The 55,729-nt window shown below is 58.8% G+C and carries 53 protein-coding genes and 1 pseudogene (1 of these 54 cut by a window edge); 29 read left to right on the forward strand and 25 right to left on the reverse strand.

Translation table 11 applies throughout. The annotated features are described in order from the left end of the window. Positions 1-88 precede the first annotated feature (88 nt). The 4 genes from WLY71_RS05585 to pdxH all read left to right on the forward strand — a co-directional run bounded on the left by WLY71_RS05585 (position 89) and on the right by pdxH (position 5,788). On the forward strand, positions 89-2,599 hold the full coding sequence (locus tag WLY71_RS05585; protein WP_347802801.1) for a beta-galactosidase: 2,511 nt from the start codon (positions 89-91) through the stop codon (positions 2,597-2,599). A 139-nt stretch (positions 2,600-2,738) separates the two neighbouring features. After that, positions 2,739-3,884, forward strand: a complete 1,146-nt coding sequence (locus WLY71_RS05590; RefSeq protein ID WP_347802802.1) for a serine hydrolase domain-containing protein — start codon at positions 2,739-2,741, stop codon at positions 3,882-3,884. Between the two features lie 113 nt (positions 3,885-3,997). After that, positions 3,998-5,116: an OmpA family protein gene (locus WLY71_RS05595; protein WP_347802803.1), complete on the forward strand. Its 1,119-nt coding sequence runs from the start codon at positions 3,998-4,000 to the stop codon at positions 5,114-5,116. 24 nt (positions 5,117-5,140) lie between these two features. Beyond that, on the forward strand, positions 5,141-5,788 hold the full coding sequence (pdxH, locus tag WLY71_RS05600) for a pyridoxamine 5'-phosphate oxidase (protein WP_347802804.1): 648 nt from the start codon (positions 5,141-5,143) through the stop codon (positions 5,786-5,788). Positions 5,789-5,793: 5 nt separating this feature from the next. On the opposite strand, the gene WLY71_RS05605 is transcribed toward pdxH, so the two are convergent. Then, the gene (locus tag WLY71_RS05605; RefSeq protein WP_347802805.1) at positions 5,794-6,030 is read right to left on the reverse strand and encodes a hypothetical protein; all 237 of its coding nucleotides are present in this window, start codon (positions 6,028-6,030) and stop codon (positions 5,794-5,796) included. A 169-nt stretch (positions 6,031-6,199) separates the two neighbouring features. On the opposite strand from WLY71_RS05605, the gene WLY71_RS05610 reads away from it, so the two are divergent. Then, positions 6,200-6,664, forward strand: coding sequence for an outer membrane lipoprotein (locus WLY71_RS05610; RefSeq protein WP_017336812.1), 465 nt, complete (start codon positions 6,200-6,202; stop codon positions 6,662-6,664). Between the two features lie 30 nt (positions 6,665-6,694). On the opposite strand, the gene WLY71_RS31275 is transcribed toward WLY71_RS05610, so the two are convergent. Continuing rightward, positions 6,695-6,949, reverse strand: a complete 255-nt coding sequence (locus WLY71_RS31275; protein WP_425589913.1) for a DUF1652 domain-containing protein — start codon at positions 6,947-6,949, stop codon at positions 6,695-6,697. Positions 6,950-7,347: 398 nt separating this feature from the next. Here WLY71_RS31275 and WLY71_RS05615 point away from each other — a divergent pair, with 398 nt between their 5' ends. From WLY71_RS05615 to WLY71_RS05625, 3 genes are read left to right on the forward strand one after another with little or no spacing between them, the layout of a single operon-like run. Then, positions 7,348-7,998 (forward strand): hypothetical protein, encoded by a 651-nt coding sequence (locus tag WLY71_RS05615; RefSeq protein ID WP_347802806.1) that lies wholly within the window; start codon positions 7,348-7,350, stop codon positions 7,996-7,998. Further along, positions 7,998-8,429: a phage holin family protein gene (locus WLY71_RS05620; RefSeq protein ID WP_347802807.1), complete on the forward strand. Its 432-nt coding sequence runs from the start codon at positions 7,998-8,000 to the stop codon at positions 8,427-8,429. Before WLY71_RS05615 ends, WLY71_RS05620 begins: the two co-directional genes overlap by 1 nt. After that, positions 8,426-9,250, forward strand: a complete 825-nt coding sequence (locus WLY71_RS05625) for a DUF3618 domain-containing protein (RefSeq protein ID WP_347802808.1) — start codon at positions 8,426-8,428, stop codon at positions 9,248-9,250. The genes WLY71_RS05620 and WLY71_RS05625 overlap by 4 nt, the downstream gene beginning before the upstream one ends. Before the next feature lie 66 nt (positions 9,251-9,316). On the opposite strand, the gene WLY71_RS05630 is transcribed toward WLY71_RS05625, so the two are convergent. After that, positions 9,317-10,102 (reverse strand): MBL fold metallo-hydrolase, encoded by a 786-nt coding sequence (locus tag WLY71_RS05630; RefSeq protein ID WP_347802809.1) that lies wholly within the window; start codon positions 10,100-10,102, stop codon positions 9,317-9,319. Positions 10,103-10,189: 87 nt separating this feature from the next. Here WLY71_RS05630 and WLY71_RS05635 point away from each other — a divergent pair, with 87 nt between their 5' ends. Next, entirely contained in the window at positions 10,190-11,158 is a 969-nt protein-coding gene (locus WLY71_RS05635) for a GlxA family transcriptional regulator (RefSeq protein ID WP_347802810.1), read from the forward strand. 118 nt (positions 11,159-11,276) lie between these two features. Beyond that, positions 11,277-11,557, forward strand: a pseudogene (locus WLY71_RS05640) (transposase domain-containing protein); the annotation flags it as partial. A 628-nt stretch (positions 11,558-12,185) separates the two neighbouring features. Here the strand turns inward: WLY71_RS05640 and WLY71_RS05645 are convergent. Together WLY71_RS05645 and nhaA are read right to left on the reverse strand one after the other, a co-directional pair. Further along, entirely contained in the window at positions 12,186-12,419 is a 234-nt protein-coding gene (locus WLY71_RS05645) for a pyocin S6 family toxin immunity protein (protein WP_347802811.1), read from the reverse strand. Positions 12,420-12,647: 228 nt separating this feature from the next. After that, positions 12,648-13,835 (reverse strand): Na+/H+ antiporter NhaA, encoded by a 1,188-nt coding sequence (gene nhaA / locus WLY71_RS05650; RefSeq protein ID WP_347802812.1) that lies wholly within the window; start codon positions 13,833-13,835, stop codon positions 12,648-12,650. 239 nt (positions 13,836-14,074) lie between these two features. Here nhaA and WLY71_RS05655 point away from each other — a divergent pair, with 239 nt between their 5' ends. Continuing rightward, positions 14,075-15,169, forward strand: coding sequence for a PLP-dependent cysteine synthase family protein (locus WLY71_RS05655; protein WP_347802813.1), 1,095 nt, complete (start codon positions 14,075-14,077; stop codon positions 15,167-15,169). A 97-nt stretch (positions 15,170-15,266) separates the two neighbouring features. Here the strand turns inward: WLY71_RS05655 and WLY71_RS05660 are convergent, their stop codons facing one another. From WLY71_RS05660 to WLY71_RS05670, 3 genes are all read right to left on the reverse strand, one after another. Continuing rightward, positions 15,267-16,880 (reverse strand): NAD(P)/FAD-dependent oxidoreductase, encoded by a 1,614-nt coding sequence (locus tag WLY71_RS05660; RefSeq protein WP_347802814.1) that lies wholly within the window; start codon positions 16,878-16,880, stop codon positions 15,267-15,269. A gap of 95 nt (positions 16,881-16,975) precedes the next feature. Continuing rightward, positions 16,976-17,629: a COG3650 family protein gene (locus tag WLY71_RS05665; protein WP_347802815.1), complete on the reverse strand. Its 654-nt coding sequence runs from the start codon at positions 17,627-17,629 to the stop codon at positions 16,976-16,978. Between the two features lie 59 nt (positions 17,630-17,688). Next, a complete protein-coding gene (locus tag WLY71_RS05670; protein WP_347802816.1) occupies positions 17,689-18,288 on the reverse strand; it encodes a short chain dehydrogenase in 600 nt (199 codons plus the stop codon). Between the two features lie 105 nt (positions 18,289-18,393). On the opposite strand from WLY71_RS05670, the gene WLY71_RS05675 reads away from it, so the two are divergent. Further along, a complete protein-coding gene (locus tag WLY71_RS05675; RefSeq protein WP_201186029.1) occupies positions 18,394-19,314 on the forward strand; it encodes a LysR family transcriptional regulator in 921 nt (306 codons plus the stop codon). A 110-nt stretch (positions 19,315-19,424) separates the two neighbouring features. Here WLY71_RS05675 and WLY71_RS05680 read toward each other — a convergent pair whose 3' ends face one another. The 6 genes from WLY71_RS05680 to WLY71_RS05705 form a co-directional block, all read right to left on the reverse strand. Continuing rightward, complete coding sequence (locus WLY71_RS05680; RefSeq protein WP_347802817.1) at positions 19,425-19,676, reverse strand: DUF6124 family protein; 252 nt, start codon at positions 19,674-19,676, stop codon at positions 19,425-19,427. A 450-nt stretch (positions 19,677-20,126) separates the two neighbouring features. Further along, positions 20,127-20,828, reverse strand: coding sequence for an ABC transporter ATP-binding protein (locus WLY71_RS05685; protein WP_347802818.1), 702 nt, complete (start codon positions 20,826-20,828; stop codon positions 20,127-20,129). Further along, positions 20,829-21,596 (reverse strand): high-affinity branched-chain amino acid ABC transporter ATP-binding protein LivG, encoded by a 768-nt coding sequence (gene livG / locus WLY71_RS05690; RefSeq protein WP_129441792.1) that lies wholly within the window; start codon positions 21,594-21,596, stop codon positions 20,829-20,831. After that, positions 21,593-22,849, reverse strand: coding sequence for a high-affinity branched-chain amino acid ABC transporter permease LivM (locus WLY71_RS05695; protein WP_064676188.1), 1,257 nt, complete (start codon positions 22,847-22,849; stop codon positions 21,593-21,595). Before WLY71_RS05695 ends, livG begins: the two co-directional genes overlap by 4 nt. Continuing rightward, on the reverse strand, positions 22,846-23,769 hold the full coding sequence (gene livH, locus WLY71_RS05700; protein ID WP_347802819.1) for a high-affinity branched-chain amino acid ABC transporter permease LivH: 924 nt from the start codon (positions 23,767-23,769) through the stop codon (positions 22,846-22,848). The genes WLY71_RS05695 and livH overlap by 4 nt, the downstream gene beginning before the upstream one ends. A gap of 232 nt (positions 23,770-24,001) precedes the next feature. Beyond that, positions 24,002-25,129: a branched-chain amino acid ABC transporter substrate-binding protein gene (locus tag WLY71_RS05705; protein ID WP_347802820.1), complete on the reverse strand. Its 1,128-nt coding sequence runs from the start codon at positions 25,127-25,129 to the stop codon at positions 24,002-24,004. Positions 25,130-25,467: 338 nt separating this feature from the next. Between WLY71_RS05705 and WLY71_RS05710 the strand changes: the two genes are divergently transcribed. After that, positions 25,468-25,773 (forward strand): DUF2288 domain-containing protein, encoded by a 306-nt coding sequence (locus tag WLY71_RS05710; RefSeq protein ID WP_046056389.1) that lies wholly within the window; start codon positions 25,468-25,470, stop codon positions 25,771-25,773. A gap of 298 nt (positions 25,774-26,071) precedes the next feature. Here the strand turns inward: WLY71_RS05710 and WLY71_RS05715 are convergent, their stop codons facing one another. After that, positions 26,072-28,267 carry a hypothetical protein gene (locus tag WLY71_RS05715; RefSeq protein WP_347802821.1) on the reverse strand — a complete coding sequence of 732 codons (2,196 nt, stop codon included), beginning with the start codon at positions 28,265-28,267 and terminating at the stop codon, positions 26,072-26,074. 197 nt (positions 28,268-28,464) lie between these two features. Here WLY71_RS05715 and WLY71_RS05720 point away from each other — a divergent pair, with 197 nt between their 5' ends. Next, complete coding sequence (locus tag WLY71_RS05720) at positions 28,465-29,361, forward strand: NAD(P)-dependent oxidoreductase (RefSeq protein ID WP_347802822.1); 897 nt, start codon at positions 28,465-28,467, stop codon at positions 29,359-29,361. Here WLY71_RS05720 and WLY71_RS05725 read toward each other — a convergent pair. Continuing rightward, entirely contained in the window at positions 29,252-31,534 is a 2,283-nt protein-coding gene (locus tag WLY71_RS05725) for a putative bifunctional diguanylate cyclase/phosphodiesterase (protein WP_347802823.1), read from the reverse strand. The two genes, WLY71_RS05720 and WLY71_RS05725, sit on opposite strands and share 110 nt — an antisense overlap. Positions 31,535-31,822: 288 nt before the next feature. Between WLY71_RS05725 and WLY71_RS05730 the strand changes: the two genes are divergently transcribed. Next, on the forward strand, positions 31,823-33,175 hold the full coding sequence (locus WLY71_RS05730; RefSeq protein ID WP_347802824.1) for a spinster family MFS transporter: 1,353 nt from the start codon (positions 31,823-31,825) through the stop codon (positions 33,173-33,175). Between the two features lie 165 nt (positions 33,176-33,340). Here WLY71_RS05730 and rapA read toward each other — a convergent pair whose 3' ends face one another. Then, positions 33,341-36,187 carry an RNA polymerase-associated protein RapA gene (rapA, locus tag WLY71_RS05735; RefSeq protein WP_347802825.1) on the reverse strand — a complete coding sequence of 949 codons (2,847 nt, stop codon included), beginning with the start codon at positions 36,185-36,187 and terminating at the stop codon, positions 33,341-33,343. Positions 36,188-36,439: 252 nt separating this feature from the next. Between rapA and WLY71_RS05740 the strand changes: the two genes are divergently transcribed. The 3 genes from WLY71_RS05740 to ccoM all read left to right on the forward strand — a co-directional run bounded on the left by WLY71_RS05740 (position 36,440) and on the right by ccoM (position 37,301). Beyond that, the gene (locus tag WLY71_RS05740; protein ID WP_095128015.1) at positions 36,440-36,781 is read left to right on the forward strand and encodes an aspartate-semialdehyde dehydrogenase; all 342 of its coding nucleotides are present in this window, start codon (positions 36,440-36,442) and stop codon (positions 36,779-36,781) included. A 100-nt stretch (positions 36,782-36,881) separates the two neighbouring features. Continuing rightward, entirely contained in the window at positions 36,882-37,043 is a 162-nt protein-coding gene (locus WLY71_RS05745) for a hypothetical protein (protein WP_095128014.1), read from the forward strand. A gap of 144 nt (positions 37,044-37,187) precedes the next feature. Further along, on the forward strand, positions 37,188-37,301 hold the full coding sequence (gene ccoM, locus WLY71_RS05750) for a cytochrome c oxidase subunit CcoM (RefSeq protein ID WP_010462558.1): 114 nt from the start codon (positions 37,188-37,190) through the stop codon (positions 37,299-37,301). Between the two features lie 174 nt (positions 37,302-37,475). On the opposite strand, the gene WLY71_RS05755 is transcribed toward ccoM, so the two are convergent. From WLY71_RS05755 to WLY71_RS05765, 3 genes are all read right to left on the reverse strand, one after another. Next, complete coding sequence (locus WLY71_RS05755; RefSeq protein WP_347802826.1) at positions 37,476-38,951, reverse strand: inorganic phosphate transporter; 1,476 nt, start codon at positions 38,949-38,951, stop codon at positions 37,476-37,478. A 375-nt stretch (positions 38,952-39,326) separates the two neighbouring features. Then, positions 39,327-39,527 carry a hypothetical protein gene (locus tag WLY71_RS05760; RefSeq protein WP_007935837.1) on the reverse strand — a complete coding sequence of 67 codons (201 nt, stop codon included), beginning with the start codon at positions 39,525-39,527 and terminating at the stop codon, positions 39,327-39,329. A gap of 47 nt (positions 39,528-39,574) precedes the next feature. Beyond that, complete coding sequence (locus WLY71_RS05765) at positions 39,575-39,703, reverse strand: hypothetical protein (RefSeq protein WP_259696353.1); 129 nt, start codon at positions 39,701-39,703, stop codon at positions 39,575-39,577. Between the two features lie 493 nt (positions 39,704-40,196). On the opposite strand from WLY71_RS05765, the gene pcaR reads away from it, so the two are divergent. The 10 genes from pcaR (at position 40,197) to pcaC (ending at position 49,694) form a co-directional block, all read left to right on the forward strand. Continuing rightward, positions 40,197-41,039 carry a pca regulon transcriptional regulator PcaR gene (pcaR, locus tag WLY71_RS05770; protein ID WP_008147316.1) on the forward strand — a complete coding sequence of 281 codons (843 nt, stop codon included), beginning with the start codon at positions 40,197-40,199 and terminating at the stop codon, positions 41,037-41,039. 141 nt (positions 41,040-41,180) lie between these two features. Continuing rightward, entirely contained in the window at positions 41,181-42,527 is a 1,347-nt protein-coding gene (gene pcaK, locus WLY71_RS05775) for a 4-hydroxybenzoate transporter PcaK (protein ID WP_347802827.1), read from the forward strand. 269 nt (positions 42,528-42,796) lie between these two features. Further along, complete coding sequence (locus WLY71_RS05780) at positions 42,797-43,654, forward strand: CoA transferase subunit A (RefSeq protein ID WP_007947285.1); 858 nt, start codon at positions 42,797-42,799, stop codon at positions 43,652-43,654. Continuing rightward, a complete protein-coding gene (locus WLY71_RS05785) occupies positions 43,654-44,433 on the forward strand; it encodes a CoA-transferase subunit beta (RefSeq protein WP_347802828.1) in 780 nt (259 codons plus the stop codon). Before WLY71_RS05780 ends, WLY71_RS05785 begins: the two co-directional genes overlap by 1 nt. Beyond that, positions 44,430-45,635 (forward strand): 3-oxoadipyl-CoA thiolase, encoded by a 1,206-nt coding sequence (pcaF, locus tag WLY71_RS05790; protein WP_347802852.1) that lies wholly within the window; start codon positions 44,430-44,432, stop codon positions 45,633-45,635. The genes WLY71_RS05785 and pcaF overlap by 4 nt, the downstream gene beginning before the upstream one ends. Before the next feature lie 54 nt (positions 45,636-45,689). Continuing rightward, on the forward strand, positions 45,690-46,394 hold the full coding sequence (gene pcaH / locus WLY71_RS05795) for a protocatechuate 3,4-dioxygenase subunit beta (RefSeq protein ID WP_347802829.1): 705 nt from the start codon (positions 45,690-45,692) through the stop codon (positions 46,392-46,394). A 1-nt stretch (position 46,395) separates the two neighbouring features. Continuing rightward, the gene (gene pcaG, locus WLY71_RS05800; RefSeq protein WP_347802830.1) at positions 46,396-46,962 is read left to right on the forward strand and encodes a protocatechuate 3,4-dioxygenase subunit alpha; all 567 of its coding nucleotides are present in this window, start codon (positions 46,396-46,398) and stop codon (positions 46,960-46,962) included. A gap of 146 nt (positions 46,963-47,108) precedes the next feature. Further along, positions 47,109-48,473, forward strand: a complete 1,365-nt coding sequence (locus tag WLY71_RS05805) for a 3-carboxy-cis,cis-muconate cycloisomerase (protein ID WP_347802831.1) — start codon at positions 47,109-47,111, stop codon at positions 48,471-48,473. 11 nt (positions 48,474-48,484) lie between these two features. Continuing rightward, on the forward strand, positions 48,485-49,291 hold the full coding sequence (pcaD, locus tag WLY71_RS05810) for a 3-oxoadipate enol-lactonase (protein WP_347802832.1): 807 nt from the start codon (positions 48,485-48,487) through the stop codon (positions 49,289-49,291). A 10-nt stretch (positions 49,292-49,301) separates the two neighbouring features. Next, positions 49,302-49,694: a 4-carboxymuconolactone decarboxylase gene (pcaC, locus tag WLY71_RS05815; RefSeq protein WP_033060940.1), complete on the forward strand. Its 393-nt coding sequence runs from the start codon at positions 49,302-49,304 to the stop codon at positions 49,692-49,694. 95 nt (positions 49,695-49,789) lie between these two features. Here pcaC and WLY71_RS05820 read toward each other — a convergent pair whose 3' ends face one another. The 4 genes from WLY71_RS05820 to WLY71_RS05835 all read right to left on the reverse strand — a co-directional run bounded on the left by WLY71_RS05820 (position 49,790) and on the right by WLY71_RS05835 (position 53,682). Beyond that, entirely contained in the window at positions 49,790-50,608 is an 819-nt protein-coding gene (locus WLY71_RS05820; protein WP_347802833.1) for a methyltransferase domain-containing protein, read from the reverse strand. 20 nt (positions 50,609-50,628) lie between these two features. Then, a complete protein-coding gene (locus WLY71_RS05825) occupies positions 50,629-51,012 on the reverse strand; it encodes a DUF1641 domain-containing protein (protein WP_347802834.1) in 384 nt (127 codons plus the stop codon). A 22-nt stretch (positions 51,013-51,034) separates the two neighbouring features. Then, positions 51,035-52,225, reverse strand: a complete 1,191-nt coding sequence (locus tag WLY71_RS05830) for an NAD(P)/FAD-dependent oxidoreductase (protein WP_347802835.1) — start codon at positions 52,223-52,225, stop codon at positions 51,035-51,037. Positions 52,226-52,422: 197 nt separating this feature from the next. Beyond that, positions 52,423-53,682, reverse strand: a complete 1,260-nt coding sequence (locus WLY71_RS05835; protein ID WP_347802836.1) for an OprD family porin — start codon at positions 53,680-53,682, stop codon at positions 52,423-52,425. Between the two features lie 387 nt (positions 53,683-54,069). Here WLY71_RS05835 and WLY71_RS05840 point away from each other — a divergent pair, with 387 nt between their 5' ends. Continuing rightward, complete coding sequence (locus WLY71_RS05840; protein ID WP_347802837.1) at positions 54,070-54,564, forward strand: hypothetical protein; 495 nt, start codon at positions 54,070-54,072, stop codon at positions 54,562-54,564. A gap of 126 nt (positions 54,565-54,690) precedes the next feature. On the opposite strand, the gene emhC is transcribed toward WLY71_RS05840, so the two are convergent. After that, positions 54,691-55,729, reverse strand: the 3' portion of a protein-coding gene (emhC, locus tag WLY71_RS05845; RefSeq protein ID WP_347802838.1) for an efflux RND transporter outer membrane subunit EmhC. Its footprint extends 422 nt past the window's final position; only the last 1,039 of its 1,461 coding nucleotides appear in the window; its start codon lies beyond the right edge, outside the window — the gene reads right to left on this strand; the stop codon is at positions 54,691-54,693.

Consider the following 55,729-nt stretch of genomic DNA (forward strand, 5'->3'; position numbering starts at 1 on the left):
GTGGGCAAATTTGCCCACCGCGTTGTCTATCTCTCTGCCATCGCTTTTCCACTGGCCATTGTTGGTCGTTAGGGAGAATTTCGTTCTCATGATTCGCCGTTCGTTGCCCGCTGTATTCGCTCTGATGTTCGCAGCCCCTTTGCTGGCAGCCCCTGCCGGCCAACAGACGCTGTTCAACTTTGTGCGCCCCGCCGATGTGGTCCAGGTGGCGACCCAGGACGCCAGCCTGCCGCAATCCAACGCCGAGCAAACGGCCGAAGGCGAAGTGCTGCGTCGGGTGACGTTCAACCCGGTGGCACAACCGACCTTGCGTCTGACCCCGCAGACGGGCGCCTGGGACTGGTCCCAGTCGGGCTTCATGAGTTTGCGGATTCAGAGCGCAATGAACTGGGCTGTGACCCTGTACGTGAAAATCCAGAGCAATGATGGCAAGACGCTGGTCAGCCGCGTCGACTTGCCGGCCGGCCCTGCGCAAACCTTATTGGTGCCGCTGCAGCCCTTTACGCCATTGAGCCTTGGCCTGAAAGCCGGCCCGCCGATGCCGATCACTTTTGAGGGGCAGCGCGTATTGCTGGCCAGCAGCGCCGGTGAGCTGGAGCGCAGCCAGGTAGTGTCGGTGACCTTGTCGATGGATCAGCCGAAAGTCGCCCAGAGCATCCTGCTGGAACGCTTTGGCGTGCAGGACAGCGATGCGGTTACCCAAGCGGCTTTTGGCGGCCTTGTAGACGCTTACGGCCAGTCGACCCGGGCCAAATGGCCAGAGAAAGTCAGCAGCGACGAGCAGCTGAAAAGCGTCGCAGCCAAGGAACATCAGCAACTGAAAACCTGGCTGGCCGAGCGCGAGAAGTCGTCACTGGACAAGTTCGGTGGCTGGAACAAAGGCCCGGCATTCAAGGCCAGCGGCTTTTTCCGCACCGAAAAACGCGACGGTCGCTGGTACCTGGTGACGCCGGAAGGGCATCCGTTCTATTCGCTAGGGGTCAACACCGTCACCCCGGACGTCGACCAGACCTACGTCGCCGGCCGCGAGTGGATGTTTGAATCGCTGCCCAAACCCGACGAACCGCTGGCCAGCCATTATGGCGAAGGCGATAGCCGTGGTGGCAACGGCGCCGATCAGGGTCGAGGCTACAATGCCGGTCGCTGGTACGACTTCTATGGCGCCAACTTGCAGCGTCTGTATGGTCCGCCGTGTGTGGTGACCAGCGACACCAAGGCCGGTGTCGCCGAAGCGGCCAAGGCTGACGCGGTTGCGGCAACGGTGGAGAAGGCTGCTGAGCAACCTGTCGTTCCTTCGACGGCCGAATCCGGTGTCGCCGAAGCCGCCAAGACCGGCGCCGTTGAAGCGACCGCCGCGAAAGCAGCTGAGCAAACACCTGCCGAACCCTGCAAAGCGGTGGTTGATGAACAGCGCTGGGCCAGCCACACCCTTGATCGCCTGCAAGCCTGGGGCTTCAACACTATCGGCAACTGGAGTGCCTCCGCGCTGGCCAACGCTGATCGCGTGCCGTACACCTTGCCGCTGTCGATCGTCGGCGATTACGCCAGCATCAGCACCGGCAACGACTGGTGGGGCGGCATGCCCGATCCGTTCGACCCACGATTCGCCATGGCCACCGAACGTGCCGTGGCCATCGCCGCGCGCGACCATCGCGACGATCCATGGCTGATCGGCTACTTTGCCGACAACGAATTGGCCTGGGCCGGTCCCGGCGACGACCCGAAAGCCCGTTACGCCTTGGCCTACGGCACCTTGAAAATGACCACCGACGTGCCGGCCAAGCGCGCATTCCTCAAGCAATTGCGGGACAAGTACCGCAATCAGGCGGGCCTTTCCAAAGCCTGGGGTATTGATTTGCCGGCCTGGGAATTGATGGAAGACCCGGGCTTCGTGCCGCCGCTGCCAAGCGCCGAACACCCGGAAATCGAAGCCGACTTCAAATACTTCCAGAAGGTTTTCGCCGACACGTACTTCAAGACCCTCTCCGACTCGCTCAAATGGCACGCGCCGAATCAGCTGTTGCTGGGTGGCCGGTTTGCCATCAGCACCCCGGAAGCGGTTGAGTCCTGCGCCCAGTATTGCGACGTGCTGAGCTTCAACATGTACACCCTGCAACCGCAGGACGGTTACGACTTCGCCACGCTGCGCAGTCTGGACAAACCGGTGCTGATCACCGAGTTCAACTTCGGCTCCGCGGATCGCGGCCCGTTCTGGGGCGGCGTGACGCAATTGGCGAAGGAAGAAGACCGTGGGTCCGCTTACGCCAATTTCCTCAAACAGGCGATGAGCGAACCGTCGATCGTCGGCGTGCACTGGTTCCAATACCTTGACCAACCGGTGACCGGTCGTCTGCTGGATGGCGAGAACGGTCATTTTGGTCTGGTGGGTATCACCGATCTGCCGTTCCAGGGGTTCGTCGACAGCGTTCGCAAGAGTAATTTGCAGACCGTCGATCAGCTCGGTAAAGAAGCCGAGAAGGCCAAGGCTGAGGCGGATAACGCCGGTCATGAAGCTGAGGGCGGCAGAAAAGGCGAGGCTGGCAAAGGCGCAGGGCAGGGCGCTGGCCATGCGGGTGGGCATTCCGGCAATGGCCACTGAGTGCTGACAGGCACGTAAGATTTTTTGAGTGTTTCACCCGGGCGGGATGGCGACCGCCCGGCCCGGCCCTGTTCCCAAAACTGTCAATGGCTGGAACAATGCGGCCACTTTGTAGAGCGTTTATCCAGAGGAGTTGCGGGTGCAGATTCAGGGTTTTTACGAGCTGAAGTTTGAAGCGGTGCGTGAGGCTTTCGCGGCGCTGTTCGACGATCCTCAGGAACGTGGCGCAGCGTTGTGCATCCAGATTGGCGGTGAAACCGTGGTCGACCTTTGGGCCGGCAGCGCTGACAAGGACGGCACCGAAGCCTGGCACAGCGACACCATCGCCAACCTGTTTTCCTGCACCAAGACCTTTACCGCGGTGACCGCCCTGCAACTGGTGGCCGAAGGCAAACTGCAACTGGATGCCCCGGTTGCTCGCTACTGGCCCGAGTTCGCCGCCGCCGGCAAAGAGTCCGTGACCCTGCGTCAATTGCTCTGCCATCAGGCCGGTCTGCCGGCGCTGCGTGAGCTGTTGGCCCCGGAAGCCCTTTACGACTGGCAAACCATGGTTGACGCCCTGGCGGCTGAAACGCCTTGGTGGACGCCCGGTCAAGGCCACGGTTATGCCGCGATCACCTACGGCTGGCTGGTCGGCGAGTTGCTGCGTCGTGCCGACGGTCGCGGTCCGGGTGAGTCCATCGTGGCGCGGGTCGCGAAGCCTTTGGGGCTGGATTTCCACGTCGGCCTGGCGGACCAGGAGTTTCATCGCGTGGCGCACATCGCCCGTGGCAAGGGCAATGTCGGCGACGCCGCCGCCCAGCGTTTGCTGCAAGTGACGATGCGCGAGCCGGCGGCCATGACCACGAGGGCGTTCACTAACCCGCCGTCGATCATGACGAGCACCAACAAACCCGAGTGGCGACGCATGCAGCAGCCGGCCGCCAATGGCCACGGCAATGCCCGCAGCCTGGCCGGGTTCTATGCCGGTCTGCTCGATGGCAGCTTGCTGGAAAGCGAAATGCTCGACGAAATGACGCGCGAGCACAGCCTCGGCGAGGACAAGACTTTACTGACCCGGACCCGTTTCGGGCTGGGTTGCATGCTCGACCAACCGGACGTCCCCAACGCCACCTACGGCCTCGGCCCTCGTGCGTTCGGCCATCCGGGTGCCGGCGGTTCCATCGGTTTTGCTGACCCGGAACACGATGTGGCCTTCGGCTTTGTGACAAATACCTTAGGGCCGTACGTCTTGATGGATCCGCGCGCACAAAAGCTTGTGCGGGCACTGGCCACTTGTCTGTAAAACGCGCTCAGGGGTTCCAGGGCCGGAACCCCAAGGCCTTTATGGTTTCCAAGCGTCTGTTTTTCCGGGTCAATCCGGCCTGATTTTTCATTACTTCATTTTGTGGATATCCAATGTCTTCCAATAAAACTCTCGCTTTGGTCCTGTGCTTCGCTATTACCGGTTGCGCACAAACTCCACAAAATGACTCGGATGGCAGCAGCTGGTGGCCGTTCGGTTCCTCCGACAAAGTCGCCGCTAAAAACCCGGCTCCGGCTTCGGCCCCAGCACCCCTGAAGCCTGCCGCGACGGCTCCGGTAGCCAAGACTGAAAGCTCCAGCCCCTGGTACTGGCCGTTCGGCTCCGATGATGCCGCCGACAAGACCCCGGCCAAGCCAGAAGTAAAACCAGAGGTAAAACCTGAAGCCAAACCTGCCGCTGTGGCCAAGGCTGAGGCCGATGCAGGTGGCAAATGGTGGTGGCCGTTCGGTGGTAAAGAGCAAAGCACCGCCAAAGCCGTGCCGATGCCTGATCCGAAAGTCACCCAGGCCTGGCTCGACGACTACGAACCGCGCCTGCGCGAAGCGATCAAGGGCAGCAACCTGCAACTCGAGCGCCGTGAAAACGTATTGGTGGTGACCGCGCCGGTAGAAGGCTCGTTCAACCCTGACCGTCCGGCAATGCTGCTGCCGGTGACCCTCGGCCCGTTCACTCGCGTCGCGAAAATCCTTGAAGTTGATCCAAAGACTGCCGTGCTGGTGCTCGGCCACAGTGATACGTCGGGCGCCGCACCGGCCAACGTGAAACTGAGCCAGGAGCGTGCCCAGGCCGTGGCAGCGATTTTCCGCCTCAGCGGTCTGCAGCGTGATCGCCTGATGCTGCGCGGTATGGGTGGTGAAGCTCCGCGTGCTGCCAACGACAGCAATGAAGGCCGCGCCTTGAACCGTCGCGTCGAACTGCTGGTGACCCCGCAAAACACCATGGTCGCGTTGCTGAGCAAGTACAACATGCCAGCCCCGGCGCCAGTGAAGGTGGTCGTTGCTCAGGACGTCAAGCCAGTGGTCAAACCGGTCACCCCTGCGCCTGCTGCGAAGAAAGCCGCTGTGCCTGCCGCGAAAAAGGCCCCGGCCAAGAAAGCCGCTGCAAAGAAAGCGCCGGCTAAAACTGCGACTCCGGCGAAGAAGACTGCTCCGGCCAAAGCCGCTGCCGACACGAAAAAAGACGCTGCCGCCGCCGATACTGTAAAAAAGTGATTCGTTAACCAAAAGGAATGCGCCATGACCCAGGGCCTGGCTGATATGCGTCGCGACTACACCCGTGATGGCCTGACCGAGGCACAAGCCCCGGCCGAGCCATTCGCGCTGTTCCATCAGTGGTTCGCCGATGCGGTGAAAACCGAGCAGGTGCCGGTGGAAGCCAACGCCATGACCCTGGCCACCGTCGATCAGGACGGTCGGCCGCATTGCCGCATTCTGCTGCTCAAGGGGCTGGACGAGCAGGGTTTCACCTTCTTCACCAACTACGACAGCGCCAAGGGCCAGCATCTGGCCGCGAACCCGTTCGCGGCCATGACCTTTTTCTGGCCGGCCCTTGAGCGCCAGGTGCGCATCGAAGGGCGGGTGGTGAAGGTTACGCCCGAGGAGTCCGACGCCTATTTCCAGGTCCGGCCGCTGGGCAGTCGCCTCGGTGCCTGGGCTTCGCCCCAGAGCCGGGTGATCGCCGATCGTGCCGAGCTGGAAGCGCTGCTCAAGAACACCGAGCAACGTTTCAGCGACACGCAACCTCATTGCCCTGAGCACTGGGGCGGTTATCGTTTGTTACCGGAGCGCATCGAGTTCTGGCAAGGCCGTCCGAGCCGCCTGCACGATCGCCTCAACTACCGTTTGCAGGGCGCTAACTGGATTCTTGAACGTCTGGCACCCTAAACAGTCTACCGATCAAGATAGCCTGCCGCAGCGGCTTCCAGCCACTGTGGCAGGTCTCGACGCTTGATCCTCTGCGCTTGAGCGTTCGCCAGTTGCTGGAGCATGAAAGCCTTTTTCTGCTCGTCTTTACCCGCCAGTGCCAATGCCAGATCGCGGTCCATCCAGCGTTTGATCCGCACGTATAGCCACCAGTGGAAATACAATCCGGCAACGGTAGTGACGACAATGATGAAGTAATCCATGACAATCCTTGGAGGCGGCGGCGCAGATTCCGGAATTTGCCGTTACTGTGTGGTGAGTTCGTGGAGGCGCCTGTACCGGGCCTGAATCAAACCAATTTTATCCGGGCGATGACGTGACAGGCGTCAAGCTGCGGAGTTTAATGAATACCTGTCCTTTGGAGTTGATGCTATGCGTAAGTCTGTTCTGCTGGTTGCTTCTTTTTCCACGATGGCGATGTTGCTCACTGGTTGCCAGTCCAGCCTGACCGGTGACTCCTACTCCCGTGACGAAGCGCGTCGCGTGCAGACCGTTCGCATGGGCACCATCGAATCCCTGCGTCCGGTGAAAATCGAAGGCACCAAAACCCCAATCGGCGGCCTAGCCGGTGCGGCGGTGGGTGGTGTTGGCGGCAGCGCTATCGGTGGCGGTCGTGGCAGCATCGTTGCTGCAGTTATCGGCGCCGTTGCTGGCGGCCTGATCGGCTCGGCCACAGAAGAAGGCCTGACCCGCGCCCAAGGCGTGGAAATCACCGTTCGCGAAGACGACGGCAGCATGCGCGCCTACGTGCAACAGGTTCAGGAGAATGAAGTGTTCCGTGTTGGTGAGCGGGTGCGGATTGCTACTGTGGATGGTACTAGCCGCGTTTCGCATTAAGCGGGAACGGGTAGTAAAGCAAAACCCCGATCAGGTGACTGGTCGGGGTTTTTTATGTATGTAGCTTTCAGTTTTGTCTGATTCAATATAGTTAATCTCGACAAAGTCCCATGTAGCACACCAAATCGGCTCTGAATGGGTCGCTGACCAGTTCCATAATCGTGTTTGCATGTGGGCGTGGAAAAATCTTACCGTCAATACCGTTCCCGGATCGACAGTGCATTCACAACGAATTGGTAGAAAACTTTGCTCTACTAAATGGCGTATTTCTAAAGTCGACAGCATGCTTGGTCGTCTCGACGGGAGCCAGCCAAATGACTTTTGTCTGAAGGATCTTGAGGAAGCGTCGTGGAAGTACGCGTTTGATAGGGTTAACCTAATTCATTGGCTAGGGGCTCGCCCCCGATAGTAGACCTTTACGTCCCTAATCCTTAGACCCTTTCGCGCTCGAGCCACGGTTCACCATGCATTGCCCGCGAAACGCCTAAGCCGTTACCTCTTCTTTCCTCGTAGCTGGTGCAGGTAAGTGAGTCCACCGCCATCCAAGCGACGGACTGAGAGCATCACTCATCATTCCGTTGGAACTCTCCATAACGCTGCTCCGTCATCTGGAATGAGGGGGGCTACGGGTACTTCGTGGCGAACCCTGATAACGCTTTTTCATTCAGAAGGCGAGGGACGACATGAATACTACAGACAGCACCACTGGGAGTCAGGCAGATAAAACCGACTCATCAGGGTCAGAGCAGAACTTCGAACACTTGAAAGAAAACGTAACTGAGGCGCTTGGCGGCGCCAGACAGCAGGCTGACGCGCAGTTCGGTGAATACCGAGATAAGGCAGCAGACCAGATTGAGGCGTTGGCAAAGGGAGCGAAATCCGTCGTTTCCGAACTTGAAAGCAAAGACGCGCTCGGCATGTCCGACTACCTCGCTGAGATGGCGGAATCCATGAGCGGCCTAGCCGGGAACCTGCGTGGAAAAAGTGCCGAACAATTGCTCCATGACGGCGCCGACCTGGCTCGTAACAACCCGACACTGTTCATTGCTGGCAGCATTGCACTGGGTTTTGGCCTATCGCGCTTTCTGAAGGCCGGTAGCACCCCTGCGGCGACCTTCACCGACTCTAGCGACCCGGCAGCAGGTAACTCAATGCCTCCATCAGGTGGTTTTGGCGCTCAACGACCCTATGAAACCTCCGTTCCATCTCGCACCGATCAAAGCCCCGGTCTGGCCACTGGCATCACCCCGGCTTCGCCAAATGAGCAAGACCATCCTTCGGACGTCGCGACAAACTCGACACCCGGTTCTACATCCTTCAAAGGAGCGCTGTGATGAACAGAGAAGATCAAGATTTGCCGGAGGTAAGACCGGTGCTCGCGCCTGATTCTGACGCTTCGGTCGTCGGGTTGTTACGGCAGCTGTCCCGCGAAGTACCCGCGCTGTTCACCAAGGAGCTCGCTTTGGCCAAAGCTGAGTTTCAAGCCAGTCTCACGACACTCAAGGCAGGCATTGCCGGTGTCGCGGGTGGTGCGATTGTGCTGCTGGCGGGGTTCATCATTTTGTTGATGTCCGCCGTCTATGGCCTCAGCACGGTGATGGCACCGTGGTTGGCAGCGCTGATTGTCGGTGCGGTGGTGATGATCGTAGGGTTCGCCATGTTGCAGTCTGGGAAAAAACAGTTCGAGCCGTCCCACTTTAAGCCTGATCGCACGCTGGATGCCTTGAATAAAGACCAGGAAGCGCTGCGGAGGAAAGTCTCATGAACAGTGAATTCGAAACCGAGTCGCAGAAAAGCCCCGAGGCCATCGAACGTGAAATAGACGCGCAGCGGGCAAGCATAGGCAACATCGTTGATGCCCTGGAAAGCAAATTCACGCCGGGTCAGGTGTTCGATCAGGCGTTGTCCTTCATGCAGAGCAACGGCACGACGTTCCTGACCAACTTGGGAACCAGCGTTCGTAATAATCCCGTTCCTGCGGTGCTGACGTCGGTTGGTTTGCTGTGGTTGATGATGAGCCAGAACCGTCCACCATCCGCTCACCCAGGTTATCGCGTGGGCCCGGATCAGGACAAAGTAGGGGAATGGGCCGATGGCCTTGCTGATGGTATCGACAGCGCCCGTGACCATTTGCACCAGACTGCGGACACGCTTAAGGAGGGCTTCCAAACCGTTAAAGGCAAAGCGGCGAACCTTGGTGACAACTTGGGGGTTGCCACCGAAAACATCAGCCATGCCGTTCATGACGCCAGCGACCGTTTAGTGCGCAGTACACACGTGATGAGCAATCAATTCAGCCAGTTGCTGAAGGAGCAGCCCCTGATGGTTGCCGCTGCGGGTATCGCGTTAGGGGCCATGTTGGGGGCGGCATTCCCTTCGTCAGCGACTGAGCAACGCTATATGGGCAAAACCAGCGCAGGCCTGGCCGACAAGGTAAAACAACAGGCACGGGAAGGCTTTGAAGCGGTACGCGATACGGTGACAAAAACGACTGATCACTCGGACGTGGCCGTGAAACCGGAAGGGGAGCACCGAGCAGCATCCGATACGTCCGCCGATCTGTCTCGAGGAATGGGTACGTCATAACGGGGTTGCATGAAAGGCGGGAGGTTCAACAGTGACCTCCCGCTGCTCTCCGGTAGGGAAACAGTATTAACACCTAGTCAGCTCTAAGGTTTCGCCATCTGCGGGAATACGCAGTCTCGATTCGATATTTGCACGAATTGCTGCCGCTGAAAGATCAGTACGGGATACCGGGCAATGACCCACCGCCTCTAAATGGTTCGCTACAACTGTACCTTTGGAAATTCTTGTGAACTCAACAACCTCTTCAATTCCCATGATGATTTCGCCACCGATATCGAACTGTGCACCACCGGCTGGCACTACGCTAACTTGGGGCTGATGGCGTAAAACGAACTCCCGTACAGCAGGTGAAAGAATCGTATCGCCACTCAGGTAGATACTGGGTTCCCCCGGCATCTCAATGAAGTAACCGACACCATGCTCCATCAATTTGCCAATAAAGCCTTCTCCATGGGTACATTTGACCGTGTGAATCGTGCCGCCAAGGAAGGGGATACCCTGCTCGTGGTCGTTCGTAAGCGGTCGGATGTTTAAGCCACGCTTGGCCAGATATGGAGCATCGCGGGGGGTACAGATCACTGGAATCTGCTTTTCCCTCAGCCAGCGCGTCGCTGCCCGATCCAGGTGATCAAAGTGCCCCTTCTGACAATGCGTGATCAGGCAATGCGTCACCGATTCAAGGGCGTTGGCAGCTGACTCAGGCAAGTCAACCAACGGGTTTCGCAATCTGGCGCCGAACAAGCGTAGAGGTGGAAGCGCACCTTTCGGCGCGAGCATAGGATCGACGAGGATACGGGTGAGGCCGAATTCGAGAATTATCGTAGCGTTGCGTATTTGCCGAATTTTCATCATGAAGCCTCTTAGGGAGTGGCTTCATTGTGCACGCCTGATTCTGCGGCCATAATGGCAGAATTAGTCATAATTGATTCAATTTAAGCCATGTCTAAAACCTTACGAGTTGGCCTCCTTTTGTATCCCCAGTGCATGCCCGCAGGTCTGCTCTCCTTCGCCGATCTACTGCACGCCACTAACCGGCGCACGGGGCGCGAGATTTTTGAAACCTGCTATGTGGCACTGCAGGCAGGGCCAGTGGAATGTGCTAATGACGTAACATTGCAAGCGAAGTACACCCTCGCCAATAGCGAGTTAGACGCCATCCTCGTGCCAGGTTTCTGGGCGGAATCCGCAGAGCAGGTGGAAAAGACTCTGGCTAACCATGCAAACTTAGTGGCGTCCCTGTCGAGCCATTCCAGGCGATGTCAGCTTTGGAGTTACTGCACGGGAGTTTGTCTGCTGGCTGCCAGCGGCCAGTTGAGAGACCAGCCGGCGACGGTGACTTGGTGGCTCGCTGAAGCGATGGTACAGCGCTACAAGAAGGTGCACTGGCGGAGCGAGCAGAACTGCGTCTTCAATGAGCGAACCTCCACCGCTTCGGGCGTAAACGGCTATCTGCCTATTGCCCAGACGCTGATAGAGCGGAATGTCAGTCCCGAAGTCTTTCGCGACTTAATCAAGTTGATGGTGCTCCCTCGTCCCGCACTCTCTCACACCGCCTTCCAGGCCATGAGCCTGATAGAGCAGTCCGGCAAGCTCCTGCGAAAGCTGCATGCTCTGATTGAGCAGATGCCGGCTGAACAGATCACGGTGAAGGTATTGGCGGGAAAGCTCGGAATGTCTGAACGTACACTCGCTCGTAAGGTAAGAGAGGAAACTGGCCTTGCAGTGGGATCTTATGCCCGGCGTGTCAAGCTGAACCAAGTCAGTGAACGCATTGCTCTTACCTCAGTACCTGTCAGCACAATCAGTGTAGAACTCGGATTTAGCAGCGACTCAAATATGCGACGTATGTTCAAGGAATTGACCGGTCTTACGCCTGTAGAGTACCGACAGAAATTTGGCTGTTACTAGGGCATTTCTGAAGTACATGGCGCATAAAAGTTACCCATAACATGCCAGATGGGAGCGCTGTTGAGTGCAGTCCGCAATGGAAGACCCTAATCAGAAGAGGCTGATCGGGTAGTGGCTCATGTCGCGCTATCTCGATGACGGGGCAGTGCGCATTGATAATAAATGGGTGGAGGACATAGGACATAGAACCGGCCCTGGGCAATCGGACGCTCAAACTGATTGTTGGCGGGCTCCCTGCGCAGCGGCAAAAGGGCCGCAGCGAACATGAGTTTGATCTAGTTGGCTAAGCTCAACGGGCATGATCCGTATACTTATTTAGAAGATGTGCTGGTTCGATTGCCGACGCAGCGGGCCAATGAAATCGACGAGCTTCTGCCGCATCGATGGCAACCGATTTAGTTGGGCAATACGGGATGCCCGGACGCTTCTTTTATCTGGCGTCTGATGCGTATCAAATCCTGATAGGCACCCGCGCAGAACCTTGGTGAATTTGGTAGACGTGGGTTATTCCGTGCATACCAGTTGTACGAGGTGGTTTACATCCTGCCAGGTTCTACCGGTCCATCCTTCCAGTATCTTCACTTGCTCTGGAGACAGGTCGTAGCCGTCGAATTCGTCGTCATGCTGTAGCCAGTTCATCAGTTCATCAGTTCATCAGTTCTCTTAGTTCGTCAAGACGGTTGTCGGGGATCTGCGCACTCAGGAGTAGCTTCTCGATCTGTTTGTCGAAGACCTCTATGAAGCGTTTCATTTCTCTACTTTCCTTGAATCCTTCCAGCGCCTGCGTTTTTTCCGCGTGTTCGTCCGTCGAAGGTCCAAAAAAGGAGCTGTGCGACGTTAACGAACGAGGTCAATCGTGGCTGTAGGACTAGACTTCAAAATTGCTGGGAGAGTTCGATAGTGTTGGTAATTCAGTAGGTCCTGTTGTTGAGCATACTTTCTCAGACCACGAATCAGTCGTTTGCAAAGTTGATCGAATTTTCCAGGGCTCGTCGAACTCGCCTTAGTGGTCTCGGTGCCCGTGGAGCTACGCCTCAACTCCGATGAATATTTCAAGGTCTCGGGGGATGGGTTGATTGATCAAAGCACCAATTTGCTGGGCTTGCTCAGCTGTTAATAGCCATTCTCCGCTTGCCATTTCGTTTAGGCTTTTATGGCCGAGGAGCTGCACAATCTGGTCGTTAAAGGCAGTATCTACATCAAGCTCATATTTCAGCGAGCTATCTTCAAAGACTACCGCGCAAGCTGAACTGCACGACATCAACCATCTCCCAATCGCGGTTCTTCCGTCATGAAGCGGTGAGTGACGTGATGTCCGTCGCCTGACGGTGGGTTCTGAACCCGGTGAATGTCCTTATTGCCAGCCACTGATCTTCCTTGCGTTCGTACGTCGACAGCCCCCAAAGAAGGGGCTGTGCGACGTTAACGAACGAGGCTGATCGTGGCTGTAGGACGAGTCTTGAATGACTCTAAGAGTTGTCTCTGTTTATCAGGATTGCAGCGCAGTGCTCTTGCGACTCGCCGCCGCCGTCACCGTATAACCAATCAATGCCGCCAGTATCGAGCCGGTCAAAATCCCCATCCGATCCATCCCGGCGTATTCACTGGCGCCGGGCACGAAGGCCAGGGAGCCGACAAACAGGCTCATGGTGAAGCCGATGCCGCAGAGGATTGCCACGCCCAATACCTGGCCCCAGTTGGCGCCTTGGGGCAGGGCGGCAATGCCGATTTTCACCGCCAGCCAGGTCAGGCCGAAGACGCCGAGGGTCTTGCCCAGCAGCAGGCCGACCGCGATGCCCATCGGCACGTGGTGGGTGAAACTTTCGACGGTCACGCCGCTCAGGGACAGGCCTGCGTTGGCGAAGGCGAACAGCGGCAGGATGCCGTAGGCCACCCATGGATGCAGGGCGTGTTCGAGGGTCAGCAGCGGCGAAGGTTCGGCGTTTTTCGTGCGCAGGGGAATGCAGAAGGCTAGGGTCACACCGGCCAGTGTCGCGTGGACGCCGCTCTTGAGCACGCAAACCCAAAGGATCAGGCCGATGATCATGTACGGCCCGAGCTTGACCACCCCGAGGCGGTTCATCGCGATCAGTGCCACGATGCACGTCGCGGCCAGAGTCAGCGAAAGGGTCGAGAGCGTACCCGAGTAGAAGATCGCAATGACGATGATTGCGCCGAGGTCGTCAATAATCGCCAAAGTCATCAGGAAAAGCTTCAGCGACACCGGTACCCGCTTACCCAGCAAGGCCAGTACGCCGAGGGCGAAGGCGATGTCGGTGGCCATCGGGATGGCCCAGCCGCTCAGGGCTGCCGGGTCCTCGCGGTTCAGAAACCAGTAGACCAGCGCCGGAACCACCATGCCGCCAATCGCCGCTGCGCCGGGCAGGACGATTTGCGACGGTTTCGACAGTTGACCGTCAAGGACTTCGCGCTTCACTTCCAGCCCGATCAGCAGGAAGAACAGGGCCATCAGGCCGTCGTTGATCCACAGCAGCGCCGGTTTGGCGATCTGCAACGCGCCGACCTGCGCCACTACCGGCGTGTCCAGAAAGCTGCTGTAAAGCCACGACAGCGGGGAATTGTTGATGATCAAAGCCAGAGCAGCGGCGGCGATCAATAACAGACCGCTGGCAGCTTCCAACTGGAAGAAACGCGTGAAAGTGCTACGCAGAGGCAAGGTCGCTCTCCATCGATGAATTCAAAAGGTGGCACACCCTAACCCGTACCGTTAGTTGTTAAAACAAAAGTTATATTCTTTTTTGTTATATACCGTTACAGCGTGAACGATCAGCAGGGACCTGAGCCTAGCAGTTGTCGGGCGTATTGAACCTCAGCTGTACCTGTGCGTGATGTAGGTTTTTTCCTAAGCTTGTTAGCTGAGCCTTGCAACAAGGCCGACTCAACGAGAAAAACACCATGAGCGACCATCGACAGTGGGCCCGCGAAGCCATCCGGATCATCGAAGCCGACTTCCAGCGCAGCGCCGACACCCACCTGATTCCCTTGCCGCTGCCGGGTTTTCCGGGCATCGAGTTGTATTTCAAGGATGAGTCCAGCCATCCCACCGGCAGCCTGAAGCACCGGTTGGCGCGTTCGCTGTTTCTGTATGCGCTGTGTAATGGCTGGCTCAAACCCGGTGCGCCGGTGATTGAAGCGTCCAGCGGTTCGACGGCGATTTCCGAGGCGTACTTCGCCAGTTTGCTGGGCTTGCCGTTTATTGCGGTGATGCCGGCGAGCACGTCCAAAGAGAAGATCGCGCAGATCGCTTTCTACGGCGGCAAGAGCCATTTGGTCGATGATCCGACGCAGATCTACGCCGAATCCGAGCGGTTGGCTCGCGAACACGATGGGCATTTCATCGACCAGTTCACCTATGCCGAGCGCGCTACCGACTGGCGGGCGAACAACAACATCGCCGAGTCGATCTTCCAGCAAATGCGTTTCGAGCTGCACCCCGAGCCGAGCTGGCTGATCTCCAGCCCCGGCACCGGCGGCACCACCGCGACGCTGGGCCGTTACGTGCGTTACCGCCAGCATTGCACCCGCGTGCTCTGCGCCGATGCCGAGCGCTCGGTGTTCTTCGATTACTACCAGACCGGCGACGCCAGTCTGCGCCTGGATTGCGGTTCGCGGATTGAAGGCATTGGTCGGCCTCGGGTGGAAGCGTCGTTCCTGCCCAAAGTGATCGATGCGATGGTCAAAGTGCCGGACGCGTTGTCTCTGGCGGCCATGCATTACCTGGCGCAGCGTTTGGGACGTCGGGTCGGCGGGTCGAGCGGGACCAACCTGATCGGCGCCTTGATGGCGGCCCAGCAGATGGCGGCGGCGGGGGAGTCGGGGTCAATCGTGGCGATTCTGTGTGATGGCGGCGAGCGCTATGCCACGACCTATTACGATCAGGCTTGGCTCAAGGCCCAAGGGTATGAGTTGAGTGGTTTGATGGATGCCGTGGCGGGGAGTGTCGAGCGCGGTGAGCCGCTGCCGGCCACCGTTCTACGCGCCAATATCTGACAACAGCAAAAAGATCGCAGCCTTCGGCAGCTCCTACATAGGACGGTGAACACCCTGTAGGAGCTGCCGAAGGCTGCGATCTTTTGATGTTAAGGCTTTAAGCCTCGAGACCGAGGATGTCGCGGGCCACGGCTTCTGCAATCCGAATCCCGTCGACACCCGCCGACAGAATCCCGCCCGCATAACCCGCGCCTTCACCCGCCGGGAACAAGCCTTTCACGTTCAGGCTCTGCATCGACTCGTCACGGGTAATCCGCAGCGGCGATGACGTACGCGTCTCGATCCCGGTCAACACCGCGTCGTGCAGCGAGTAACCGCGAATCTGCTTCTCGAACGCAGGCAAGGCTTCGCGAATGGCTTCGATGGCAAACGCCGGCAAGGCCAACGCCAAATCACCCAAGGCAACCCCCGGTTTGTAAGACGGTTCTACGCTGCCCAACTCGGTGGACGGCTTGCCGGCAATGAAGTCGCCGACCAGTTGCGCCGGCGCTTCGTAGTTGCTGCCGCCCAGCACAAAGGCGTGGGATTCCAGGCGTTCCTGCAACTCGATACCCGCCAGCGGGCCGCCCGGATAATCGACTTCCGGGGTGATCCCGACGACGATCCCGGAGTTGGCGTTGCGCTCGTTACGCGAGTACTGGCTCATGCCGTTGGTGACCACGCGGCCCGGCTCGGACGTCGCCGCCACCACGGTGCCGCCCGGGCACATGCAGAAGCTGTAGACCGAACGTCCGTTGCTGGCGTGGTGCACCAGTTTGTAGTCGGCGGCCCCGAGTTTCGGGTGGCCGGCGTACTTGCCCAAGCGTGCGCGGTCGATCAGCGACTGCGGGTGTTCGATGCGGAAACCCACCGAAAACGGCTTGGCTTCCATGAACACACCACGGCCATGCAGCATGCGGAAAGTGTCCCGGGCGCTGTGACCTAGGGCCAGAATCACGTGTTTCGAATGGATCTGCTCGCCGCCATTGAGCTCGACGCCGACCAGTTGGCCGTCTTCGATCAATACGTCGGTCACCCGCTGCTGGAAGCGCACTTCGCCACCCAGCGCACGAATCTGCTCACGCATGTTTTCCACAACACCGGTCAGACGGAACGTACCGATGTGCGGTTTGCTGACGTAGAGAATTTCTTCCGGCGCACCCGCTTTGACGAACTCGTGCAGGACTTTGCGACCGATGAACTTCGGATCCTTGATCTGGCTGTAAAGCTTGCCGTCAGAGAACGTCCCCGCGCCGCCTTCACCGAACTGCACGTTGGATTCCGGGTTAAGCACGCTTTTACGCCACAGGCCCCAAGTGTCCTTGGTGCGCTGGCGCACTTCGGTGCCGCGCTCGAGGATGATCGGCTTGAAGCCCATTTGCGCGAGCAGCAGCCCGGCGAAAATCCCGCACGGACCGAAGCCCACGACAACAGGACGTTGCTCAAGATCAGCCGGCGCCTGGCCGACCGCTTTGTAGCTGACATCCGGCGCCACGTTGACGTTACGGTCATCGACGAACGTGTGCAGCACCGTCGCCTCATCGCGAACGTTGAGGTCGATGGTGTAGATGAAGCACAGTTCGGAGGACTTTTTGCGCGCATCGTAGCTGCGCTTGAACAAGGTGAAATCGAGCAGGTCATCACTGGTGATGCCCAGGCGCTGCACGATGGCAGGGCGCAGGTCTTCTTCGGGATGGTCGATCGGCAGCTTGAGTTCGGTGATTCGTAACATGACAGGATCCGGTTCGCGGGGCGCACAACTGCGCCAAGGCGTTTGAAGCCCGCGATTATAAGCCTCAAAGAATGATTCCCGTGAGGCTAAAACGATCAGTCGTTACGCGATCCGCCGAAATACCCGCAGCCACGCTGAACCTGGCCGTCTACGCGCAGTTCGGCGCTCATGTGCTGGACACTGCCGGTGGTGCTGTCGACGCAACGTTGCGGTGCAACCCACAATTCGATGTGCTGGTTATTGGCTTCGGTGCTGAGGTTGAAGCGGCCATCGCCCAGTTGCTCTTCAACGTAGGGCACGGCCAATGGCGGCTGACCGGCGCGCTCGATGACCATGCCTTTGCCGCTGACTTTCACGTTCCACTCAGGCCCATGGCCGGCGGCGCGCAGGATAAGCAATTTGAAGTTCGGATCGTTGCACGCGGTGCCCGAGCGCTCGACGCGGTACAGCTGTGCCAGATCGAGGCGGTTGTCGACGATTCGCCCGCGCACGTCGGCGAACAGCTTGCCCTGAGCATCGGCGAGGGTTGCGGCCTCTTGCAGGACGCTGGTGCCGCCGGTGTCGTTGACGACGTAACTGCGTTGTTCATTGCATGGCTGGAACTGCAACTTGCCGTCCGCCGCCGTCAACTGGCCTTGCATGCGGGTCTGGCCCACGTGGGAGGCACTTTCACGCGGGCTATCGAGCAACTGGCAGGCGGCAAACAGCGGAAGCAGGGCAACAAGGACTAAGGAACGGGCAACACGCATCTTTGAGTCTCCAGACAAGTGCCGCCACGTTACGCAGCCTGACCGTTCATCACAAGGGTTTAGCCCACGTGAAAGGTCTGACCTGTTTGCAGGCCCTCGACGCTTTTGGCGTAGGCCAATGCCACATCCGCTGCCGGAACCGGTTTGTAGCCGCGGAAGTACGGCGCGTAGCTGCCCATGGCTTCGACCAGTACGTTCGGGCTCACCGAATTAACGCGTAGACCACGAGGCAGTTCGATGGCGGCGGCGCGGACGAAACTGTCAAGGGCGCCGTTGACCAGCGCTGCCGAGGCGCCGCTGCGAATCGGGTCGTGGCTGAGCACGCCGGTGGTGAAGGTGAACGAGGCGCCGTCATTGGCGAACTCGCGGCCGATCAGCAGCAGATTGACCTGGCCCATCAACTTGTCTTTCAGGCCCAGCGCGAAGCTTTCTTCGGTCATTTCACCGAGGGGTGCGAATGTCACGTTGCCAGCGGCGCAGACCAGTGCATCGAACTTGCCGGTTTTCTCGAACAGCTTGCGAATCGCAGCGCTGTCGCTGATATCTACATGGAAATCACCGCTGTTGCGGCCGATGCGGATGATCTCGTGACGCTCGGACAGCTCCTTGTCGACCGCCGAACCGATGGTGCCGCCTGCGCCTATCAAAAGAATTTTCATGCTGCTGTTCCTTGAGTGGGTTGAAAGAGGCTTCAGTCTAGAGTGGTTTTTTTCATCGATAAGCGTGCTAATAGGCAACCTTTGGTTTTCAAATGGAAACAATCCATGAGCGAAATGGATGATCTGGCGGCGTTCGCGATATTGATTGAAGCAGGAAGTTTCACACTGGCGGCACAGCAGTTGGGGTGCAGCAAAGGTCAGTTGTCCAAGCGCATCAGCCAACTGGAATCGCGGTTTTCAGTGGTGCTGCTGCAACGCACCACCCGCCGTTTGAGCCTGACCGCTGCGGGTGCGGCGCTGTTGCCGCAAGCCCAGGCGCTCGTAGTCCAAGTCGAGAGGGCGCGTCAGGCATTGGCGCGGCTGAAGGACGACATGGCCGGACCAGTGCGTATGACGGTTCCGGTTTCGCTGGGGGAAACCTTCTTCGATGGGCTATTGCTGGAGTTTTCCGGCAAGTACCCCGAGGTGCAGATCGAGCTGGACCTGAGCAACAGCTACCGTGATTTGTCCCGTGACGGGTTTGATCTCGCGGTTCGCTCCGAGGTGGGCAATGACGAGCGCCTGGTGGCCCGACCGCTATTAGCCTGGCACGAAATGACCTGCGCCAGCCCGGCTTACCTTGAGCAATACGGCGAACCGCTGACACCGCAGGCCCTCGCTGAACATCGCTGTCTGCTCAACAGTCATTACAGCGGCCGCGAAGAGTGGCTCTATCACCAGCAACACGAGTTGCTGCGGGTTCGCGTGTCGGGACCGTTCGCCAGCAACCATTACAGCCTGTTGAAAAAAGCCGCGCTGGCTGGCGCCGGTATTGCGCGGTTGCCGTCCTACCTGCTGCAAGCGGAATTGGCTGACGGCCGTTTGCGCTGGCTCCTGCGTGACTATCAGACCCGCCGCATGCCGATGTACCTGGTTCACCCGTATCAGGGCGGTTTGCCGAAGCGCACCCAGGTGTTGGCGGACTATTTGATTGGCTGGTTCAAGCGCAGTGGCGAGGCGCTGGATCGGCTCCAGCACACCACATAGATCCCTGTGGGAGCGAGCCTGCTCGCGAAAGCGGTAGGGCAGACAACATTTCTGTTGAATGTGAAATTGCATTCGCGAGCAGGCTCGCTCCCACAGGGTGATCTTCGTGGTCAGGATTCTTGGGGGTCGATTTGATCCAGCGCCCGATTCACCGCCAGTTCGCCCAGCATGATGCTTTGCTGGATACCGAGCAGCATGTTGCGGTGCGAACCTTCCAGGAAAGCGGCGAAATTGCTGGCCATCACACTCGCCGACGCTAGTGATTCGCTGGCATGGCCCAGCAGGGTTTGCACATCGATACCGGGCGCGACGACAAACATCGGGCTGGGATTGTGCGGGGGATTGGGTGAGTTCTTGAACATAAGTTTGTGCTCGCTGTAAGGGCTACGCCCGGTTCGCGACTAAACGAATGGGTGGCAGCTGTATGCAGGTTAGTCGACCGATGAGCACAGAAACTCGGCGCGCCCGAAGGCGCCCTGCACACAGCCGCCATCAAGTGCAGGAAAGGGATACCTGACTTTTTGGCGCTTATGCGTTTCTGTGCAAAACAACCGAGCGACTAAACCCGACCACTGATGGGCAGTGGCGGGGAAACGATAGAGGCCGGTCCCCAGGCGCACAAGCCGGCGGATTCTGGCGTAGCTGTAGGCAACGACGCAAGGCGTTGTAGCTTGCAGGAAGTAACACAGACACTGATTAAACACGCTCTCCAAAACACCCAAAATCTCCTACGGGGAGATCTTCATTGTTATGAGATGTGTGACAGGCACAAAAAAACGGCCCGAAGGCCGTTTTTTGTTTACCACGAAGACTCAACCACCCAGGTACGCTTCACGTACTTTCGGGTCGGTCAGCAGCGCTTCCCCAGTGCCTGTCATCACCACCCGGCCGTTCTCCAGAACGTACGCACGGTCGGCAATTTTCAGCGCCTGGTTGGCGTTCTGCTCCACCAAAAACACCGTTACACCGTCCTTGCGCAGCTGTTCGATGATGTCGAAGATCTGCTGGATGATGAGCGGTGCCAGGCCCAACGAAGGTTCGTCGAGCAGCAACAGCTTGGGCTTGCTCATCAGCGCACGGCCGATGGCGAGCATTTGCTGTTCGCCGCCGGACATGGTGCCGCCGCGTTGGGCAAAGCGCTCTTTCAGGCGTGGGAAAAGTCCGAGAACCTTGTCCATCTGTTCCTGATAATCGCCCTTGTCGGTGAAGAACCCGCCCATGGCGAGGTTTTCTTCCACGGTCAGTCGGGCAAACACCCGACGACCTTCCGGAACCACGGCGATGCTCTTGCGCATGATCTGCGCCGAGGTCTGCCCCACGAGCTCTTCACCCATGTACTTGATGCTGCCGCTGTGGGCTTGCGGCGAACCGCAAAGCGTCATCAGCAAGGTGGATTTGCCCGCGCCGTTGGCACCGATCAGTGTGACGATTTCGCCCTGACGGATTTCCACATTGACGCTGTGCAGGGCCTGGATCTTGCCGTAGAAGGTGGAAACGTTTTCGAATTGCAGCATTTACGCTTCCCCCAGGTAGGCTTTGATCACTTCGGGATTGTCGCGGATCTGTTCCGGCGTGCCGTTGGCCAGAGGCGTGCCCTGGTTGATCACGACGATGTGGTCGGAAATGCTCATGACCAGTTTCATGTCGTGTTCGATCAGCAGCACGGTGACATTGTGCTCTTCACGCAACATGCTGATCAGCGCCTTCAGGTCTTCGGTTTCCTTCGGGTTCAGGCCGGCGGCCGGTTCGTCGAGCATGAGGATCCGCGGACGGGTCATCATGCAGCGAGCGATTTCCAGACGACGTTGCTGACCGTAGGCCAGGGTGCCGGCCGGCCGGTTGGCGAACGCCTTGAGGTTGACCTTGTCCAGCCAGAACTCGGCGAACTCCATGGCCTCGCGCTCGCTCTTGCGGAACGCCGGGGTCTTGAACAGACCGGCCAGGAAGTTGGTGTTCAGGTGACGGTGCTGGGCGATCAAGAGGTTCTCGACCGCCGTCATGTCCTTGAACAACCGCACGTTCTGGAAGGTGCGCACCACGCCTTTGAGGGCAATCTTGTGGCCGGGCAGGCCCTGGATCGGCTCGCCGTCCAGCAGGATGCTGCCGCCACTCGGCTGGTAGAAACCGGTCAGGCAGTTGAACACGGTGGTCTTGCCGGCGCCGTTGGGGCCGATCAGTGCCACGACCTGTTTTTCTTTCACGCTCAGGGCTACGCCGTTGACCGCCAGCAAGCCGCCGAAGCGCATGCTCAGATTTTCTACTTTAAGGATCTCGCGGCTCATTTGCGCAGCTCCATGTGAGGACGTTGCATGGGCAGCAGGCCTTGAGGGCGCCAGATCATCATCAGCACCATCAAGGCGCCGAACATCAACATGCGGTATTCACTGAACTCACGCATCATTTCCGGCAGCAGGATCATTACCACGGCTGCCAGGATCACGCCCAGCTGCGAGCCCATGCCACCCAACACGACGATGGCGAGAATGATCGCCGACTCGATGAAGGTGAAGGACTCCGGTGTCACCAGACCCTGGCGGGCGGCAAAGAAGCTACCGGCAAAACCGGCGAAGCTGGCGCCGAGGGTGAAGGCCGAAAGCTTGATGACCGTAGGATTGAGACCCAGTGCACGGCAGGCGATTTCGTCTTCACGCAATGCTTCCCACGCGCGGCCCAGAGGCATGCGCAGCAAGCGGTTGATGACAAACAGTGCCGCCAGTGCCAGGAACAACGCGACCAGGTAAAGGAAGATCACCTTGTTGATCGAGTTGTAGGCCAGGCCGAAGTACTCGTGGAAGGTTTGCATGCCTTCGGCGGCTTTACGTTCGAAGGTCAGGCCGAAGAACGTTGGTTTCTCGATGTTGCTGATACCGTTCGGACCCCCCGTGAGACCGGTCAGGTTACGCAGGAACAGACGGATGATTTCACCGAAGCCCAACGTCACGATCGCCAGGTAGTCACCGCGCAGACGCAGTACCGGGAACCCGAGCAGGAAGCCGAAGGTGGCCGCCATCAAACCGGCGATCGGCAGGCAGATCCAGAAGCTCAGGCCGTAGTAATGCGACAGCAACGCATAACTATAGGCACCGACGGCGTAGAAGCCGACGTAACCCAAGTCCAACAGACCGGCCAGGCCGACCACGATGTTCAAGCCCAGGCCGAGCATCACGTAGATCAGCACCAGGGTGGCAATATCCACCGCCCCGCGAGAACCGAAGAACGGCCAGACCAGCGCACCGGCGATCAACGCAATGATGATCCAGCGTTGGGTGGTCGGCAGGGTCAGGAAGTTACTGGCCTTGGCCGGAATCAGCGGCATGCTTGGCGAGGAGCGCCAGGCCGAGCTGATCTGCTGGTCGAACAGCACCCGCAGGAACATCAGCACCGAGCAAACGGCGATGGTGATCAGTGTGGCGTCACTGGTGCCATGGACTTCGAGGTTGATGCCGACAATGGTCAGTTTCAGACCGAGTACCGGGTAGGCAACGGCCCACACCAGCAAGGCGCTGAACAACGCCTGTTTAAGATTCCTAGTCATACTTTCTCAACCTCCGGACGGCCCAACAGGCCGGTTGGCCGGAACAACAACACCAGGACCAATAGACCGAACGCCACGACGTCCTTGTACTGGTCGCCGAAGATATCGGCACCAAAGGCTTCCGCCACCCCAAGCACGATCCCGCCGAGCATGGCTCCGGGGATGCTGCCAATACCGCCCAGTACCGCTGCGGTGAAGGCCTTGAGGCCGACAAGGAAGCCGGCGTTGGGGTTGATCACGCCGTATTGCATGCTCAGCAGCACGGCCGCGATGGCCGCCAGTGCGGCACCGATGACGAAGGTCAGGGCGATGATGTTGTTGGTGTTGATACCCAGCAGATTGGCCATCTTGATGTCTTCGGCACAGGCGCGGCAGGCGCGACCCAGGCGAGAGCGGGAGATGAACAGCGTCAGGCCGAGCATGGCGACCAGCGTCACCACGAACACCACGATTTGCATGTAGGAAATCAGCACTTCATGTGCGCCACCTGGCCCGATGGAGAAGTTGCCGGGGATCAGGTTGGGGATGGATTTGTCCTTGGAGTCTTGCGCCAGCAGAACCGTGTTCTGCAGGAAAATCGACATGCCGATGGCGGAAATCAGCGGGATCAGACGGTTGCTGCCGCGCAAAGGGCGGTAGGCGATCCGTTCGATGCTGTAACCGTAGGCACTGGTCACGACAATGGTCGCGATGAAAGCGGCGGTCATCAACAGTGGAACACTGTCGAGTCCCATCATGGCCAGCCCGGCGATGGCGATGAACGCCACGTAAGAGCCGATCATGTACACCTCGCCATGGGCGAAGTTGATCATTCCAATGATGCCGTAAACCATCGTATAGCCGATGGCGATCAGGGCATACGTGCTGCCAATGGTCAGACCATTAACCAGCTGTTGGAAGAAGTGATAGATGTCAGGCATTACAGCGCTCCTAAAAACCTGATACGCATTTCACTGGTGGAGTCATTTTCCCGCTCGAGCCCCGTGGATCTGCATCCACTTCGAACGCGAGGTTTGCCAGCGAACCGCTGATGACGGTTTTGAGATTTTCAGGTGGGGAGACTGGCGGATCACGCCAGCGCGGCCCAATACGTTCGTAAAACAAAGCCCACGGCACGCCGTGGGCTTTATTGGCAGTCAGTCAGGCAACGCCTTACTGAGGCTTGGCTTCAGTTTTTGGTTTGCCGAAGTGCCACTCGTAAACCACAAATTTGAAGTCTTTCAAGTCGCCCTTGTCGTCGAAGCTCAGGTCGCCAGTTGGAGTCTTGAAGGTGCCTTTGTGGATGGCTTCAGCCACTTTGGCAGTGTCTTCGGACTTGGCAGCCTTGATGCCGTCGGCGATGACGGTCACAGCGGAGTAGGCCGGGAACACGAACGGACCACTTGGATCTTCTTTCTTGGCTTTGAACGCGTCAGCCAGGGCGATGTTGGCCGGATCCTGGTCGAAGGATTTCGGCAGGGTCACCAGCAGACCTTCGGAAGCGTCTTTGGCGATCTGCGAAATGGAGTCGTTACCCACGCCTTCCGGACCCATGAACTTGGCTTTCAGGCCTTTTTCACTGGCTTGACGCAGGATCAGACCCAGTTCCGGGTGGTAGCCGCCGTAGTAGACGAAGTCGACGTTGGCTTGCTTGAGCTTGGCGATCATCGACGAGAAGTCTTTGTCGCCGGCGTTGATGCCTTCGAACACGGCAACCTTGACGCCTTTGCCTTCCAGGGTTTTCTTCACGGCGCTGGCGATGCCTTCACCGTATTGCTGTTTGTCGTGCAGAACGGCAACGATTTTCGGTTTTACGAAGTCGGCAATGTAGTTACCGGCGGCAGGGCCTTGGGCGCTGTCCAGACCGATGGTGCGGAACACCATTTTGTAACCACGAGTGGTGATGTCCGGGCTGGTGGCAGCCGGGGTGATCATGATCACGCCTTCGTCTTCGTAAATGTCCGAAGCCGGTTGGGTGGAGCTGGAGCACAGGTGACCGACCACGAACTTGACGCCGTCGTTGACGACTTTGTTCGCGACCGCTACCGCTTGTTTTGGATCACAGGCGTCATCGTATTCAACGGCTTCGAGTTTCTTGCCGTCTACGCCGCCTTTGGCGTTGATCTGTTCGATGGCCATTTTTGCGCCACTGAACTGCATGTCGCCGTATTGGGCTACAGGGCCGGTTTTAGGGCCGGCGATGCCGATCTTGATGGTGTCAGCTGCGAACGAATGGCTGGCAACCCCGGCCAGAACCATAGCGGCAAACAGTTTGGAAATCTGCTTAGTAGCCTTAGTCATAGTGCTCCACTCTTACTGTTGTAGTTTTTATAGTCCTGGCGCCGTAGCAGCAGAACCGGGTCAGATATCTTCGATATCCTCCGGAAAATGCCCCCGGCAACTGTACCGGTACAGTGTAGAGCGCCAATTGTTAGCCTGGGAAGCTAGCGCCAGGGGGCAAAACCTGAGGGTGTCGCTTTATTGAAAGAAAAAGACAGAATGGCGGCGGGGGTTATAGCTGAAATATCAGCAATCCTTGGCTTTCCTGCTGTTTTCAATCGGTAACTCAATTGCATCCGGGTTTTTCTGCCAGACCACCAACGTTATGATTACGTCGATTTCTTTTCCGGACAGGACCCATGACTCAAGAACCTAGCACCCTCTATGCCAAGCTGCTTGGTGAAACCGCATCTATTACCTGGAAGGAGCTTGAGCCGTTCTTCGCCAAGGGTGCCCTATTGTGGGTCGACCCCGGTCTGGATTTGATTGCTGCGGCGGAAGCAGTAGCGACCGATGAAGGCGAGAAAGTGGCTGCCTGGCTGGCCGCCGACAAGGTCGCCAAGCTGTCTGAAACGCGGGCGCTGGATCTTTTTGAACGTGATCCGCAGCTGTGGGCAGTGGTCGTTTCACCGTGGATTCTGATCCAGGAAAGGGCGACGAGCTGAATGGATGCACTTAATTGGTGCGCGGCATTGCCGGGCAAAAGTGTGTAGCCGAGTAGCGTGATGGCATGTTGCCGTAGAGAAAGGCCACAGAAGGGTCTTGGCGAGGGTGACGTAAACGTAACGGGAACAGTTTATTGAGCAGCCTGATGGCTGCTTAATTGTTTCTGGATGTTGGGATTTGTGGTGAATCTGATGCCGCCATCGCGAGCAGGCTCGCTCCCACAATGTGATCGCATTCTTCCTGAAAGAACGCGGGCCCCTGTGGGAGCGAGCTTGCTCGCGATTGGGGCGCTGCTGATTAAGCGGTCTTGCCAGTATGGTTGTTCAGCGAAATAACCTTAGTCTTGCCAATCCGGTGACGATAAATCTCGCGCAAGTACTTGATCGCCTTCTTCACGCAATCCCGGGACAGACGAATGTCATTGATCGAGACGAACTTGTCTTTGTCGTTGATCAGTTCGCGGTACTTCTTTTCGTACATCGGTTTGATCGCGTACCAGTTGGTGTCGAGGATCTTCGCCGGGTTCTCGAACTCATTAAGCAGCTCGTCGATCCGGTCTTCGTCGAAATCTTCATTAATGATGAAGTCCAGGATCGAGTTATCCAGAGTCTCGTCAAAGCGGTACGGGTTTTTCGCGAAGCAGCGCTTGATGAAGGCTACGATCAGCGTCAGGAAGTCGTCCGACAGGCACGGGCTCTTGGCGATCAGGGTGGTCAGCGACAGGTTGGCCGAGGCGCCGATGACCAGCGCATAACGCTTGAGCGTGGTGTTCGGGAACAGGCTGTTGAGGTGAGTCTTCAACCGGTTCAGGTCCATGTAGGACAGCTTGTAGTCCTTTGGCAGCGAAACAATCGAGACCACCGACGAGCAGTTCTTGAAGAAGTGCAGGTCGTGCAAGGCGGCCGCGTCATACCCCGAGTTCTTGTACTGCTCCAGCGAGGCGCGATAGCGCTTGGATTCGATCGGCAACAGGCTGATGCCTTCGATCGCCTGGGTCACTTTGTTGAAGTGCGGCAAGTCGATGGAGCGGAAGAACAGGTCGTCGATGTTCAGGCGCTGCGGTTCTTTCTCGAACACCTTGAACTTGTCGCTGCTCGGCGGCGGGGTTTCCGGCACCACGGACTCGGCGTAGGCAATCGCTACGGGGCCGGCCAGGCTCATGAACAGGTCATTGGCGTCGAGGCGAATGGTTTCGCCAATGTCGATGCCAGCCCGACGGAAATAGTTCTGGTCGTAGTCGGTGGTCACCGCCTGCGCCGTCAGAATGTTGAAGATCTGCTGTGAGATGTACTGGTTAGCGTGCTTTTCCATCGCGTTGACGTCGATGTTCTGGATATTGCCGTCATCGCTTTCTTCGGCATAACGCATGATGTCGTTGGAGATCAGCATCATGGCGTTCCATGGGCGGATACGACCCATGACACTGGCTTCGCTGCTGTCTTCGTTGGCGAAGTTGTAGGAGAAGTCCCACTCTTCCGACAGGTATTTACACAGCAGACGACCGGCGTTGATGTGCAGCGCCTCGGACATTTCGCTGCGGTGATCGGAAATGTTCGGCAACACACAAATGCCGCTGGTGAAGATCGGCTCGAAGACGAAGGAATGACCGCTCTTGCCGTCGTGCTCGTCCATCGGTTTGGTATCGAACGTCTTGTTCATGTACGAGTGCTGCTGGGCCAGGCCGAATTCCGAGGCCATGCCCGAACCGGTACCGCCACCGGCGCTGAAAATCGAGAAGTACAGGCGCGACTGGTTGGCCTTGATCCCGCAGCTGTCGATCAGGTACGAATGAATCATCTTCCAGTCAGGGCTGGAGAAACGCTGGGTGTCCTTGTTCAGGATGATCTTGGCCAGGTACTGACCGAGGATTGGCGCGTTACCGGCGCCACCGGCGTGGACTTCCGACAAGTCCATGATCTTCATTTTGCTGTAGTCGCGCAGGAAACCGCTTTTTTCGCCCTTGCGCGAGAAGCGGATGCGACCGGCGATGTCTTTGTCCAGGTCGCCGAGCATGACCAACGGTTCTACCAGGAACACCGGTTTGGTGGCCTTGTTCGGCCCCAGGCGCAGGTTGTTGCGAATCCACTGTGCCGGGCTGTAGCCCTTTTCGGCGAAGCGTTTGTCCGGCGACAGGCGATCTTCGTTATTGAATTCGTTGAGGTAGAACTTGCGGGCGTTGTACACCAGTTCGGCGACGTCCAGCGCGATGTTCGAACCGCAGCGGCCCAGGCCGATCAAGCACACCGACGGGAATTCCTGATCGCTGTGATGTTCACTGTCGCCTTCCAGATGCGGTGGGCGCGGGAACACCATGTCGCGCAGACCGTCGAGATTATCGAGGATGCGGTCGGTATTGGTTTCGGTGAAGTACAGGTATTGCTGAGTCGCCAACGGGCGCGATGGCGTCAATGGCTTCGACGGTGCGGGGCTGTTTGCCGCGGGGCTCAACGTCAGATCGGATATCGCAGTGGCCGGATTGTTTTTAGAAGTCATTGTGCGCCATGTACCTGGGCTGGTTGGTTGGGCGACACGATGTCGTCGAACCATCACGGATGGGATCTCGCGTCTTTTTTTAGCGCGTATTTGGCCCAAGCGTCAGGGCCTTGGCCTGAGCATCACTCGGGGGAATCCTTTCCTAAGTCATGATGAATCGGCCAATATTTACCGATCTTTAATCAAAAGGAGGCCAAATGATGGCAGCGTTACCTTCACTCGGGTTTGCGGGGGTCGGCCTGATGGGCTTGCCGATGTGCCGGCGTCTGCTGGCAGCGGGTTATCCGCTGACGGTGTGGAACCGTAATCCAGCCAAGTGCGCGCCGCTGGTCGACGCCGGTGCTCGACAGGTCGCCACGCCGGCTGAGCTGTGCCAGCACGCCGACGTGGTGATGTTGTGCCTGGCGAACACGTCGGTGGTTCGTGAGGTGGTGTTTGGTGCGGCAGGGATTGCGCAAGGTGCGAAAAGCGGTCAACTGCTGGTGGATTTTTCCAGCCTGGAACCTACCGTGACGCGGGAAATGGCAACGGCGCTGGTCAGCCAAACCGGTATGAGCTGGCTGGATGCACCAGTGTCCGGCGGAGTGGTCGGGGCCGAGGCTGGCAGCCTGGCGATCATGGTGGGCGGAGAAGCGGAGGATCTTGAGCGCGTCAGGCCTGTGCTGTTGAGCCTCGGCCAGCGTGTGACTCACATGGGCGCCGTCGGAGCGGGGCAGGTAACCAAGGCCTGCAATCAGATGATCGTCGCCTGCAACGCGCTGGTTATCGCTGAAGTCGTGGCGTTGGCCGAGCGTTCCGGGGTGCAGGCCAGTCTGATCGCCGAGGCGCTGGCAGGCGGGTTTGCCGATTCAAAGCCCTTGCAGATCCTGGGTCCGCAAATGGCCGAAAGCCGTTTCGAACCGGTGAAATGGCATGTGCGCACGCTGCTCAAGGACCTCGACACCGCGGTGAAGTTTTCCCTTGAGCAAGGCTCGGCCACCCCGATCAGTGGACTGGCCGCACAACTGATGCGACTGCATGGGAGCCAGGGATTCCTGGAAAAAGATCCGTCGACGCTAGTGCAGTTGTACCGCGAGCCAGACTCAAAGGGCTGACAATGTGCGGGTGCTTGCGCTGGTTGATTTCGCTCAGCACGGGACGCAATTCCGCCAGCGGTACCGGACGACTGAGCAGGTAGCCCTGCACGAAGTCGCAGCCGTTACGCTCCAGAAACTCGTATTGCTCAAGGGTTTCGACGCCTTCGGTCACCACCTGCAAATGCAGCGTGTGGGCCATGACGATGATCGCTTGAACGATTTCCATGTCCTGGGTGGCCTTGGGAATGTCCTGGATGAACGAGCGGTCGATCTTCAGCGTGTTGAGTGGCAGCCGTTTGAGATAGGCCAGTGATGAGTAACCGGTGCCGAAGTCATCAATCGACAGCGACACGCCGAGGGCACGAATCTGGCGCAGCAACACCAGCGTATCGGCGATGTTGCCCATCAGCGCATTTTCGGTCACTTCCAGTTCCAGTCGCTGCGGCGTCACTCCGGCAACCCGCAGCGCGTGTTCGATTTCATCGGCCAATTCTTCGCGCGCCAGGTTCAGGGGCGAGCAGTTCACGGCGATGTGGAGTTCTTCGCAACCCTGACGCGACAACTCGCCAAGATCCTCACAGGCTTTGCGCAGGACCCAGTTGTCCAGTTCGGCGATCAGGCCGTTGGCCTCGGCGATGGCAATGAACCGGTCTGGTACCAGCAGTCCGTGAACCGGATGTTGCCAGCGGACCAGCGCTTCAAGTTTGCTGACGTGAGCGGTTTTCAGGTCATAGATCGGTTGGTAATAGAGCATCAGTCCGGTGTTTTCGCGCAGGGCGTGGCGCAGTTCTTCTTCCAGTTGCAGTTCCAGCGTCGCGCGGGTTTTCAGGTCTTCGCTGAAGAAATTCAGGCCATTGCGCCCGCTGTCCTTTGACTGATACAGCGCCAGGTCAGCGTTTTTCAGCAACTCTTCACAGGTCTTGCCATCTTGCGGAAACAAGCTGATGCCGATACTGGTGGTCATGACCATGCGCCGCCCGGACAGCTCGATGGGCTCCTTCATTTTCGCCATGATGCGCTGGGCCATGTGCCGCGCTTCATCACGATCATGCAGGCCGATGAGGATGCAAAACTCGTCGCCTCCGAAGCGCGCAACCACATCTTCGTGGCTGCGCACCGAGCACTTTATGTGGTCAGCCAGGACTTTGAGCAATTCGTCGCCGGCATCATGGCCGAGGCTGTCGTTGATCCGCTTGAAATGGTCGATGTCCAGGAACAGCACCGCCAGCATGCCGCCTTCGTTGGTTTTCTCCATGAGCTTCTCGGCAAAAATCTGGTTGAAGCCACGGCGGTTGATCAGGTTGGTCAGTGGGTCGTAGTGCGCCACCTGTTGTAACGACATTCTCGCCTGGTCCAGTTGACTGAGCAGGGCGTTGACCCGTTGCAGATCGTGTTCCTTGTTTTGCAGCTTCTTGTCCGCCATCGCCGCGCTGATGCTGCTGCCGATGATCAGCAGCGTCATGATCGCCACCGTCAGACCCAGTTGCAGATGATTGTTTACGCCGGGCAGCGGCTGGAGGCTGTCGGCGGGCAGCACCAGATTGAAGGCGGCCATGCCGGTGAAGTGCATGCTGATGATGCCTGCCCCGAGCACCAGACTGGCGCTGTATTTGAGCAGTTGATGGAACAGACCGGTGCCGTCGCGCAGATGACTTGATATCAGCAGGGCTGCAAGGCTGGCACCGATGGCGATCACAATGGAGAGGGCGAATAGCGTGGGTTGGTAATAGGCCATCGCACTCGAACGCATGGCGGTCATGCCCACGTAATGCATGGTGGCGATGCCCAGGCCAATGCAGATCGAAGCCTGGAGATATTGCCAAAAACTCAGGTGGGGATGACTGAGAGTATGCATGGTCAGCCACGAGGCGAGCAGGGCGATCAACAGAGAAAGGAGAGTGATGGGTAATTCATATTGAATGTCGATCGGAGCCTGAAACGCTAGCATGCCAATGAAGTGCATGGCCCAGATACCGCCCGCCAGGCAACTGGCGCCGACCCAGCGCCAGAGCCGCTGCGAGGCGGGTTTTTCCACGTGACCGACCCGTTCGGCCATGTCCAATGTGGCAAAGCTGCCGACACAGGCGACCAAATACGCCAGCAGTACCAGAAAAGGGTCATGTGTGCAGTTGAGTATTACCTGGCCGTTCGCCGTCAGCTCGGTAATGAAATTCAAACCAAGCCACTCCATAGCATGCCCCATTGTCATCCTGGCTGGCGCCATGAACGCTGGCGAATGCTTTGGAGTATAGAAGGCATGTTTAGAGTGCAAACGATAGTGGCACATCGGCCCTAACCATTTTTGAATTAGCGTTAGAGCGTTTGGAAATAAATGTTGTATCAGCTGCGACATCCTCCATGGGCGGATATCAGCTTTACAAATAATGACAGACAGCTCTGGCGCGCCTGACTAGATTGCAGGTTCCGGGCTCGGATGCGCAGGCAGTGAAGCCCCAATAACAATAAAAGAGACGGACCCATGCAGAACTCGACCCAAGCGGCGAATGCCTGGCGCATTCTGTTCCTGCTGTTCCTGGCCAACCTGTTCAACTTCTTCGACCGCACCATTCCGGCCATCATCATCGAACCGATCCGCATGGAATGGCACCTCAGTGACTTTCAGCTGGGGATCATCGGTACCGCATTCACCCTCGTTTATGCCATTGCCGGCCTGCCTCTGGGACGGATGGCCGATACCGGTTCGCGCAGTAAATTGATGGGCTGGGGCCTGGCGGCATGGAGCGGGCTGACAGCAGTCAACGGACTGGTGGGGAGTTTCTGGGCTTTCCTGATCGTGCGCATGGGCGTCGGCATCGGTGAAGCCAGTTACGCACCGGCCGCCAACTCGCTGATCGGCGACCTGTTCCCGGCCCACCGCCGGGCGCGGGCGATGGGCATTTTCATGCTCGGCCTGCCTTTGGGGTTGCTGCTGGCATTCTTCACCATCGGCGCGATGGTCAAGGCGTTCGACAGCTGGCGCGCGCCGTTCTTTATCGCGGCAGTGCCGGGGCTGATCCTTGCGATCTTCATGTTCTACATCAAAGAACCGAAACGCGGCGCCGCAGAGAGTGTGCAAGTCTCGCAGGAGCGCGTAGACCGGCCGATCCGTCGGGTGCTGGCGGTGCCGACTTTCCTGTGGCTGGTGATGGCGGGGCTGTGTTTCAACTTCGCCACGTATGCCTGCAACTCGTTTCTGGTGCCGATGCTGCAGCGCTATTTCCTGATGCCGTTACAGGAAGCGGCGGTGGCGACCGGGGTGATCGTCGGCGTGACCGGGTTGTTCGGCCTGACACTGGGCGGTTGGGTCGCGGACAAGATTCACCAGCGGGTGGCCAATGGGCGACTGCTGTTTGCCGCGTTCAGCTTGATCATCTCGACGGTGTGCACGGCTTGGGCGCTGCATTCCGGGCGGATCGAGATCGGGGTATTTGTGGCGGTGTTCAGTGTGGGCTGGTTGTTTGCCTACAACTTCTACACCTGCGTTTATACCGCCATTCAGGACGTAGTCGAGCCGCGCTTGCGGGCTACGGCCATGGCGCTGTTCTTTGCCGGATTGTATTTGCTGGGTGGTGGTTTGGGGCCGGTGGTAGTGGGCGCATTGTCCGACCACTTTGCACATACGGCGATGCTCTCGGCCGGCGCTGGACAGATGACCGAGGCGTTCAAGGCTGTCGGCTTGCATGACGCGATGTATTTGATCCCGGTGGCGCTGTTTTTCACCATGGTGTTTCTGTTCCTGGCTTCGCGTTGTTTTGTGCGCGATGCCAAGCGGATGAAGGAAGGGTTGGTGGCGGTGGTTGAGCCTGGGGTTTCTGTAGCGCCCGCGGTTTAAGATCAAAAGATCGCAGCCTTCGGCAGCTCCTACCTTGGAATGCGTACACCCGTAGGAGCTGCCGAAGGCTGCGATCTTGGCGTCATCGGTATAACCACAGACCTACAGAATGCAAAAAGGCCCGCATCACTGCGGGCCTTTTGTTTTAGCGGTGGAGCAGGAGAGTTAACCCGCCACCAACACCCGAATCGCTTCCAGTCGCAGCGCAGCCTTGTCGAGCATGGCCAGGCCTTGCTCGCGTTGCTTGCGCAGGGCCACCAGTTCGCTGTCACGCACGGTCGGGTTGACCGCTTGCAACGCGGTCAGGCGCGCCAGTTCTTCATCGGTGTCGGCGGCCAGACGACGCTGCGCCTCAGCCACGCGCTCGGCGTGACGCGGGAAGATCTTCTCTTCACCGGCGTTGATCCGTGGCGTCAGCTGATCGCGCTGGGCCTGGATGAACTTGTTGGCGCTGGCACGCGGCACGCTTTCCAGCTGATCGTTAAGGGTTTCGAACGAGACCCGGGCCGACAGGTCATTACCGTTGGCATCGAGCAGGCAGCGCAGGGCGGCCGGCGGCAAGTAACGGCCCAACTGCAGCGAGCGCGGAGCAACCACTTCGCTGACGTAGAGCAGTTCGAGCAACACGGTGCCAGGTTTCAGCGCCTTGTTCTTGATCAGCGCCACGGCGGTGTTGCCCATGGAGCCGGACAAGACCAGGTCCATGCCGCCCTGAACCATCGGGTGTTCCCAGGTAATGAACTGCATGTCTTCGCGAGACAGCGCCTGGTTGCGGTCGTAAGTGATGGTCACGCCTTCGTCGTCGCCCAGCGGGAAGCTGGCGTCGAGCATTTTTTCGCTCGGCTTGAGGATCAGCGCGTTTTCCGAGTGGTCTTCGCTGTCGATGCCGAAGGCGTCGAACAGGGTTTCCATGTAGATCGGCAGGGCGAACTGGTCGTCTTGCTCAAGGATGTCCTCGACCAGTGCATCACCTTCGCCGGCACCGCCGGAATTGAGTTCCAGCAAGCGGTCGCGGCCGGTGTGCAGCTCGGCTTCCAGGCGTTCGCGCTCGGCGCGGGCTTCGTCGATCAGCGCTTGCCACTCGCCGTCGTCGGCATTTTCCAGTAGCGGCAGCAGGCGCGGGCCGAACTGATGCTGCAGGGCGTTACCGGTCGGGCAGGTGTTGAGGAACGCGTTCAGCGCTTCGTGGTACCACTGGAACAGGCGCTCTTGCGGGCTGGTTTCCAGGTACGGCACGTGCAGTTCGATGATGTGCTTCTGGCCGATCCGGTCCAGACGACCGATACGCTGCTCCAGCAGGTCCGGGTGGGCCGGCAGATCAAACAGCACCAAGTGGTGCGAGAACTGGAAGTTACGACCTTCACTGCCGATTTCCGAGCAGATCAACACTTGCGCGCCAAATTCTTCGTCGGCGAAGTAGGCAGCGGCGCGGTCACGCTCGAGGATGTTCATGCCTTCGTGGAAGACCGTGGCCGGGATGCCGGAGCGCACGCGCAGGGCGTCTTCCAGGTCCATGGCGGTTTCGGCGTGGGCGCAGATCACCAGCACTTTGGTGCGCTTGAGCATCTTCAGCTGATCGATCAGCCACTCGACGCGCGGGTCGAATTTCCACCAGCGTTCTTCTTCGTTGGCGTCCGGCTGGGCCTGGAAGCTGACTTCCGGGTACAGCTCGGCGTGATCGCCCAACGGCAGTTCGAGGTATTCGTCCGGGCACGGCAGCGGGTACGGGTGCAGTTTGCGCTCCGGGAAACCCTGTACCGCGGCGCGGGTGTTGCGAAACAGCACGCGGCCTGTGCCGTGGCGGTCCAGCAGTTCGCGGACCAGACGGGCGCTGGCTTCGATATCGCCATCGTTGACCGCAGCCAGCAAGGCTTCGCCTTCGTTGCCGAGGAAACCGTGAATGGTCTTGTGCGCTTCAGGCGACAGGCGCCCCTTGTCCAGCAACTCCTGAACGGCTTCGGCCACCGGGCGATAGTTTTCGCTCTCGGCGCGGAAGGCGTGCAGGTCATGGAAACGGTTTGGGTCGAGCAGGCGCAGACGCGCAAAGTGGCTGTCCTGACCTAGTTGTTCCGGGGTCGCGGTCAGCAGCAGGACGCCGGGAATGACTTCGGCCAGTTGCTCGACCAGCGAGTATTCGGGGCTGGCCTTGTCTTCGTGCCACACCAGGTGGTGGGCTTCGTCGACGACCATCAGGTCCCAACCGGCGGCGAACAGTGCGTCCTGGGCCTTCTCGTCTTCCACCAGCCACTCGAGTGCAACCAGCGCGAGCTGGGTGTCTTCGAACGGGTTGGCGGCATCGCTTTCGATGAAGCGTTCTTCGTCGAACAGCGCGACTTGCAGGTTGAAGCGGCGGCGCATCTCCACCAGCCACTGGTGCTGCAGGTTCTCCGGAACCAGGATCAGCACGCGGTTGGCGCGGCCCGAGAGCAGTTGGCGATGGATCACCAGACCGGCTTCGATGGTTTTGCCCAGGCCCACTTCGTCTGCCAGCAAAACCCGCGGTGCAATGCGGTCGGCGACTTCACGGGCGATGTGCAGCTGGTGCGCGATCGGTTGCGCACGCACGCCACCGAGGCCCCAAAGCGCGGACTGCAACTGGCGGCTGGTGTGTTCCAGGGTGTTGTATCGCAGGGAGAACCAGGCAAGAGGGTCGATCTGCCCGGCGAACAAACGATCGCTGGCCAGACGGAACTGAATGAAGTTCGACAGTTGGGTTTCCGGTAGGGTAACCACTTCGTTCTGCCCGTTGAGGCCGTGGTAAACCAGCAGGCCGTCGACGTCGTCGACTTCTTGTACGGTCAGTTTCCAGCCTTCGAAGTGAGTGATCGAGTCACCCGGCGAAAACCGCACGCGGGTGAGGGGCGCATTCCGTAGCGCGTACTGGCGAGTCTCGCCAGTGGCCGGGTAGAGCACGGTCAACAAGCGGCCGTCCTGTGCCAGAACGGTGCCTAAACCCAGCTCGGCTTCGCTGTCACTGATCCAGCGTTGCCCCGGTTGATACTGCTGCGCCATGCTGCCTGACTCCCACCTTGAAAAAGCGGGCTATCTTAACGGAATCGGCCCTCCAGACCAAAAGGTTTACGGCGTAGGAACTGCCGAAGGCTGCGATCTTTTGATCTTGGGGAACGCTTGAGTTCTATGTTGTCCGATAAAGATCGCAGCCTGCGGCAGCTCCTACAAGTGCCAAACGGGTCACAGTTTGCGACCGATGGCTCAAGTCGCCATCCCCGCAGCCGACAGCCTGCTGACAGGAGACTAATAATTATGCTGCCACCGATGCTCCCCTTGAGTGCCGTGCCAATCACCTCACAGCAGGATCCGATTCGCCAGCGGCCGGATATTCCCCCCGTGGTGCCGGTGCAGGAAAGCTCCAACGAAAGCACCATCGACCTGCAACAGCGCGATCCGGAAGAGGCGGCGTTTCAGCTGCGCGAGGAACAGCGCCGCAAGCAGGAACAGCAAAGGCGCCGCCGCGAAGCCGATGAAGATCCCGAAGAGCACCTGGCGATTCCCGGTGACGAGCTCAATGCCGACAATACCGTGCCGGTGGCGCCATTGATGGAAGATCAGCCACGGCAGGGTTTGTGGGTCGATATCCAGATTTGAGCTCACGGCTGGTCAGCGCTGCCATCAGACCGCATTATTGGCACATCCTTGCCTGCAGATGCGGCAACTGAATTTCATTCCAGGCGATGCACTGAGCACCATGAGCCAAGACGACAAGCTGATCGACCTCAACGCCGAACGCGCCAAGCGGGTTCATGACCTTAATGAAAAGCGCCTGAACGAAGTGCGCCAGGCGTTCGAGCACGCCATGCCGTTGGGTAAAGCGAAGAAAAAGCCGAAGAACAAACCGAAAAAGCGTTGAAACACCCTGCATCGGTTGATGCAGGTCAGTTATTTTCCCTCCTTTACGCCCAGTCTCGGGCGACATTGATCCCGGTCAATTTTTTCTCCTGCCTGATTGGTTAACTTAGCCCCATCGCAACAAGGCAAGTGCAGGAGGCCAGTCATGTTTTTCGACAACGTGGTGATCGCCGGAGTGCTGACAGTCGGCCTCATGGTTCTGTTTTTTGCAGGGTTTGGATTTTTTATCTGGAAGGATTCGCATAAGCGCAAACCGTAGGTCTTTCTGGAAGCAATGAGCACGCAAGGCATTTTGGGCAACTTCGGTTGCCCTTTTTTTTGTGTCTGAAAATCTTTGCATGATCGTTCCCACGCGTGGGAACGATCTATACCGAAATGCGGGCAATAAAAAGGCGCGAACCTCACGGGACGCGCCTTTTTTAGCAGCGATGTATCAGCTGCCCAGTGCCTTCGACGCCAGCCAGAACAGGCCGGCCGACAGGCTCACTGTGGCTGGCAGGGTCAGGACCCAGGCCAGCAGGATGGTTCTGACGGTGCCGCCTTGCAGGCCGCTTTTGTTGGCGACCATGGTGCCGGCCACACCCGAGGACAGGACGTGGGTGGTGGACACCGGCAGGCTGAAGATGTTGGCCATGCCGATCAGGCTTGCGGTAGTGATCTGAGCCGACATGCCTTGGGAGTAAGTCATGCCCTGCTTGCCGATCTTCTCGCCGATGGTCAGTACCACGCGTTTCCAGCCGACCATGGTACCCAGGCCGAGGGCCAGGGCGACCGCCAGGATCACCCAGAACGGGGCGTATTCGGTGGTGGTGGTCAAGTCTTTGCGCAGCTTGTTCAGGTCAGCCTTTTCACGGGGCGCGAGGCCTGGCAGCTTGCCGACTTTCTTCGCCGTGTCGTCCAGGCAGAGCAGGTAGCGACGCACTTCGATGCGGCTTTCCGACGGCAGCGAGTGGTAGTCGGCTACACCTTTAAGGGTGCCGAGCAGGGCGGTAATGGTCGGTTCGGTCTGTTGCGGGTTGCAACGGAATTTCTCCGGCAGATCACCTCCCACGCTTTTGCCCAGGGCCAGGTATTCACCCAGCGTATCGGCATTGCGCTTGTAGAACTGGCTCAGGTGCAGGGTCGCGTCGCGAGTCCGTTCGATCTGGTAAGTCGTGCTGCCCAGGTCGAGAACGAACTGCGCCGGTACGATACCGATCAGCACCAGCATGATCAGGCCGATACCTTTCTGGCCATCGTTGGAGCCGTGCACGAAGCTCACGGCCATGGCTGAAATGACCAGCACCAGGCGGTTCCAGAACGGCGGGTGTTTCTTGTCGTCGATCTTGCGGCGCTGTTCCGGTGTCTTGTGCATCTTCGACAGTGGACGCCACCATTTAAGGCCGATCAATATCAGAGCGGCGACCAGGAAGCCCGCCATTGGCGAGAACACCAGGGACGCACCGATATCAATTGCCTTCTGCCAGTTCACGCCATCAGCCAACGGAATGTCGTTGATCAAGGCGTTGGCAAGGCCGACACCGAGGATCGACCCGATCAGCGTATGGGAGCTGGAAGCCGGGATACCGAAGTACCAGGTGCCCAGGTTCCAGGTGATAGCGGCGGCGAGCAGCGAGAACACCATGGCCAGCCCGTGACCGGTGTTCACATTGATCAGCAGCTCTACCGGCAGCAGGTGGACGATGGCATACGCCACGCCGACACCGCCCAGCAGCACGCCGAGAAAGTTGAACACACCGGAAAAAAACACCGCCAGATGGGGCGGCATGGCTTTGGTGTAGATAACAGTGGCCACCGCGTTAGCGGTGTCATGAAAGCCGTTGATGAACTCGAAGGCGAGGACAAAGGCCAGGGCGAGCAAGAGGCTCACAAGCACCCAAGCATCTAGTCCGCTGAATAAATCGATCATGAAGGTTTTCTGACCCGGTCGTAAGGGGGCGCGATTATGCCAGAAAAGACTGCTAATCGATGCACTAGGTGCTCATCGGTAACATTCTTCAACGAATTAATTTGTGGCAGCAGCCCAAGCCCCAGGTTTTTACTGGGTTTTCCAAGTCATTGAATTTCTTTGAAAAGGCCGCAGCCACAAGGCGTCCTCTCGTAGGAGCAAGAGGTTTTAACGCTTGTGTGGAATATCTGAAAAGAGGGCCAGACATGCGCCATTTGCCTCATCCCGTGGCTGAGGTGGCCGCTGCCCGCTCGTAGCGGGCGCGAAAGGCATCATCGATACATCCCGTTTTTAACGGGTGCAGACGCAGACCCTTGAAAGGATTCAGGCGAGGGCTTATGGTTCTTCGGCTTTGAGTTCCTTTTCCATTTTCTGCAATTCTTGAGTGAAAGCCTGATCCTGAACGGTGGCGCGTTTACGCCAGGGTTTGCGTTCCGGTTCGGGCTGAGCGGCGTAGGTGGTGACTTCCCCGCCGTAAACTTCCTTGTAACGTTGTTCCTGGCGCTCAAGTTCCGCGCGCAGTTCGTCTTTCGTCACAGTGCTACCTGATTGAGTTGAGATAAATTCTGGTGAAACGCGCTGCATCAAATGTATTTGACCACGCTCGCCGAAAGCACAAGGCCCGCAAAGGCATCATTTTTTACGGCATTGCGATCAATTACTTCCATGTTGCAGGCGGCCACGGCACCAGAGATAAACAGCTGTCGTAGCATCAGTTTCCTGTTTCAGCGAACGCCTTGGCTAAGCATATGAAATGAGTGTCAGGCGCTTGCTGCGGGTAACGGCGATGGAACATCGCGCTACCGGGTGGCGGAATCGGCAATTAAAACCCGGTCACCACTTAATTGCATTATAGCGGTCGATTCGAAGAACACTATCGCCAAAGAGTTAAAAGTGGGTCTTGATGTGTGATTGTTTTGTTACTCGCAACTTTATACGGCTAACTAGGTCGTTCGGCGGCACGACTTTACAGTGATGTCTTTCTGACGCCATTAAGTCGAACAAGTTAGGACAATTACATCAACCCTTCTAGTCTGCGTCAGAGCCAGTGTAAAAACAGGTGCGAGCTCGTTCAATAATCGGCTGGTCCGATTGCGATTATCGCTCGACGGTTCGATAATCGAACGGTCTTGGCTGGCCGGGGTTGTGTGAGGGACCGGCTGCCGCTTGTAATAGCCGCTGAACCGTGTGGGAAAAGGACCTTAAATGAACGATCAAATGCGCAATTCCTTCGCTTCAGTGGCGCCGCCGATCGTTGCCTCGCCCGCCAAGCGGATCCAGGCACTGACCGGCGACCCGGATTTCATGACATCCCTGGCCCGTGGCCTGGCCGTGGTGCAAGCGTTCCAGGAGCGCAAACGTCACCTCACCATCGCCCAGATCAGTCACCGCACGGAAATTCCCCGCGCCGCTGTGCGACGTTGCCTGCACACGCTGATCAAACTCGGCTACGCCACCACCGACGGCCGCACGTATTCGCTGCTGCCTAAAGTACTGACGCTTGGTCATGCCTATGTGTCCTCGACGCCGCTGGCGGTTTCCGCTCAGCCCTACCTGGACCGCATGAGTGAGCAACTTCATGAAGCCTGCAACATGGCCACTCTGGAAGGCGATGACATCTTGTACATCGCTCGTTCGGCCACCACTCAGAGACTGATTTCCGTTGACCTGTCGGTGGGTGGTCGCCTGCCCGCCTATTGCACTTCGATGGGCCGGATTCTTCTCGCGGCGCTGGACGACACGTCACTGCGCGAGTACCTCGACCATGCAGAGCTGCAAGCCAAGACCAGCCGAACCCTGCATACCCCCGAGGCGTTGCTCGAATGCCTGCAAGAGGTGCGGCAGCAAGGCTGGTGCATCGTCGATCAGGAACTGGAGCAGGGCCTGCGCTCGATTGCCGTTCCGGTGTACGACGCTTCCGGCCAAGTGGTCGCGGCGCTCAATGTCAGTACCCACGCCGGCCGAGTCAGCCGCAACGAGCTGGAACAACGTTTCCTGCCTGGCCTTCTGAGCGCGAGTCGCGACCTCAGCGCGCAACTCTTTGCGTAAGCCATTTGCCTAAGCTGTTCGATAAACGCACAGACTCGCGTTTATCGAATTGACGCTCTTTCCCCAAGATCACTAATGTCGCGGCAGCGCCAGCCTTGGCTGGCTCCTATCCGACTGCGTTCTTTGCGTGGAATAAAAATAATGAACCAGCCCCAGTCTGCTGTAGGAAACTGCCTCGACGTGCAGTCCTTCATCAATGCTCAACCCATTTCGCGCTACCAATGGCGAGTGGTGATCCTGTGTTTCCTGATTGTTTTCCTCGATGGCCTCGACACGGCGGCCATGGGCTTCATCGCGCCCGCCCTGTCTCAGGATTGGGGCATCGACCGCGCCAGTCTCGGCCCGGTGATGAGCGCGGCGTTGATCGGCATGGTCTTCGGCGCACTGGGTTCTGGCCCATTGGCTGACCGCTTCGGGCGAAAAATCGTACTGGTGGGCGCGGTGCTGTTGTTCGGCGCGTTCAGCCTGGCTTCGGCTTACAGCACCAACGTCGATCAGTTGCTGGTACTGCGTTTCCTCACCGGCCTGGGCCTTGGCGCGGGTATGCCGAACGCCACGACGCTACTGTCCGAATACACCCCGGAGCGCAAGAAATCCCTGCTGGTGACCAGCATGTTCTGCGGCTTCAACCTCGGCATGGCGGGCGGCGGTTTCATTTCCGCCAAACTGATTCCGGCCTTTGGTTGGCACAGTCTGCTGATGATCGGCGGGATTTTGCCGCTGATCCTCGCCGTCGTATTGCTGTTCTGGCTGCCGGAATCGGCACGCTACCTCGTCGTCCGCAATCGCGGTACTGACAAAGTGCGCAAGACCCTGGCGCCCATCGATCCAACTGTCGTCGCCCAGGCTTCCAGCTTCAGCGTGCCGGAACAGAAAACCGTGAAGGCCCGCAACGTGTTCGCGGTGATCTTCTCCGGCACCTACAGCACCGGCACCTTGTTGCTGTGGCTGACCTACTTCATGGGGCTGGTGATCGTTTATCTGCTGACCAGTTGGCTGCCGACGCTGATGCGTGACAGTGGCGCGAGCATGGAGCAGTCGGCATTCATCGGCGCGTTGTTCCAGTTTGGCGGGGTATTGAGCGCGGTGGGCGTGGGCTGGGCGATGGACCGGTTCAATCCGCACAAGGTTATCGGCATTTTCTATCTATTCGCCGGGGTGTTTGCCTACGCGGTAGGGCAGAGCCTGGGCAACATCACGCTATTGGCGACGTTGGTGCTCGTGGCCGGGATGTGCGTCAACGGCGCGCAATCGGCGATGCCTTCACTGGCGGCGCGGTTTTATCCGACTCAAGGGCGGGCGACAGGGGTGTCGTGGATGCTCGGGATTGGCCGCTTTGGCGCGATCCTCGGTGCGTGGATGGGCGCAACGCTATTGGGCCTGGGTTGGAACTTCGAGCAGGTGCTGACGGCGCTGGTGATTCCGGCAGCCCTGGCGGCCACGGCGGTGGTGATCAAGGGCATGGTCAGTCATGCGGATGCGACCTGATCCGGCTTGAGATAGCGGTGTAGCAGAAAAGATCGCAGCCTGCGGCAGCTCACAGAGGAAAGCGAACACCCGTAGGAGCTGCCGAAGGCTGCGATCTTTTGCAGGCGACAGAGAACGATAGTCAGGCAACAATCTGTTCGATAAACGAACACTCAGTCGATTATCGGATTGTTTGGCGTTTTTCAGGGGCTTACTCTTCAGTCATTCCGGCGCTGCGCATCGCGCCTTTTTCTTCCACTGCGGTTCATAACAAAACGGGAGCCTGCCCCATGGCTGAAATCCTTTCGCTGCACGACGCGGTGAAGCAATTCGTAAACGACGGCGATACGGTCGCGCTCGAAGGCTTCACTCACCTGATCCCTACGGCGGCGGGTCACGAAATCATTCGCCAGGGCAAGAAAGACCTGACCCTGGTGCGGATGACGCCTGACCTGATCTACGACCAGTTGATCGGCGCCGGTTGTGCTCGCAAGCTGATTTTCTCCTGGGGCGGTAATCCGGGTGTCGGTTCGCTGCATCGCCTGCGTGATGCCGTCGAGAAGCAGTGGCCGCACGCGCTGGAAATCGAAGAGCACAGTCACGCCGACCTGGCCAATGCCTACGTCGCTGGCGCTTCCGGCCTACCGTTCGCGGTGCTGCGTGCCTACGCCGGCTCCGACCTGCCGAAGGTCAACCCGCTGATCAAAACCGTCACCTGCCCATTCACCGGTGAAGTATTGGCGGCCGTGCCTTCGGTGCGCCCGGACATCACCGTGATTCACGCGCAGAAAGCCGACCGCAAAGGCAACGTGTTGCTGTGGGGCATTCTCGGCGTGCAGAAAGAAGCGGCACTGGCCGCCAAGCGTTGCATCGTTACCGTCGAGGAAATCGTCGACGACCTCAATGCACCGATGAACTCCTGCGTTCTGCCGACTTGGGCGTTGAGCGCTGTCTGCCACGTTCCCGGCGGTGCGCATCCGTCCTACGCTCACGGCTACAACGAGCGTGATAACCGTTTCTACCAGGCTTGGGACCCGATTGCCCGCGACCGTGAAACCTTCACCGCGTGGATCAACGAGTACATCCACGGCTGCGCTGACTTCAGCGAGTTCCAGGCCAAACTGGCCGCTGCTTCGGAGGCCAAGTAATGACTTACACCACCAATGAAATGATGACCGTCGCCGCTGCCCGCCGTCTGAAAAACGGTTCGGTGTGTTTCGTCGGCATCGGCCTGCCGTCGAAAGCCGCCAACCTGGCGCGTCTGACTTCCTCGCCAGATGTAGTCCTGATCTACGAATCGGGTCCGATCGGTGCCAAACCGAGCGTGCTGCCGCTGTCGATCGGTGACGGTGAACTGGCGGAAACCGCTGACACCGTCGTCCCGACCGGTGAGATTTTTCGCTACTGGTTGCAGGGCGGGCGCATCGACGTCGGTTTCCTCGGCGCCGCGCAAGTCGACCGCTTCGGCAATATCAACACCACCGTGGTGGGCGACTACCATCAGCCGAAAGTCCGCCTGCCGGGTGCCGGCGGTGCGCCGGAGATCGCCGGTTCGGCCAAAAGCGTGCTGATCATCCTCAAGCAATCGGCGCGTTCTTTTGTCGACAAACTCGACTTCATTACCTCGGTCGGCCATGGCGAGGGTGGTGATTCGCGCAAGCGTCTTGGTCTGCCGGGCGTCGGTCCGGTCGGCATCATCACTGACTTGTGCATCATGGAACCGGAAGCCGGCACCCATGAATTCGTGGTCACCGCGCTGCACCCAGGGGTGACCCGTGAACAAGTGGTCGCCGCAACCGGTTGGGCGATTCGCTTCGCCGAGCATGTTGAAAACACTGCTGAGCCGACCGAGGTCGAACTGAAGGCGCTCAGGGATCTGGAAGCCCGCACTGCCGCGGCCCACGGCCAAGCACCCGGAGAAGCCTGATGCGTGACGTTTATATCTGCGACGCAATTCGCACCCCCATCGGCCGTTTCGGCGGTGGCCTGTCGGCGGTTCGCGCCGACGACCTTGCCGCCGTGCCGATCAAGGCATTGATGGAGCGCAACCCGTCGGTGGACTGGAACGCAGTGGACGAGGTGTTCCTCGGTTGCGCCAACCAGGCCGGCGAAGACAACCGCAACGTGGCGCGCATGGCATTGTTGCTGGCGGGCCTGCCGGAAACCATTCCGGGCGTGACCCTCAATCGCCTCTGCGCCTCGGGTATGGATGCCATCGGCACTGCATTTCGGGCGATCGCCAGTGGCGAGATGGAATTGGCAATTGCCGGCGGCGTTGAGTCGATGTCCCGCGCCCCGTTTGTGATGGGCAAGGCTGACGCGGCGTTCTCGCGCAACATGAAGCTGGAAGACACCACCATCGGCTGGCGCTTCATCAACCCGTTGATGAAAGCCCAATACGGCGTGGATGCGATGCCGCAAACCGCCGACAACGTGGCTGACGATTACGAAGTTTCCCGCGAGGATCAGGACGCTTTCGCACTGCGCAGTCAGCAGCGGACAGCCGCCGCGCAAGCCGCAGGATTTTTCGCCGAAGAAATCGTTGAAGTGCGCATTGCCCACAAGAAAGGTGAAACCGTCGTCAGCCAGGATGAGCATCCTCGCGCCGACACCACGCTGGAAACCCTGGCCAAACTCAAACCGGTCAACGGTCCCGACAAAACCGTCACCGCCGGCAATGCTTCCGGGGTGAACGACGGTGCAGCGGCGTTGATTCTGGCCTCGGCCGAAGCCATAAAAAAACACGGCCTGACGGCTCGCGCCAAAGTGCTGGGCATGTCCAGTGCCGGTGTCGCACCCCGGGTAATGGGCATTGGTCCGGTGCCTGCGGTGCGCAAACTGACCGAACGTCTCGGCCTGGCCGTCAGCGATTTCGATGTGATCGAACTCAACGAAGCGTTCGCCAGCCAGGGTTTGGCGGTGCTGCGGGAACTGGGGCTGGCGGACGACGCGGCCCAGGTCAACCCGAACGGTGGCGCCATTGCCTTGGGCCATCCGTTGGGCATGAGCGGCGCCCGCCTGGTGCTGACCGCGCTGCATCAGCTGGAAAAAACGGGTGGCAAGAAAGGTCTGGCGACCATGTGCGTCGGCGTCGGCCAGGGTCTGGCCTTGGCGATCGAACGGGTCTGACGCTTAGCTTCAATAAATAGAAAGCGTCGGCTAATAAGAACAGAGGAAAGCGTAATGACTGACAAGCCTGGTTACCGCCGCCCGCAAGAGGGCACCCAGCCGGAATACCTGCACCCGGCCTATCAATCCACCAACCTTCGCTCGCCGTCCAAGCCGTTGGTGTTTTTGCCCCATTCGCTATCGGAAATTACCGGTCCGACCATCGGCGCCGAGCATGTGCAGGAGCAGGACAACGACCTGACCGCCCAGCACAAGGGCGAGCCACTGGGCGAGCGCATCATCATTCACGGCCGCGTGCTGGATGAGGATGGTTTGCCGGTGCCGGGCATTCTGGTGGAGATCTGGCAGGCCAATGCCGCCGGTCGCTACAACCATGACCGTGACCTGCACGATGCGCCGCTGGACCCGAACTTCACCGGTACCGGCCGCACCGTGACCGACGCCGATGGCGGGTACCAGTTCCAGACCATCAAGCCCGGCGCCTATCCGTGGGGCAACCACCACAACGCCTGGCGCCCGGCGCACATCCATTTCTCACTGTTCGGGCCGAGCATTCTGACGCGCCTGGTCACGCAGATGTATTTCCCGGGCGATCCGTTGCTGGCGTATGACCCGATCTACAACTGCGTACCGGATACCAGCGCCAAAGAGCGTTTGATCGCCAGTTTCGATCTGGAAAAAACCATCCCTTCCTATGCCCTCGGTTATCGCTGGGACATCGTCTTGCGCGGCCGCGAAGCCACGCCGATGGAGAAATAAGATGACGCTGAACGCGACCACATCCCACACCGTCGGGCCGTATTACCACATCGGTTTGACCTGGCTGAACCGCGAAGACCTGACCGTCGAACAAACCCTGGGCCAGCGCGTGGCGATCACCGGGCAAGTCATCGATGGCAACGGCGACGTCGTCAACGACGCGATGCTGGAAGTCTGGCAAGCCAACGCCGCCGGCAAGTATGACCACCCCGAAGACGATCAGGACAAACCCCTGGACCCGAACTTCGAAGGGTTTGGCCGGGTGCCGGTGGATGCTGAAGGGCGCTTTCGATTCACCACGATCAAACCGGGCACGGTGGAAGGCTTGAAAGGCACGACTCAGGCGCCGCATCTGGTGGTGCTAGTGTTTGCTCGCGGGTTGGTGAAGCACTTGCTGACGCGGATTTACTTTGATGGCGAACCGGCCAACGTGGCGGATCCGCTGCTGGAATGTGTGCCGGCTGAACGCCGCAGCACGTTGCTGGCCAAGGCTGATGCTTCGGGTGTTTATCAGTGGAATGTGATTCTGCAAGGGACGGATGCCGAGACGGTGTTCTTCGATTATTGAGTGATGAAGGCTCTGCTGGTCAGGGAGATTTTGTGGCGAGGGGCTTACCCCTCGCCACAGAGATTGCATTGCCAGTCGAAGTATTGCACAACGACCTTTGATTTCTACGCGTAGGCCTGACTGGCCCACGCCTGCAGGGACTGTTTATGAAAGAGCGACCGGGCAATCAATTGTTCGATGCCTATTTCACTGCACGCGGTATGCGTGAGGTGTTCTGCGATCAGGGTCGGATTCAAGCGATGCTTGATTTCGAAGCGGCACTGGCCCGGGCCGAGGCGCGGGTCGGGCTGATTCCGCAAACGGCTGTCGCGCCTATTGAAGCGGCATGTCAGGCCGGGCATTACGACTTCGCCGCCCTCGGCGAGGCGATTGCCACGGCGGGCAATTCGGCGATTCCGTTGGTCAAGGCGTTGGGTAAACAGATCGCGGCCAACAATGCCGAAGCCGAGCGCTACGTGCATCTGGGCGCGACCAGCCAGGACGTGATGGACTCAGGTTTGGTGCTGCAACTGCGCCGGGCGCTGGAGCTGATCGAAAGCGATCTGGCGCAACTGGGCGAAATCCTCTCGGCCCAAGCCCAGCGTTACGTCGCCACACCATTGGCCGGGCGCACCTGGTTGCAGCACGCGACGCCCGTCACCCTCGGCATGAAGATCGCCGGTTGGCTGGGCGCTGTCACCCGCAGCCGCCAACGTCTGCTGGAGCTCAAACCACGATTGTTGGTGCTGCAATTTGGCGGCGCCTCCGGAACCCTCGCGGCCCTCGGCGAGCAGGCGATGCCGATTGCCCAAGCGCTGGCTGAAGAATTGAAACTGACACTGCCAGATCAACCCTGGCACACCCAGCGAGATCGCTTGGTGGAGTTCGGCTCGGTACTCGGTTTGATCGCCGGAAGCCTCGGCAAACTGGGCCGCGACATCAGCCTGTTGATGCAGACCGAAGCCGCTGAAGTGTTCGAACCTTCCGCGCCGGGCAAGGGCGGTTCTTCGACCATGCCGCACAAACGCAACCCGGTGGGCGCGGCGGTGTTGATCGGCGCGGCAACGCGCATTCCGGGTTTGCTCTCGACCCTGTTCAGCGCCATGCCTCAAGAACACGAGCGCAGCCTGGGTCTGTGGCATGCCGAGTGGGAAACCCTGCCGGAGATTTGCTGCCTGGTGTCCGGCAGCCTGAAACAAGCGCTGCTGGTGGCGGATGGACTGGAAGCGGACGCCGAGCGCATGGCCCGTAACCTCGATCTGACACAAGGGCTGGTGCTCGCCGAAGCGGTGAGCATCGTCCTCGCTCAACGAGGGGGGCGCGACACGGCGCACCATTTGCTGGAGCAATGCTGCAAGCGCGCAGTGGCTGAACAACGTCATCTGCGAGCGGTGCTCGGCGACGAGCCGCAAGTGACCGCCGAACTGTCGGATGCTGAACTCGATCATCTGCTGGACCCCGCCCATTACCTCGGTCAGGCCCATACCTGGGTCGAGCGAGCGGTGGCTGAACATTCTGCGTTGACTGCCTGAAGGAGATTGCTGTGGCTTTCGTACAACTCGCCGAGGGCGAACTGCACTACCAAATTCAAGGGCCGCAACTCGATGGCCCGGCGGATGCGCCGGTGCTGGTGCTGTCCAACTCGCTGGGCACCGACCTGCACATGTGGGACGCGCAAGTTGCGGCGTTCACCGAGCATTTCCGCGTGCTGCGTTTCGACACCCGTGGTCATGGCCAATCGCTGGTCACGCCGGGGCCGTACAGCATCGAGCAACTGGGCCATGACGTGCTGGCGCTGCTGGATGCGTTGCACATCGAACGCGCGCATTTCTGCGGTCTGTCCATGGGCGGGCTGATTGGCCAGTGGTTGGGGATCAACGCTGGTGATCGCCTGAACAAACTGGTGGTGTGCAACACCGCGGCGAAAATCGGTGATCCGTCGGTATGGAACCCACGCATTGAAACCGTGCTGCGTGACGGTCCGGCCGCCATGGTCGCCCTTCGTGATGCGTCAATTGCGCGCTGGTTCACCGCGGATTTTGCTGAAGCCAATCCTGCTGCCGCGAAGAAGATTACTGACATGCTCGCAGCCACCTCGCCTGAAGGGTATGCCGCGAACTGTGCCGCCGTGCGCGATGCCGATTTCCGCGATCAGTTGTCCTCGATCAAAGTGCCGCTGCTGGTCATCGCCGGCACCGAAGACGCGGTCACGCCGCCGTCCGGTGGGCACTTCATTCAGGAACACGTGCAGGGCGCCGAGTACGCCGAGTTCTATGCCGCGCACCTGTCCAACGTTCAGGCCGGTGCTGCGTTCAGCGAGCGCGTGTTGGCATTTTTGTCAGGCCATTGAGGGTTTTTTTGTGGACGAGAAACAACGTTACGACGAAGGCCTGAAAGTCCGCCGTGCCGTACTCGGCGACGCCCATGTCGACCGCAGCCTGAACGCGCTGACCGAGTTCAACTCGGAGTTTCAGGAAATGATCACCCGTCACGCCTGGGGCGACATCTGGACCCGTCCGGGACTGCCGCGTCATACCCGCAGCCTGATCACCATGGCCATGCTGATCGGCATGAACCGCAACGAAGAACTCAAACTGCACCTGCGCGCCGCCGCCAACAACGGCGTGACCCGCGGCGAGATCAAGGAAGTGATCATGCAGAGCGCGATCTACTGCGGCATTCCGGCAGCGAATGCGACGTTCCATCTGGCGGAGTCGGTGTGGGATGAGCTTGGGGTTGAATCGCGGGAATAGAGTAACGGCTTCAAAAAAGATCGCAGCCTGCGGCAGCTCCTACAGGGGAACGTATACACCTGTAGGAGCTGCCGCAGGCTGCGATCTTTTGATCTTCAAACCGTGGCCACAATGAAGATTCGTTTGAACGGAAACAATGTGTGCCCGTCGCTCTCCGGCGGGTAATGCGCATGCACGCGCATCAGGTAGTGGTAAATGAACCGCGCCTGCTCATCATCCTTCAGTCCCTGCATCACCGGCCTTAGCGCCGAGACTTTGACCCAGTCATAGATCGGCGATTTGCCGTCGACAACCTGTAGCTGTTCGGTCTCCCAGATATCCAGGGTCTGGGTGATCGGCGAGAGCAACCGATAGTAACTTTCCAAAGACAACAGCGGCCGCGCAGCCATGGCCTCGCGCAATTGCGAGGTGCCGAGTGGTTTGCCACCGGGGCCTGCCGTTTCAAGGGTGTCGAGCATCAGTTGGTACCACAGCGCGTCCCGCCAGTCGGGCATGTGCGCTGCCAGGCATCCACCCGGATTGAGCTGGCAGAGCAGTCGCGGCAATAACTGTTCGTGACCACTGACGAAGTGCAGGACGGCGGCGGCGAACAGCAGGTCCGCCGGTTGTTCGGGTTGCCAGTCGAGTAGATCGCACTGTTTCCACAACGCCTTGATCGGCAGGCAACGGGCTTCGTCCAGCATTTGCTCCGAACTGTCGATGCCCTGCAACTGCGCTCGAGGCCAGCGCTTGGCCAATAGTTGCGTGGCGATGCCGGTGCCGCATCCCAGGTCGTAGATGTGTTTGGGCTGTTTGAGTTTGACACGGTCGAGCAATTCATTGACCGGTCGTTGCCTGAGGCTGGAAAACTGCTGGTATGCGTTGGCGTCCCAGTGGGTGCAGGCTTTCCCTGCCGTTTCAAGTTTGACGCTCATGAGGTGATCCTCTCTGGCGGTTACAGTTGTCTTCCGATGACGTTCAATGTTTTCAGGACAACGGCCACGCCTTTGCGCGTGTCCGGGTCGTTCAGCAGTTTGATCAACGTATAGGCCCCTGGCGGCTCGGGGGCGGCTGCAACCTCGGCCTTGGCCAGGCGCACGGCGTTACTGACTGTCCAGGTGGTCGCCGTAGCGTTTTCGAACAGCCGCGCCAGTTTTTCCACCATCGCTGCGTCCAGCAGGTCGGTCATGTCCGAGACCAGCGATAGCACATCGACAATGTTGTCCAGCCGACCGCCGTCGATCAGCGGTTGAATTTTCGCCATCAAGGCGGCGAGTCCCGGCGTCGCTGGCATGCCGGCAGCGCTGGTCGCCAGCGTTTCATCTGATAGGTTCGTCACGGTTTACTCCTCCCTGAGCAGATCAAAGCATTCCACGGGCAACCGCCCAGTACAGGCCACGATTGAAGCCATTTCTCAGCAGACCGCCGAGTTTGGTCGGCGGTGTCGGCAGGACGTCATGGGCGTAGTCGTACCACAGCGGCATACCGGCGTTGAGACCCATCTGCGCCACGGCCTGAACCCTTCCGTCGTAGACGCTGTTGGGCGCACCGAGGCGAATCTCGGCAGCAATGTTGTTGGCGATGACCGGGGCCTGGTTATGGCAGGCACCACCGGCCTTGCTCACCGGGAGATCGACGGTGTCGCCAATCACGTAGACGTGTTCCAGGCCGTAGACCTGCAGGGTCTCGTGGTGGGTCGGCAACCAACCTTCGTTGTTGGGCGCTTGAGACGCTCCGGACTCCAGTACGGCATCGACGGCGCGGATCGGCGGTGTCGCCATCAGGATGTCGAAGGGTTGCTCTTCGCCTTCTTCGGAGTAGGCGATTTTTCGTTCGGGATCGACACGGCTGAGGGTGAAGCCGCGCTGGAAGCGGATATTCTTCTGCTCGAAAATGCCGGGCAGAATGTCCCCGGTGGGGCGTTGCAGAAACAGGCAGTTACGCAGCAACTGAGCCGTGGTCGGGTAGGTGTAGACGATTTCCACCTGGTCCCGCACGCCCCGACGACGCAGGAAGTCGTCGAGCATCAACGTCGTTTCTACCGGTGCAATGCCGCATTGGTGCGGCACGTTGGGGGTCTGCGGGAAAGACACAGTGATGAAGATCCGGCCTTTTTTGATCGTGTTCAGCCGTTCTGCCAACTGCCGGGCGGGCTGATATTGGTAGAAGTGGTCGCCGGCTTCTTTCAAGCCATCGATACGCTCCGGCGCGGGCACGCAGCCGGTGGCAATGACCAGAAAGTCATAGCCATAGCGCTTGCCGCTACGGGTTTTCAGGCATTGTCCGGGGAAATCGAAACGCGTGACCTCTTCGACGTAAAAGCTGATTTCCGGGCGCAACAGTGAACGTTCCGGACGCTTGAGTTCTTCTTCAAAGAACTGATTGAACGCCACGTACATGAACGCAGGTTTATAGAAGTGATCGGGGGAGTTGGACAGCAGTGCAATCGAGACTTCGCCGCGCAGGATTTCTGGATACAGCTTGCTGGCCAGTTGATTGGCCAACATGGTTCCACCTACGCCGCCACCGACGATAACTATTCGCTTGCTCATACCTGACCTCCGTGGTCATGGCAGCTTCGCGTACAGCATCCGGAGATAACGGAAGGAAAAAAGGGGCTCCTACATCAGGATGGAGAATTAAACACGCTTCTTGACTGTATCCACCCCTGTGCAAAGCGCCAGTTTGTACCGACAGGCGGTGAGAGGCAGGCGACCGTTTTCATCCTGCGGTCGCTGCCTGAACGCGGTTATAGCAGGCTGATCGGATAGCTGACGATCAACCGGTTCTCATCAAACTCGTTGTTGCTGAAGTCACGACGAATAGTCGAATTGCGCCATTTGACGTTGAGGTCCTTGAGCGCGCCGCTCTGCACGGTGTAGCCCAGTTCGCTTTCGCGGCCCCACTCCTTGCCGTCGGTGATGGTGCCGGTGTGGACGTTGTCGCCGCTGATGTAGCGGTTCATCAGGGTCAGGCCGGGAATGCCGAGGGCGACGAAGTTGTAGTCATGCCGTACCTGCCAGGATTTTTCTTTCGCATTGTCATAACTGGCGTTGTAACTGTCGTTGGCCAGGGTGCCGCCGCTGGTGCCATTGACCCGCATCCACGCGCTGTCGCCGGTGAGTTTTTGCAGGCCGACATAGAAGGTGTTGCCGCCGTATTTGGCCGAGAACAGGCCCGACCATGTCTTGTTGTCCAGCTCGCCGGCCCGGGCGCTGCCGTCATCCTTGACGTAGAAGAAACCGAGGTTGGCGCCCAGGGTCCAGTCGCCGACGGGCTGGCTGTGGATCAGATTCACGTACTGCTGGCTGTAGATGTCTTTGAGTTCGGAATTCCACAAACCAATCTGGGTGCGCTTCTCGTTAAAGGCGTATTCGCCGCCCTGAAAGTTGAAGCGGTCGGAGGTGAACGCTGGTTTTCCGGTCATCGACATGTCGTTCATGCTGCTGTCGTCGCGCGGGCTGTTGGCGCGGAACTGGCCGCCGTAGAGCGTCAGGCCGTTGATTTCCTTCGAGGTGATCTGACCGCCACGGAAGGTTTGCGGCAGTGAACGACCGTCGTCCGAACGCAGGATCGGCAGCACCGGCATCCATTCACCCACCTTCACCTCGGTCTGCGACAGCTTGGCCTTGAACGCCACGTTGGTGCGCCCGAAGTTGTCCGCCGGGCGACCGTCGTGATCCAGCGGCAGCAACTGCGTACCGCCCGTGCCTTTACCGCCATCGAGCTTCACCGAGTACAGACCCAGCACATCCATGCCGAACCCGACGGTGCCCTGAGTGAACCCGGACTTGGCGTCGAGGATGAAGCTTTGTGTCCACTCTTCTGCCTTGCCTTGGGTTTTGGTCGGGTTGGTGAAGTTGCGATTGATGTAGAAGTTGCGCAGGTTCAGGTTGACCTTGGCACCTTCGACAAAGCCTGACTCCTCGGCCATGGCGGGCAGAGCCGTACTGGCCAGTGCAACGGCGATGAGGCTGGGGAACAAGTATTGCGTGCTGGAAGGTGTCATGTGTTCGGGTCTCTCTAGTTTTTAGGCGTGAAACAGGGCGCTGCCGCAACCTGGGGTTGCAGACAAAAATTTGAAATCAGGGCAAAAACGAACGGAATCAGCCGGACAGGGCAGGGCGCGGGGGCATGGTGTCGAACCTGTTGTTATTGGTCTTGTGCGACGAATGGTGCGGGGGATGGGCGGGGCGATTCAATTGGGGAAAGCGGGTTTTGGGCGATTATCGAACGGTACTCGTAATTCATTAATCAAATAGTTCTGAGATTGATTTATTGGTGAGCACTTGTATAGCTGTCATATCTGACAGTAGATGAAGTTTTTTTTTTCGCGTTATTTTTTTGGGGTGAGGTTTTTATATCAAAAATCTAGCGGTCGGAGGAAATGCAGATCATGGATATTAAATACAACAAAGAAAGGCCTGGGTTTGAAATTGTGGGTAAGGAGAGAGCCAATGCAAAAGGTGTCTCTACCGGGACCATGAGCATTACTGTTACCAAGAATGGTGTTTCGGAAACCTTGAAGACGGAGCGAATTGAGTTTTGGATGATTGGCCGTCTGACTGTTCTTCAAGGTTACTTTGGTGAAGGCCTGCATGTGCCCGCTGTATCTATAAGCGGGTCAGAAGCCTTGGCAATCGGCAACTATCCGATTGAGGGCCCTTTTTCTAGCGATTCAATCATTGCAGCCATCTTTGGCACTCTTCAATCGGGAGGGGTTGGGGGGGACGCTTGGGGAGAAAAAGGAAAGCTGATCATCACTGAGATTTCCTCCACCCCCGAAAGGCAATTTATTAAAGGTGAATTTTACTTTGAGTTTGAGACCGAAGACGGAACCCGCGTGAAGGTGCAGTCGAAACCTTTCTGGGCGGAATACAAACAGAGTTAATTGAAGTCGGATGCTGTTACTCAGATATCAAGGTGTTAGCGTTGAGTCGTCTCTTCGCTGGTGCACCGAAATTACGACTAAAACAAGAAGCCCACCAAAAGGTGGGCTTCTTGTTTTACAGCGCTATCAGAACAACTTCAGCTTCGGCGCTTCTTCTTTCAACGGCTCGTTCTTCGCCGTCTGCTCGTTCCAGCCACCGCCCAGTGCCTTGTACAGATTGACGGCACTGACCAGTTGCGCCAGACGGTCGGTGATCAGTACCTGTTGGGCACTGAACAGCTGGCGCTGGGCATCGAGGAAGGTCAGGTTGCTGTCGACACCAATGCGATAACGACGCTCGGCCAGACGGTAGTAGTCCTGGTTCGCGGTGACGAAATCACGCTGGGCCTGCAACTGATCGGTGTAGGTCTGGCGCGCGGCCAGGCCGTCGGCGACTTCCTGGAAGGCCGTTTGAATGGACTTATCGTAGTTCGCCACGCCGATGTCTTTCTGGATTTTTGAATAATCCAGGCTGGCGCGCAGGCTGCCGGCGTTGAAGATCGGCAGGTTGATCTGCGGCTGGAACAGCCAGGTGCCCGAACCGCCCTTGAACAGACCGGACAGGTCCGGGCTCAGGCTGCCGGCATTGGCCGTCAGGCTGATGCTTGGGAAGAACGCCGCCCGTGCCGCGCCGATGTTGGCGTTGGCGGCTTTCAGGTTGTATTCGGCCTGGAGGATGTCCGGGCGTCGTTGCAGCAAGTCCGATGGCAGGCCGGCCGGCACTTTGCTCAGCAGGTCGTCAGCCAATGGCTTGGCCGCTTGCAGGTTGGTCGGGATACCGGTGCCGAGCAGCAGCACCAGGCTGTTTTCATCCTGGGCGACTTGACGGGTGTACTTGGCCATTTGCGCGCGGGCGTTTTCCACCGAGGTACGCGACTGGGCCAGGTCCAGCGCCGAGGCGACACCCACTTCGTTGCTGCGGGCGGTGAGCTTGTAGCTCTCGTCGAATGCACCAAGGGTGTCCTGCGTCAGTTTCAGCAGCTCCTTGTCGGCTTGCCAGGTCAGGTAGGCATTGGCCACGCTGGCCACCAGGCTTATCTGGGTGGTGCGGCGTGCTTCTTCGGTGGCGAAGTACTTCTGCAGGGCTTCTTCGCTCAGGCTGCGAACCCGACCGAACAGGTCGAGT

The organism is Pseudomonas rossensis (assembly GCF_039888995.1).
GTDB lineage: Bacteria > Pseudomonadota > Gammaproteobacteria > Pseudomonadales > Pseudomonadaceae > Aquipseudomonas > Aquipseudomonas rossensis.

Excerpts from the sequence above, each read along its gene's own strand:
- WLY71_RS05585 (WP_347802801.1), top strand. The coding sequence starts at position 89 with ATGATTCGCCGTTCGTTGCCCGCTGTATTCGCTCTGATGTTCGCAGCC.
- WLY71_RS05595 (WP_347802803.1), top strand. The coding sequence starts at position 3,998 with ATGTCTTCCAATAAAACTCTCGCTTTGGTCCTGTGCTTCGCTATTACC.
- pdxH (WP_347802804.1), top strand. The coding sequence starts at position 5,141 with ATGACCCAGGGCCTGGCTGATATGCGTCGCGACTACACCCGTGATGGC.
- WLY71_RS05605 (WP_347802805.1), bottom strand. The coding sequence starts at position 6,030 with ATGGATTACTTCATCATTGTCGTCACTACCGTTGCCGGATTGTATTTC.
- WLY71_RS05610 (WP_017336812.1), top strand. The coding sequence starts at position 6,200 with ATGCGTAAGTCTGTTCTGCTGGTTGCTTCTTTTTCCACGATGGCGATG.
- WLY71_RS31275 (WP_425589913.1), bottom strand. The coding sequence starts at position 6,949 with ATGCTGTCGACTTTAGAAATACGCCATTTAGTAGAGCAAAGTTTTCTA.
- WLY71_RS05615 (WP_347802806.1), top strand. The coding sequence starts at position 7,348 with ATGAATACTACAGACAGCACCACTGGGAGTCAGGCAGATAAAACCGAC.
- WLY71_RS05620 (WP_347802807.1), top strand. The coding sequence starts at position 7,998 with ATGAACAGAGAAGATCAAGATTTGCCGGAGGTAAGACCGGTGCTCGCG.
- WLY71_RS05625 (WP_347802808.1), top strand. The coding sequence starts at position 8,426 with ATGAACAGTGAATTCGAAACCGAGTCGCAGAAAAGCCCCGAGGCCATC.
- WLY71_RS05630 (WP_347802809.1), bottom strand. The coding sequence starts at position 10,102 with ATGATGAAAATTCGGCAAATACGCAACGCTACGATAATTCTCGAATTC.
- WLY71_RS05635 (WP_347802810.1), top strand. The coding sequence starts at position 10,190 with ATGTCTAAAACCTTACGAGTTGGCCTCCTTTTGTATCCCCAGTGCATG.
- WLY71_RS05645 (WP_347802811.1), bottom strand. The coding sequence starts at position 12,419 with ATGTCGTGCAGTTCAGCTTGCGCGGTAGTCTTTGAAGATAGCTCGCTG.
- WLY71_RS05655 (WP_347802813.1), top strand. The coding sequence starts at position 14,075 with ATGAGCGACCATCGACAGTGGGCCCGCGAAGCCATCCGGATCATCGAA.
- WLY71_RS05660 (WP_347802814.1), bottom strand. The coding sequence starts at position 16,880 with ATGTTACGAATCACCGAACTCAAGCTGCCGATCGACCATCCCGAAGAA.
- WLY71_RS05665 (WP_347802815.1), bottom strand. The coding sequence starts at position 17,629 with ATGCGTGTTGCCCGTTCCTTAGTCCTTGTTGCCCTGCTTCCGCTGTTT.
- WLY71_RS05670 (WP_347802816.1), bottom strand. The coding sequence starts at position 18,288 with ATGAAAATTCTTTTGATAGGCGCAGGCGGCACCATCGGTTCGGCGGTC.
- WLY71_RS05675 (WP_201186029.1), top strand. The coding sequence starts at position 18,394 with ATGAGCGAAATGGATGATCTGGCGGCGTTCGCGATATTGATTGAAGCA.
- WLY71_RS05680 (WP_347802817.1), bottom strand. The coding sequence starts at position 19,676 with ATGTTCAAGAACTCACCCAATCCCCCGCACAATCCCAGCCCGATGTTT.
- WLY71_RS05685 (WP_347802818.1), bottom strand. The coding sequence starts at position 20,828 with ATGCTGCAATTCGAAAACGTTTCCACCTTCTACGGCAAGATCCAGGCC.
- livG (WP_129441792.1), bottom strand. The coding sequence starts at position 21,596 with ATGAGCCGCGAGATCCTTAAAGTAGAAAATCTGAGCATGCGCTTCGGC.
- WLY71_RS05695 (WP_064676188.1), bottom strand. The coding sequence starts at position 22,849 with ATGACTAGGAATCTTAAACAGGCGTTGTTCAGCGCCTTGCTGGTGTGG.
- livH (WP_347802819.1), bottom strand. The coding sequence starts at position 23,769 with ATGCCTGACATCTATCACTTCTTCCAACAGCTGGTTAATGGTCTGACC.
- WLY71_RS05705 (WP_347802820.1), bottom strand. The coding sequence starts at position 25,129 with ATGACTAAGGCTACTAAGCAGATTTCCAAACTGTTTGCCGCTATGGTT.
- WLY71_RS05710 (WP_046056389.1), top strand. The coding sequence starts at position 25,468 with ATGACTCAAGAACCTAGCACCCTCTATGCCAAGCTGCTTGGTGAAACC.
- WLY71_RS05715 (WP_347802821.1), bottom strand. The coding sequence starts at position 28,267 with ATGACTTCTAAAAACAATCCGGCCACTGCGATATCCGATCTGACGTTG.
- WLY71_RS05720 (WP_347802822.1), top strand. The coding sequence starts at position 28,465 with ATGATGGCAGCGTTACCTTCACTCGGGTTTGCGGGGGTCGGCCTGATG.
- WLY71_RS05725 (WP_347802823.1), bottom strand. The coding sequence starts at position 31,534 with ATGGAGTGGCTTGGTTTGAATTTCATTACCGAGCTGACGGCGAACGGC.
- WLY71_RS05730 (WP_347802824.1), top strand. The coding sequence starts at position 31,823 with ATGCAGAACTCGACCCAAGCGGCGAATGCCTGGCGCATTCTGTTCCTG.
- rapA (WP_347802825.1), bottom strand. The coding sequence starts at position 36,187 with ATGGCGCAGCAGTATCAACCGGGGCAACGCTGGATCAGTGACAGCGAA.
- WLY71_RS05740 (WP_095128015.1), top strand. The coding sequence starts at position 36,440 with ATGCTGCCACCGATGCTCCCCTTGAGTGCCGTGCCAATCACCTCACAG.
- WLY71_RS05745 (WP_095128014.1), top strand. The coding sequence starts at position 36,882 with ATGAGCCAAGACGACAAGCTGATCGACCTCAACGCCGAACGCGCCAAG.
- ccoM (WP_010462558.1), top strand. The coding sequence starts at position 37,188 with ATGTTTTTCGACAACGTGGTGATCGCCGGAGTGCTGACAGTCGGCCTC.
- WLY71_RS05755 (WP_347802826.1), bottom strand. The coding sequence starts at position 38,951 with ATGATCGATTTATTCAGCGGACTAGATGCTTGGGTGCTTGTGAGCCTC.
- WLY71_RS05765 (WP_259696353.1), bottom strand. The coding sequence starts at position 39,703 with ATGCTACGACAGCTGTTTATCTCTGGTGCCGTGGCCGCCTGCAACATG.
- pcaR (WP_008147316.1), top strand. The coding sequence starts at position 40,197 with ATGAACGATCAAATGCGCAATTCCTTCGCTTCAGTGGCGCCGCCGATC.
- pcaK (WP_347802827.1), top strand. The coding sequence starts at position 41,181 with ATGAACCAGCCCCAGTCTGCTGTAGGAAACTGCCTCGACGTGCAGTCC.
- WLY71_RS05780 (WP_007947285.1), top strand. The coding sequence starts at position 42,797 with ATGGCTGAAATCCTTTCGCTGCACGACGCGGTGAAGCAATTCGTAAAC.
- WLY71_RS05785 (WP_347802828.1), top strand. The coding sequence starts at position 43,654 with ATGACTTACACCACCAATGAAATGATGACCGTCGCCGCTGCCCGCCGT.
- pcaH (WP_347802829.1), top strand. The coding sequence starts at position 45,690 with ATGACTGACAAGCCTGGTTACCGCCGCCCGCAAGAGGGCACCCAGCCG.
- pcaG (WP_347802830.1), top strand. The coding sequence starts at position 46,396 with ATGACGCTGAACGCGACCACATCCCACACCGTCGGGCCGTATTACCAC.
- WLY71_RS05805 (WP_347802831.1), top strand. The coding sequence starts at position 47,109 with ATGAAAGAGCGACCGGGCAATCAATTGTTCGATGCCTATTTCACTGCA.
- WLY71_RS05820 (WP_347802833.1), bottom strand. The coding sequence starts at position 50,608 with ATGAGCGTCAAACTTGAAACGGCAGGGAAAGCCTGCACCCACTGGGAC.
- WLY71_RS05830 (WP_347802835.1), bottom strand. The coding sequence starts at position 52,225 with ATGAGCAAGCGAATAGTTATCGTCGGTGGCGGCGTAGGTGGAACCATG.
- WLY71_RS05835 (WP_347802836.1), bottom strand. The coding sequence starts at position 53,682 with ATGACACCTTCCAGCACGCAATACTTGTTCCCCAGCCTCATCGCCGTT.
- WLY71_RS05840 (WP_347802837.1), top strand. The coding sequence starts at position 54,070 with ATGGATATTAAATACAACAAAGAAAGGCCTGGGTTTGAAATTGTGGGT.